At 72.3% G+C, this 55,567-nt stretch carries 57 protein-coding genes; 27 read left to right on the forward strand and 30 right to left on the reverse strand.

All coding sequences use genetic code 11. From position 1 onward, the window contains the following. Positions 1–71 precede the first annotated feature (71 nt). Complete coding sequence (locus tag GBN72_RS25270) at positions 72–623, forward strand: GNAT family N-acetyltransferase (protein WP_246212894.1); 552 nt, start codon at positions 72–74, stop codon at positions 621–623. An 85-nt stretch (positions 624–708) separates the two neighbouring features. Here the strand turns inward: GBN72_RS25270 and GBN72_RS25275 are convergent, their stop codons facing one another. From GBN72_RS25275 to GBN72_RS25310, 8 genes are all read right to left on the reverse strand, one after another. Beyond that, complete coding sequence (locus tag GBN72_RS25275) at positions 709–2,163, reverse strand: flotillin family protein (protein ID WP_151774233.1); 1,455 nt, start codon at positions 2,161–2,163, stop codon at positions 709–711. Positions 2,164–2,282: 119 nt separating this feature from the next. After that, positions 2,283–2,798 (reverse strand): NfeD C-terminal domain-containing protein, encoded by a 516-nt coding sequence (locus GBN72_RS25280; protein WP_151774234.1) that lies wholly within the window; start codon positions 2,796–2,798, stop codon positions 2,283–2,285. Between the two features lie 157 nt (positions 2,799–2,955). Beyond that, on the reverse strand, positions 2,956–4,734 hold the full coding sequence (locus tag GBN72_RS25285) for a type IV secretory system conjugative DNA transfer family protein (RefSeq protein WP_151774235.1): 1,779 nt from the start codon (positions 4,732–4,734) through the stop codon (positions 2,956–2,958). Positions 4,735–4,736: 2 nt separating this feature from the next. After that, positions 4,737–6,158, reverse strand: coding sequence for an ATP-binding protein (locus tag GBN72_RS25290; RefSeq protein WP_151774236.1), 1,422 nt, complete (start codon positions 6,156–6,158; stop codon positions 4,737–4,739). Between the two features lie 14 nt (positions 6,159–6,172). After that, entirely contained in the window at positions 6,173–7,735 is a 1,563-nt protein-coding gene (locus tag GBN72_RS25295; RefSeq protein ID WP_151774237.1) for an SCO6880 family protein, read from the reverse strand. Beyond that, a complete protein-coding gene (locus GBN72_RS25300) occupies positions 7,732–9,024 on the reverse strand; it encodes a hypothetical protein (RefSeq protein WP_151774238.1) in 1,293 nt (430 codons plus the stop codon). The genes GBN72_RS25295 and GBN72_RS25300 overlap by 4 nt, the downstream gene beginning before the upstream one ends. Continuing rightward, positions 9,014–9,790, reverse strand: a complete 777-nt coding sequence (locus tag GBN72_RS25305) for a DUF8175 domain-containg protein (RefSeq protein ID WP_151774239.1) — start codon at positions 9,788–9,790, stop codon at positions 9,014–9,016. Before GBN72_RS25305 ends, GBN72_RS25300 begins: the two co-directional genes overlap by 11 nt. 231 nt (positions 9,791–10,021) lie before the next feature. Continuing rightward, on the reverse strand, positions 10,022–10,330 hold the full coding sequence (locus GBN72_RS25310; RefSeq protein WP_151774240.1) for a DUF8827 family protein: 309 nt from the start codon (positions 10,328–10,330) through the stop codon (positions 10,022–10,024). 408 nt (positions 10,331–10,738) lie between these two features. On the opposite strand from GBN72_RS25310, the gene GBN72_RS25315 reads away from it, so the two are divergent. From GBN72_RS25315 to GBN72_RS25330, 4 genes are all read left to right on the forward strand, one after another. Beyond that, entirely contained in the window at positions 10,739–12,511 is a 1,773-nt protein-coding gene (locus tag GBN72_RS25315; RefSeq protein WP_151774241.1) for a serine/threonine-protein kinase, read from the forward strand. A 120-nt stretch (positions 12,512–12,631) separates the two neighbouring features. Beyond that, a complete protein-coding gene (locus GBN72_RS25320) occupies positions 12,632–13,588 on the forward strand; it encodes a C40 family peptidase (protein WP_174887211.1) in 957 nt (318 codons plus the stop codon). Positions 13,589–13,852: 264 nt separating this feature from the next. Beyond that, positions 13,853–14,587, forward strand: a complete 735-nt coding sequence (locus GBN72_RS25325; RefSeq protein WP_151774242.1) for a phosphatase PAP2 family protein — start codon at positions 13,853–13,855, stop codon at positions 14,585–14,587. 158 nt (positions 14,588–14,745) lie between these two features. Continuing rightward, positions 14,746–15,600: an SCO4651 family lipoprotein gene (locus GBN72_RS25330; protein WP_151774243.1), complete on the forward strand. Its 855-nt coding sequence runs from the start codon at positions 14,746–14,748 to the stop codon at positions 15,598–15,600. Between the two features lie 626 nt (positions 15,601–16,226). Here GBN72_RS25330 and GBN72_RS25335 read toward each other — a convergent pair. Continuing rightward, positions 16,227–17,228: an inorganic phosphate transporter gene (locus GBN72_RS25335; protein WP_151774244.1), complete on the reverse strand. Its 1,002-nt coding sequence runs from the start codon at positions 17,226–17,228 to the stop codon at positions 16,227–16,229. Positions 17,229–17,236: 8 nt separating this feature from the next. Beyond that, entirely contained in the window at positions 17,237–17,857 is a 621-nt protein-coding gene (locus tag GBN72_RS25340; RefSeq protein ID WP_151774245.1) for a DUF47 domain-containing protein, read from the reverse strand. A 236-nt stretch (positions 17,858–18,093) separates the two neighbouring features. On the opposite strand from GBN72_RS25340, the gene GBN72_RS35930 reads away from it, so the two are divergent. Further along, positions 18,094–18,513 carry a metal-sensitive transcriptional regulator gene (locus tag GBN72_RS35930; RefSeq protein WP_151774246.1) on the forward strand — a complete coding sequence of 140 codons (420 nt, stop codon included), beginning with the start codon at positions 18,094–18,096 and terminating at the stop codon, positions 18,511–18,513. A gap of 46 nt (positions 18,514–18,559) precedes the next feature. Here GBN72_RS35930 and GBN72_RS25350 read toward each other — a convergent pair whose 3' ends face one another. The 13 genes from GBN72_RS25350 to mshD all read right to left on the reverse strand — a co-directional run bounded on the left by GBN72_RS25350 (position 18,560) and on the right by mshD (position 32,388). Beyond that, positions 18,560–18,739 (reverse strand): hypothetical protein, encoded by a 180-nt coding sequence (locus GBN72_RS25350; protein WP_151774247.1) that lies wholly within the window; start codon positions 18,737–18,739, stop codon positions 18,560–18,562. A gap of 270 nt (positions 18,740–19,009) precedes the next feature. Beyond that, positions 19,010–19,786: a phosphate ABC transporter ATP-binding protein PstB gene (gene pstB / locus GBN72_RS25355; RefSeq protein WP_151774248.1), complete on the reverse strand. Its 777-nt coding sequence runs from the start codon at positions 19,784–19,786 to the stop codon at positions 19,010–19,012. A 20-nt stretch (positions 19,787–19,806) separates the two neighbouring features. Then, complete coding sequence (gene pstA, locus GBN72_RS25360) at positions 19,807–20,853, reverse strand: phosphate ABC transporter permease PstA (protein ID WP_151774249.1); 1,047 nt, start codon at positions 20,851–20,853, stop codon at positions 19,807–19,809. Continuing rightward, entirely contained in the window at positions 20,850–21,914 is a 1,065-nt protein-coding gene (gene pstC, locus GBN72_RS25365) for a phosphate ABC transporter permease subunit PstC (protein ID WP_151774250.1), read from the reverse strand. The genes pstA and pstC overlap by 4 nt, the downstream gene beginning before the upstream one ends. Positions 21,915–22,026: 112 nt before the next feature. Beyond that, positions 22,027–23,151 carry a phosphate ABC transporter substrate-binding protein PstS gene (gene pstS / locus GBN72_RS25370; RefSeq protein WP_151774554.1) on the reverse strand — a complete coding sequence of 375 codons (1,125 nt, stop codon included), beginning with the start codon at positions 23,149–23,151 and terminating at the stop codon, positions 22,027–22,029. 817 nt (positions 23,152–23,968) lie between these two features. Further along, entirely contained in the window at positions 23,969–24,400 is a 432-nt protein-coding gene (locus GBN72_RS25375; protein ID WP_151774251.1) for an NUDIX hydrolase, read from the reverse strand. After that, positions 24,397–25,389, reverse strand: coding sequence for a CHAD domain-containing protein (locus GBN72_RS25380; RefSeq protein ID WP_246212895.1), 993 nt, complete (start codon positions 25,387–25,389; stop codon positions 24,397–24,399). Before GBN72_RS25380 ends, GBN72_RS25375 begins: the two co-directional genes overlap by 4 nt. Further along, positions 25,370–27,670 carry an RNA degradosome polyphosphate kinase gene (locus GBN72_RS25385; RefSeq protein WP_246212897.1) on the reverse strand — a complete coding sequence of 767 codons (2,301 nt, stop codon included), beginning with the start codon at positions 27,668–27,670 and terminating at the stop codon, positions 25,370–25,372. The genes GBN72_RS25380 and GBN72_RS25385 overlap by 20 nt, the downstream gene beginning before the upstream one ends. Before the next feature lie 250 nt (positions 27,671–27,920). Continuing rightward, positions 27,921–28,994 (reverse strand): ABC-2 membrane transporter-related protein, encoded by a 1,074-nt coding sequence (locus GBN72_RS25390; protein WP_151774253.1) that lies wholly within the window; start codon positions 28,992–28,994, stop codon positions 27,921–27,923. Beyond that, positions 28,991–30,100 carry an ABC-2 membrane transporter-related protein gene (locus GBN72_RS25395; protein ID WP_151774254.1) on the reverse strand — a complete coding sequence of 370 codons (1,110 nt, stop codon included), beginning with the start codon at positions 30,098–30,100 and terminating at the stop codon, positions 28,991–28,993. Before GBN72_RS25395 ends, GBN72_RS25390 begins: the two co-directional genes overlap by 4 nt. After that, positions 30,097–30,960 carry an ABC transporter ATP-binding protein gene (locus GBN72_RS25400; protein ID WP_151774255.1) on the reverse strand — a complete coding sequence of 288 codons (864 nt, stop codon included), beginning with the start codon at positions 30,958–30,960 and terminating at the stop codon, positions 30,097–30,099. The genes GBN72_RS25395 and GBN72_RS25400 overlap by 4 nt, the downstream gene beginning before the upstream one ends. Then, positions 30,957–31,352 carry a GntR family transcriptional regulator gene (locus tag GBN72_RS25405; RefSeq protein ID WP_151774256.1) on the reverse strand — a complete coding sequence of 132 codons (396 nt, stop codon included), beginning with the start codon at positions 31,350–31,352 and terminating at the stop codon, positions 30,957–30,959. Before GBN72_RS25405 ends, GBN72_RS25400 begins: the two co-directional genes overlap by 4 nt. A 100-nt stretch (positions 31,353–31,452) precedes the next feature. Further along, the gene (gene mshD, locus GBN72_RS25410) at positions 31,453–32,388 is read right to left on the reverse strand and encodes a mycothiol synthase (RefSeq protein ID WP_151774257.1); all 936 of its coding nucleotides are present in this window, start codon (positions 32,386–32,388) and stop codon (positions 31,453–31,455) included. Between the two features lie 326 nt (positions 32,389–32,714). Here mshD and GBN72_RS25415 point away from each other — a divergent pair, with 326 nt between their 5' ends. Continuing rightward, positions 32,715–34,493, forward strand: a complete 1,779-nt coding sequence (locus tag GBN72_RS25415) for a bifunctional metallophosphatase/5'-nucleotidase (protein WP_151774258.1) — start codon at positions 32,715–32,717, stop codon at positions 34,491–34,493. Between the two features lie 117 nt (positions 34,494–34,610). On the opposite strand, the gene GBN72_RS25420 is transcribed toward GBN72_RS25415, so the two are convergent. Genes GBN72_RS25420 through GBN72_RS25430 form a run of 3 tightly spaced genes read right to left on the reverse strand, consistent with a single transcriptional unit; the run spans position 34,611 to position 37,138 of the window. Next, positions 34,611–35,981: a hypothetical protein gene (locus tag GBN72_RS25420; RefSeq protein ID WP_151774259.1), complete on the reverse strand. Its 1,371-nt coding sequence runs from the start codon at positions 35,979–35,981 to the stop codon at positions 34,611–34,613. A gap of 10 nt (positions 35,982–35,991) precedes the next feature. Beyond that, on the reverse strand, positions 35,992–36,246 hold the full coding sequence (locus GBN72_RS25425) for a MoaD/ThiS family protein (protein ID WP_151774260.1): 255 nt from the start codon (positions 36,244–36,246) through the stop codon (positions 35,992–35,994). Between the two features lie 43 nt (positions 36,247–36,289). Next, positions 36,290–37,138, reverse strand: coding sequence for an alpha/beta hydrolase (locus tag GBN72_RS25430; protein ID WP_151774261.1), 849 nt, complete (start codon positions 37,136–37,138; stop codon positions 36,290–36,292). A 273-nt stretch (positions 37,139–37,411) separates the two neighbouring features. Here GBN72_RS25430 and GBN72_RS25435 point away from each other — a divergent pair, with 273 nt between their 5' ends. From GBN72_RS25435 to GBN72_RS25460, 7 genes are all read left to right on the forward strand, one after another. Further along, positions 37,412–38,194 (forward strand): response regulator transcription factor, encoded by a 783-nt coding sequence (locus tag GBN72_RS25435; protein WP_151774262.1) that lies wholly within the window; start codon positions 37,412–37,414, stop codon positions 38,192–38,194. Between the two features lie 120 nt (positions 38,195–38,314). After that, positions 38,315–39,340: a LacI family DNA-binding transcriptional regulator gene (locus GBN72_RS25440; RefSeq protein ID WP_151774263.1), complete on the forward strand. Its 1,026-nt coding sequence runs from the start codon at positions 38,315–38,317 to the stop codon at positions 39,338–39,340. Positions 39,341–39,555: 215 nt separating this feature from the next. Beyond that, positions 39,556–40,287, forward strand: a complete 732-nt coding sequence (locus GBN72_RS25445) for an LmeA family phospholipid-binding protein (RefSeq protein ID WP_151774264.1) — start codon at positions 39,556–39,558, stop codon at positions 40,285–40,287. A 235-nt stretch (positions 40,288–40,522) separates the two neighbouring features. Continuing rightward, positions 40,523–40,603, forward strand: coding sequence for a putative leader peptide (locus GBN72_RS36110; RefSeq protein ID WP_359277812.1), 81 nt, complete (start codon positions 40,523–40,525; stop codon positions 40,601–40,603). Between the two features lie 169 nt (positions 40,604–40,772). Next, positions 40,773–41,612, forward strand: a complete 840-nt coding sequence (locus GBN72_RS25450) for a sulfurtransferase (protein ID WP_151774265.1) — start codon at positions 40,773–40,775, stop codon at positions 41,610–41,612. 12 nt (positions 41,613–41,624) lie between these two features. Continuing rightward, positions 41,625–41,912, forward strand: coding sequence for a DUF1416 domain-containing protein (locus GBN72_RS25455; protein ID WP_108951870.1), 288 nt, complete (start codon positions 41,625–41,627; stop codon positions 41,910–41,912). Positions 41,913–42,013: 101 nt separating this feature from the next. Continuing rightward, positions 42,014–42,280 carry a DUF3099 domain-containing protein gene (locus GBN72_RS25460; protein ID WP_151774266.1) on the forward strand — a complete coding sequence of 89 codons (267 nt, stop codon included), beginning with the start codon at positions 42,014–42,016 and terminating at the stop codon, positions 42,278–42,280. Between the two features lie 30 nt (positions 42,281–42,310). Here the strand turns inward: GBN72_RS25460 and GBN72_RS25465 are convergent, their stop codons facing one another. Further along, complete coding sequence (locus GBN72_RS25465; protein ID WP_151774267.1) at positions 42,311–42,673, reverse strand: DsrE family protein; 363 nt, start codon at positions 42,671–42,673, stop codon at positions 42,311–42,313. Between the two features lie 113 nt (positions 42,674–42,786). Between GBN72_RS25465 and GBN72_RS25470 the strand changes: the two genes are divergently transcribed. The 6 genes from GBN72_RS25470 to ygfZ all read left to right on the forward strand — a co-directional run bounded on the left by GBN72_RS25470 (position 42,787) and on the right by ygfZ (position 47,685). Further along, positions 42,787–43,608: a hypothetical protein gene (locus tag GBN72_RS25470; protein WP_246212899.1), complete on the forward strand. Its 822-nt coding sequence runs from the start codon at positions 42,787–42,789 to the stop codon at positions 43,606–43,608. Continuing rightward, positions 43,605–44,399, forward strand: a complete 795-nt coding sequence (locus GBN72_RS25475; RefSeq protein WP_151774268.1) for a hypothetical protein — start codon at positions 43,605–43,607, stop codon at positions 44,397–44,399. Before GBN72_RS25470 ends, GBN72_RS25475 begins: the two co-directional genes overlap by 4 nt. Beyond that, positions 44,396–45,382, forward strand: a complete 987-nt coding sequence (locus tag GBN72_RS25480; RefSeq protein WP_151774269.1) for a hypothetical protein — start codon at positions 44,396–44,398, stop codon at positions 45,380–45,382. Before GBN72_RS25475 ends, GBN72_RS25480 begins: the two co-directional genes overlap by 4 nt. A 244-nt stretch (positions 45,383–45,626) precedes the next feature. After that, positions 45,627–46,202, forward strand: a complete 576-nt coding sequence (locus GBN72_RS25490; protein WP_151774270.1) for a heme-binding beta-barrel domain-containing protein — start codon at positions 45,627–45,629, stop codon at positions 46,200–46,202. Between the two features lie 24 nt (positions 46,203–46,226). Next, positions 46,227–46,709, forward strand: coding sequence for a Fur family transcriptional regulator (locus GBN72_RS25495; protein WP_151774271.1), 483 nt, complete (start codon positions 46,227–46,229; stop codon positions 46,707–46,709). 10 nt (positions 46,710–46,719) lie between these two features. Further along, positions 46,720–47,685 carry a CAF17-like 4Fe-4S cluster assembly/insertion protein YgfZ gene (gene ygfZ / locus GBN72_RS25500; protein ID WP_151774272.1) on the forward strand — a complete coding sequence of 322 codons (966 nt, stop codon included), beginning with the start codon at positions 46,720–46,722 and terminating at the stop codon, positions 47,683–47,685. Between the two features lie 135 nt (positions 47,686–47,820). Here ygfZ and dtd read toward each other — a convergent pair whose 3' ends face one another. Further along, positions 47,821–48,246, reverse strand: a complete 426-nt coding sequence (gene dtd, locus GBN72_RS25505; protein ID WP_151774273.1) for a D-aminoacyl-tRNA deacylase — start codon at positions 48,244–48,246, stop codon at positions 47,821–47,823. Between the two features lie 268 nt (positions 48,247–48,514). Here dtd and GBN72_RS25510 point away from each other — a divergent pair, with 268 nt between their 5' ends. Continuing rightward, positions 48,515–49,090 carry an RsiG family protein gene (locus tag GBN72_RS25510; protein WP_439959820.1) on the forward strand — a complete coding sequence of 192 codons (576 nt, stop codon included), beginning with the start codon at positions 48,515–48,517 and terminating at the stop codon, positions 49,088–49,090. Positions 49,091–49,215: 125 nt separating this feature from the next. Beyond that, positions 49,216–50,148 carry an asparaginase gene (locus tag GBN72_RS25515; protein WP_246212935.1) on the forward strand — a complete coding sequence of 311 codons (933 nt, stop codon included), beginning with the start codon at positions 49,216–49,218 and terminating at the stop codon, positions 50,146–50,148. Between the two features lie 441 nt (positions 50,149–50,589). On the opposite strand, the gene GBN72_RS25520 is transcribed toward GBN72_RS25515, so the two are convergent. After that, complete coding sequence (locus tag GBN72_RS25520) at positions 50,590–50,781, reverse strand: hypothetical protein (protein WP_151774275.1); 192 nt, start codon at positions 50,779–50,781, stop codon at positions 50,590–50,592. 171 nt (positions 50,782–50,952) lie between these two features. Between GBN72_RS25520 and GBN72_RS25525 the strand changes: the two genes are divergently transcribed. The 5 genes from GBN72_RS25525 (at position 50,953) to GBN72_RS25545 (ending at position 54,431) form a co-directional block, all read left to right on the forward strand. Beyond that, positions 50,953–51,858 carry a GntR family transcriptional regulator gene (locus tag GBN72_RS25525; protein WP_151774558.1) on the forward strand — a complete coding sequence of 302 codons (906 nt, stop codon included), beginning with the start codon at positions 50,953–50,955 and terminating at the stop codon, positions 51,856–51,858. Then, a complete protein-coding gene (locus GBN72_RS25530) occupies positions 51,858–52,598 on the forward strand; it encodes an HAD family hydrolase (protein WP_151774276.1) in 741 nt (246 codons plus the stop codon). The genes GBN72_RS25525 and GBN72_RS25530 overlap by 1 nt, the downstream gene beginning before the upstream one ends. A 43-nt stretch (positions 52,599–52,641) precedes the next feature. Beyond that, positions 52,642–53,088, forward strand: coding sequence for a helix-turn-helix domain-containing protein (locus tag GBN72_RS25535; RefSeq protein WP_151774277.1), 447 nt, complete (start codon positions 52,642–52,644; stop codon positions 53,086–53,088). Between the two features lie 122 nt (positions 53,089–53,210). Next, positions 53,211–53,813 (forward strand): hypothetical protein, encoded by a 603-nt coding sequence (locus GBN72_RS25540; RefSeq protein ID WP_151774278.1) that lies wholly within the window; start codon positions 53,211–53,213, stop codon positions 53,811–53,813. 261 nt (positions 53,814–54,074) lie between these two features. After that, the gene (locus GBN72_RS25545; protein ID WP_246212901.1) at positions 54,075–54,431 is read left to right on the forward strand and encodes a DUF2516 family protein; all 357 of its coding nucleotides are present in this window, start codon (positions 54,075–54,077) and stop codon (positions 54,429–54,431) included. A 38-nt stretch (positions 54,432–54,469) separates the two neighbouring features. On the opposite strand, the gene GBN72_RS25550 is transcribed toward GBN72_RS25545, so the two are convergent. Continuing rightward, the gene (locus tag GBN72_RS25550; RefSeq protein WP_151774279.1) at positions 54,470–55,264 is read right to left on the reverse strand and encodes an endonuclease I family protein; all 795 of its coding nucleotides are present in this window, start codon (positions 55,262–55,264) and stop codon (positions 54,470–54,472) included. Positions 55,265–55,567 lie beyond the last annotated feature (303 nt).

Genomic DNA, 55,567 nt, shown 5'->3' on the forward strand with positions numbered 1-55,567 from the left:
GCCCGTTTCGGATGGTTCGTTCGCGTTTAATCGGGTGGGCGGTCTGTTCTGGTTTTGCTTAGCCTGACCGTATGGACGACAGACAGCGACCCGTCATCCGGGTGATACGCGCCGCGGAGTGGCGTGAGATGAAGGCACTGCGGCTGCTTTCGCTGCAGGACCCGGTGGCTCATCTGGCCTTCGCCGAGACCTACGAGAACGCCGCCGGCAAGCCGGACTCGTTCTGGCAGGAGCGGACGGAAGGTGCCGCGGAGGGTGGCACCGCGGTCCGGCAGTTCGTGGCGGAGCTTCCGGGTGTGGGTGGCTGGGTCGGCACGGTGGCGGTCCTGCTGGAGACGCCGGGGGAGGCGGACTTCCTTGGTGTGCCGATCGAGCGCCGGCAGGCCCAGGTGGTGGGCGTGTTCGTGCAGCCCGAGTACCGCGGCACCGGGCTGATCGGGGAACTCCTCGAAGCGGCGGTGGCCTGGGCCTGGGAGAGCGGGGCCGAGCAGGTACGGCTCTACGTCCACGAGCGGAACGAGCGCGCGCTCGGCGCGTACCGTCGGCTCGGGTTCCGGCCGAGTGGGCTCAAGGTTCCGGAGGGCGATGACTTCGAGTGGGAGCTTGTGCTGCCCAAGGCGTGACGGCGTGTGATGTGTGGAGGGCCCCGGTTCGTCCCATGGAGACATGGGGCGAACCGGGGCCCTCGGTGTATGTGGCCGCGGTGGGTCACTCGGTGATCGGGACGCTCCCGTTGCGGGTTCCGGTGTCGCCGGCGCCGTTCCGCTGGGTGAGGTTCTTCAGCAGGGACGGGAGGTCGACTCCGGTGGTGGAGCTCAGCAGTTCCAGGCCCTGGGCGACGTTGTCGGTGACCGTGCGGGAGAGCTGGCTGGCGCCGTCGGTGGAGATGACCGTCATCTTGTCGATGGCGCTCATCGGCTCGGCGGCCTTCTCGACGACCTGGGGAAGGATCTCCACCAGCATCTGGAGGATGGCCGCGTCACCGTACTGGCGGTAGGCGTCGGCCTTCTTCTCCATGGCGGCGGCCTCCGCGGCGCCCTTGACGCCGATGGCGGCCGCCTCGGCCTCACCCTCGAGGCGTACGGCCTCGGCGATGGCGCTGCGGCGCTGCTTCTCGCCCTCACCGGTGAGGCGGGCCCGCTCGGCCTCCGCCTGTGCGGAGGCGATGCCGGCCAGGCGTTCGGCCTCCGCCTGCTTCACACGGGCGACGCGCTTGGCCTCGGCGTCCTGCTCGGCGGCGTACCGCTTGGCGTCGGCCGGCTTGCGGACCTCGGTGTCGAGCTGCCGGTCGGTCAGGGCGGCCTGGCGCTCGGCGACCTTCTCCTGTTCCTGGAGGATCTCCTGCTGGCGGGCCGCCTCGGCGAGCGGGCCGGAGGCCGCGGCGCGGGCCTTGGCCTCGTCGGTCTCGGCCTGGATCTCCGCCTGCTTGAGGGCGAAGGTCCGCTGGGCGACCGCGATCTCCTCCTCGGCCTTCAGACGGGCCTGTTCGGCGGCGCGGCGGGCGATGGCCTCGGCGATGTCCGCTTCCTGCTTGGCGCGGGCGGCCTCGGGACGACCGAGGTCCTGGAGGTAGGAGCCCTCGGTGGTGATGTCCTGGATCTGGAAGGCGTCGGTGATCAGGCCCTGTCCGGAGAGGCTGGCCTCGGCCTCCTCGGCGACCTGGCCGGCGAAGGCGGCACGGTCGCGGATGATGTCCTCGACGGACATGCGGCCCACGATGGCGCGCAGGGCGCCGGACAGCACTTCCTGGGTGAAGCCGACGATGTCGTCCTGCTGGCCGAGGAAGCGCTGGGCGGCGGCGCGGATGGCGTCCTCGGTGCCGCCGACCTTGACGATGGCCACGCCGTCCAGGTTGGCCTTGATGCCCCGGAGGGTGACCGCGCCGCGGACCGACACGGGGATCTGACGGGACGACAGGTCCAGGCTGAAGCGCTGCTGCAGGAACGGGACGACGAAGACGCCGCCGCCGACCACGACCTTCTGGCCGCTGTTGTCGGTGAAGACGGTGCCGGTCTCCGGGTCGGTGGCCTTCTTGCCGCGGCGGCCGGTGACGATGAAGGCCTCGTTGGGGCCGGCCACCTTGTAGCGGCTGACCACGATCAGGGCGAGCAGGAAGAGGAGTACGACGACTCCTGCCGAGGCGATGACGACAGGGCTTGGCATGGATTCCCCCCAGGGAACGGAACAGCGCTGGTGGTGGGACTGGGTGCGAGGTGCGAGGTGCGAGATGCGCGGTGGGCGGTGCGCAGTGCTGGGTGTTCGGTGTCGGGGCGCGGGCGGGGTCAGCTTTCGACCGGGCGCACCGAGATGGAGGTGCTCGACAGGGACTGGTCGACCCAGACCCGGGTGCCGCGCGGCAGTGGTCGGTCGGCGCGGGCGGCGAGTTTCACGGGCTGGCCCGCGAGCCGCACCAGGACCTCGCCGTAGCCGTTGGCCGATATGGCGGTGACGACGACACCGGTGACACCGACGACGTCGGCCTCGCGGGGCGCGGAGCCGGAACGGTCGTTCATCAGGGCCCTGCTGGCGCGGTAGGCACCCCAGGCGGTGAGCAGGGCGGCGGGGACGGCAACGGCGGCCGCGGCGACCGGGCCGAGGCCGGTGGTGCCGGTGACGATCGCGCCGGTGAAGCCGAGCATCGAGACGAAGCCCGCGACCACGGGCAGCGAGATCAGACCGTCGAAGAGGCCGTTGAGGGCCTCGACACCGCCGAAGAGGCCTTCGAGGACGCCGTCGAAGAGGAGCGCCACGGCGAGAACGACGAGCCCCGCGAAACCAAGCCCCAGGAACCAGACCATGCAGCCCACCCCTCCCGTATGCCCGCTGTCACGGGAGACGGCGGGCAGGGACCCACGGTTGCACCCCGGTGGTCGGAAGGCACCTTTTTTGAGCGAGTCCTGAGGGACGGCGTCACGTGGGGGTGAAGGGCAGGGGGAAGGGCGGGCGGAATCCGGTTCAGAGGCCGGCGTGCGGCCAGCGGGCGCGGAGCTGTTCCCGGGAGCGGACCAGGGCCAGGGTGGGCAGGCCCAGTGCGGTGCCCGCGGACAGGAGGTCCGGGAGCTGGGGGACCGGGGCGACGGCGGCGACGTCGTCGAGGACGAGGGTGATTGGTGGGTCGAGGCGGCCGGAGGATGACCGTTCGGCCATGCGCCGGCCGCGCTCGACCACGCTTGAGGCGAGGGCCGTCAGGAGCGGCATGGCCGCCGGATCGGTCCTCGGGTCCTCGACGGATTCGCCGATCACATAGAGCGTGCCCGATTCGTGGACGAAGGAATCCAGTACCAGGGAATCGTTCCGGTTCGGTGTGCACGCCTCGCGGATGTGGACGGCGCCCAGGCAGGCGAGGGCGCGGGAGGTCAACTGGTGAGCCATGTCGCGGCGTTCGGTGTGAGCGGTGAGCGCCGACTCCAGCTCCCCGGCCGCGCCGGAGGCGGCGGAGGGGTGGGTGCGCAGGGCGCGGACGGCTTCCTGGACATGGTTGCCCTGGGCCCAGCGGTGCAGGTGGCGGACCGTGCGGCCGTCCACGGCGGCGGCGTGCAGGTAGCAGCGGAGCAGGGTCTCGGCGGTGTCGGCGACCGCGGCGTCCAGGCGGGCCGCCGGACGGACCGGGGCCAGCAGGGCGGTGGCGCGGGCGGCAGCGGTGTCCCGCTCCTCGCAGCCGGCCAGCGGGGACCAGTGGAGGCGGGCCGGTGTGTCGCAGAGACGGGACGCGTCGTGCACCAGGACGGGACCCAGCTTGGCGCGGGCGTCCTTGGTGGCCTCCCAGAGCGCCGGGTCGGAGGTGACGGCCAGGACGGGCCCCTCGGCCTCCAGGACGGCCTGCACGGCGGTGGAGAGGCGTTCCGCGGGCGGTGCGTACAGCACGGGGCCGACGGGCGTGGGGACGGCCGCCGGAAGGGGCGCCACGGGAAGCGGCGCCGTGGGTGCGGACGACCCCTGCGGGGGCGCCGGCGCAGGGTGTGCTGCCGCCGGGTGTGCTGCCGGCACGGGGGCCGTGGGCCACGGCGGTGCGGGCGGGGCCGGTGCGGGCGGATGGGCTGTCGCCACCGCCGGGACGACGTGGTCGGCAGGGCCGGACCCGGCCGGTGGAGTGGGCGTACCGCTTGCGGGCGGAGCCCCCGGAGGTGCCGTGCCGGCCCCGCCGGGGGCGTGGTGCGCGTGGGGCACGGGCCCGTGGTCCGGGTGGTGCGCGGGCCGGGCGGGAGGCACCGGCGCGGGCGTCGTCGGGGCCGTGTCGGCGGGCAGCCGGGGGTCGGCCTTGGCCGACGCGGCGTGTGCGGCCGGCGTGGTGTGTGCGGCCGGTGTGGCGGGGCGGTCGTGGCCGGGCAGGGGGAGGCCGGCCCTTCTGGCGGCGCGGACCGCCCTCCAGCGGGCCACCGTGCCCAGCACGAAGACGGTGAGGACGATCAGCACCATCAGCTCGCCGATCAGCAGCCCCCAGAAGAGCCCGTAACCGGAGAGGGCCTCCGGGGCGGCGTCCGGCCAGGCGCCCGCGAGGTCGCGCGGGCTGCCGACCAGGTGCCGTATGGCGAGCGGGCTGCGGGTGAAGGTGACCGCGTCCGGCCAGGACCCGTGGCTGAACAGGGCGGCCAGGCCGGTCGCCGTCCACACCAGCAGGGTGAGGCCGAGCAGGAAGGCGAGCAGGCCGACCAGCAGCCCGTCCGGGACGCCGCCCTGACCGTCCGGCCGGCCCTGACCGCCCGGCGTGGCGCTGCGCTTCTCCTCGGGCGGCACCGTCAGGCCACCGACGACTTGGACTCGGGGTACTGGTGGTGCATAAAGGCGGTCGCCCTCTCCTCCGCTTCCAGTTCCGCCGCTCGCAGGGCCTCGGACAGCTCCTCCTCGGCCAGGTCGCTGGCCGACTCGGTCATGGCGCGGTCGGTGAAGACCAGCGGGCGTTCGCTCTCGGTCACCAGGTGCTTGACCACCTGGACGTTGCCGTTGACGTCCCACACCGCGATGCCGGGCGTCAGGGTGGGGATGATCTCCACCGCCCACCGGGGCAGGCCCAGCACACGGCCGGTGGCGCGGGCCTCGTCGGCCTTCTGGGCGTAGATGGTGCGCGTGGAGGCCATCTTCAGGATCGCCGCGGCCTCCTTGGCGGCGGCACCGTCCACCACGTCGGAGAGGTGGTGGACCACGGCGACGAAGGACAGGCCGAGGCGGCGGCCGAACTTCAGCAGACGCTGGAAGAGCTGCGCCACGAAAGGGCTGTTGATGATGTGCCAGGCCTCTTCCACCAGGAAGATGCGCTTCTTGCGGTCGGGCCGGATCCAGGTGTGCTCCAGCCACACGCCGACGATCGCCATCAGGATCGGCATCGCGATCGAGTTGCGGTCGATGTGCGAGAGGTCGAAGACGATCAGCGGCGCGTCCAGGTCGATGCCGACCGTGGTGGGGCCGTCGAACATGCCGCGCAGGTCGCCGTCGACCAGGCGGTCGAGGACCAGCGCCACGTCCAGGCCCCACGCGCGGACGTCCTCCAGGGCGACGTTCATCGCCTCCGCGGACTCCGGCTTGGGGTGGCGGAGCTGCTCGACGATGTCGGTGAGCACCGGCTGGCGGGCCGTGATGGTGGCGTTGACGTAGGCGTGGGCCACCTTGAGGGCGAAGCCGGCGCGCTCGTCGAGGCCGTGGCCCATGGCCACCTCGATGATGGTGCGCAGCAGCGCCAGCTGGCCGGTCGAGGTGATCGCCGGGTCCAGCGGGTTGAGGCGGATGCCGTGGTCGAGGGCGGCGGTCGGGTCCAGGCGGATGGGGGTTATGCCGAGTTCCTGGGCCACCAGGTTCCACTCGCCGACGCCGTCCTCGCCCTGGGCGTCCAGGACGACGACCTGGCGGTCGCGGAAGCGGAGCTGGCGCAGGACGTAGGTCTTCTCCAGCGCGGACTTGCCGTTGCCGGACTCGCCCAGCACCAGCCAGTGCGGGGCGGGCAGCTGCTGGCCGTAGAGCTGGAACGGGTCGTAGATGTAGCCCTTGCCGGAGTACACCTCGCGGCCGATGATCACACCGGAGTCGCCGAGTCCGGGCGCGGCGGTGGGCAGGTAGACGGCCTGCGCCTGGCCGGTGGAGGTGCGCACCGGCAGACGGGTCGTCTCCACCTTGCCGAACAGGAACGACGTGAAGGCTTCCGTGAGGACGGACAGCGGGTCCCGCATCAGAGCATCAGCCCCTACCTTCGGATTCCGGTCGCGAATGGAAGCGTGTTGACGAAGGCGCGGTGGTGCTCGCGGTCGCACCACTCGAGCTTGAGGTACGACTTGCCGGCCGACGCGCGGATGGTGCGCTTGTCCCGGGCGAGCGCCTCGGGGCTGCGGGAGGAGACGGTGATCCAGCCGACCAGGTTGACGCCTGCGGCGCCGCTGGCCAGGTCCTCGCCGCGCTGGTCGAGGCGGGAGTGGGCGGCCATGTCGCGGGGGTCGACGGTGCGGTTCATCTTGGCGGCGCGGCTGGCCTCGGCCTCGTCGTTCGTCTTCTCGGTGAGCATCCGCTCGATGGCGACCTCGGTGGGCTCGAGGTCCATGGTGACGGCGACCGTGCGGATCACGTCGGGGGTGTGGACCAGGAGCGGGGCGAGGAAGTTCACGCCGACCGGGGTCATCGGCCACTCCTTGACCCAGGCGGTGGCGTGGCACCAGGGGTCGCGGGTGGAGGACTCGCGGGTCTTGGCCTGGAGGTAGTTGGGCTCGCGGGCGTCCAGCTCGGCCGGCCAGGCGTTGCGCTTGGACATCGCCTGGATGTGGTCGATCGGGTGGTCCGGGTCGTACATGGAGTGGATCAGCGACGACAGGCGGGCCTGGCCGAGCGGCTGGCGGACCCGGATGTCGGCCTCCTGGAGGCGCGAGCAGATGTCGGTCAGCTCCCTGGCCATCACGACGGCGAGGCCGCCGTCCTTGTCCAGCTTGCGGCCGGGGCCGCGGCGGGCCGCGCGGGCCATGGCGTGCGCCTCGGCCGCCAGTTCGCGGCTGTAGTGCATGCAGGCGACCAGGTAGGCGCGGTGCTGCTCGCTGCTGGTGGAGACCATGGACTGGAGCTGGTCGTAGGAGCGGCGCAGCCACTGCGGGGACCGCTCGTCACCGCGCATCGCGACGTCCTTGGCGTGCGCGTCGGGGTCGGCGGGCAGGGTGCGGGCCAGCATCTGGAGGCGGGTGACGAAGCCGTCCCCGTTGGCGACGTGCTTCAGCAGGGTGCCGAACCGGTCGACCAGCGCCTCCTGGTCCTCGCTGTCGCGCAGGCCCACGCCGGGGCCCTCGATCTCGATGGCGGCGGTGACGGTACGCCGGTCGGCGTGCAGCAGCACGGCGATCTCGTCGGGGCCGAACGGCGCGGACAGCCAGGTGATGCGGCCGATGCCGGGGGGCGGGCCGACCTCGACCTGACGGCCGTCGAGCCGGGTGCCCGCCTCCATGGCGGCCGAGCGGTAGACGGCGTTGGGGCCGCGGACCGTGCGCTTGTAGCTGCGGTTGATCTCGAACCACTTGTAGATCGTGCGGCCCTTGTACGGCACGTACACCGCGGCGATCGACAGCATGGGGAAACCGGCCAGCAGGACGATCCGCGGGGTGAGCAGCGGAACCAGCAGACCGCACATCATGCCGAGGAAGGCACCGGCGATGATCAGCGCGATCTCGCCGGTCTCCCGGTTGCGGCCGATGATCGCGTTGGGGCGGGCGCGGCCGATCAGATACGTGCGGCGGGGCGCGACCGGGTGGGGGACCTGCGCGTGGGTCGTCAACGCCCTTCACCTCCTGTGCGGTTGGTGCGGCTGTCAGAGGCGTGGGGGCTGCCCGCCGGGGCGGTGGGACTCGCCGGGCGGGGAGCGGGGGCGGTGGCCGCGGACCCGCCGCGGGAGCCGTGGGCGGCGACGCCGCCGGAGACCTGGTTGGCGGGGCGCGGCGCGGCGCCGCCGCCGTTGTCGGCGCGGCTGGAGTGCGTCTTGATGCCCTGGGCGACCAGGGTGGCCGGGGAGCTGATCACCGCGGCGGCCTTGCTCTCGGCGCCCTGCATCAGGCGGTTGTTGCGGCTGTTGGCGATCTCGTCGCCGAAGCCGGGGACGAAGCGGTAGATCATCGCGCTGGCGAAGATGGCCAGCAGGATGATCGCCAGGCCGGAGACGATCGCGGCCAGCTCGTCGGGGCCGTCGTCGCCGGCGAGCGCTCCGGCCAGGCCGAGGACGATCACGATGACCGGCTTCACCATGATGACGGCGATCATGATGCCCGCCCAGCGGCGGACGTGGCCCCAGAGGTTCTTGTCGACGAGGCCGGCGTAGACGACGACGCCGAGCAGCGCGCCGACGTAGAGCAGGACGGCGCGGAGGTAGAGCTCCAGGTAGAGGAGACCGGCGGCGACGATGGAGACCAGGGAGACCAGGATCAGCATGATCGGGCCGCCACCCATGTCGTCGCCCTTCTTGAGGGCGGCGGAGAAGGTGCCGAAGAAGGCGTCGGTCTGGTCGCCGGTGGCGCCGGCCAGGACGTCGGTGACGCCGTCGGTCGCGGAGACCACGGTGTAGAGGATCAGCGGGGTGAAGGCGCTGGCGAGCACGGTCAGCCAGAGGAAGCCGACGGCTTCGCCGAGCGCGGTGGACAGCGGGACGCCGCGGACGGCGCGCTTGGCCACGGCGAGCAGCCACAGGACCAGGGTGAGGACGGTCGAGGCGGCGAACACGACGGCGTACTGCTTGAGGAACTGCGGGTTGGTGAAGTCGACGGTGGCCGTCTCCTGGACGAGCTCGCTGAGCTTGGTGACGGTCCAGGACGCGGCGTCGGCGAAGCCCCTTGCGAGGGAGGCGAGGGGGTCCAGGGCGGTGGTGGGGTCGCCGGGGACGCTGTTCGCGCCCACGCCGCCACCGCTGCCGCCGCCTTCGCCGCGTTCGCAGTAGTCCTTGGCGGGGCCGTGGATGAGGTCGCAGGGGTCGTCCGAAGGCGTGGGGGAGGGCGCCGCCACGGCACGAGCGGCCACGAGCTGCATCACAGCGACGATGCCGACAGCGGTGAGGGCGCGTCGTGGGTTACCGCGCATATGTGAACCCTCCGTACTCCTCGACCGCGTTGGCGATCTCTCCCGCACTGGACGCCTTGTCGTCTCCCGGTACGGGAGCCGGGCCGTCCCTCTGGTCGTGGTCGGTGATCTTCCAGTCGCCGCTCACGTACTCGAGCTGCATGGTGATGGTGAACCAACTGTTGGTCACCGGCGTGGTGGAGCCCTCGCCGGCCAGGCCGAGGAGACCGCTGCACCAGACCTCTACCGTTGCCTTGTCCGCGGAGTAGTCGGTGGCCTTCGTGCCAACGGGGGTCGTGCGCGAGACGAAGGTGAAGCCCGTGGGCGCGGAGCCGTCCGTGCCGAGCCCGACGTTCTGGTAGAACTCGGGGCCGTACGCCTTGTCGAGAGTCGACCGGAAGGCGGGCACACGGGAGGGCGTGATGATCGCCTCGAGGATGGTGTCCCGGCGGCCCTTGTCGAACATCTCGGCCGACCCCAGCGCCACCGCGTAGTTCGCTGCCGCGCTCTGGGCGCCCTGCTCGTCGTGGGCGAACCCCGAGGCGACCGGCCGCTCGCCCGTGGGGGCGGTCGGGGATGTGGCGGGGGCGTTGTCGCCGCCGGCGGTGTCGTCGCCGCCACGGTTGGCGAAGGCGATCGCCGCGATGAGCAGGACGATGACGCCCACGCCCGTCACCAGGCCGCGCGAGGACCTGCCGCCGCCACGCCCCCTGCGCGGCGGCAGCTCGTTCCGCTCCGGCATGCGGGTGCGCGTCTGACCGTCGCCGTAGTCGTCCCCGAGACTCATGCGCCGTTCGCCCCTTCGGTCGCGCCGTACGGGAGTTCGTCGTACTGGAACGTGCCAAGGTACGACGGTAGTCCTCCTGGACCCCGTGCGGGCGCGGTGTGGTGACTGGACATCAGGGTGACGCATCCTCAGCCGGTGGGACAGCGGACATGTGGGGGTCTCGGAAGCATCCGGGGGGCGCTCCGGCCGGGACTGGACGGGGTGCCGTGCGCGGGGGTGGTCCGGGCCCGGCTAGACGGCCATGCCGTAGACGATGGTGAACAGCGTGCCGAGTGAACCGATGATGAAGACGCCGGTGAGGCCGGCGATGATGAGGCCCTTGCCCTGTTCCGCGCTGAACGTGTCGCGCAGTGCGGTGGCGCCGATGCGCTGCTTGGCGGCGCCCCAGATGGCGATGCCGAGGCAGAGCAGGATGGCGATGGCCATGACCACTTCGATCATCACCTTCGCCTCGCCGCCCAGGCTGCCGAAGGGGCCCCAGTCCGGAGCGATCCCGCCGATGATGGTGGTGATGTCTCCCTCGTCAGCTGCAAGAAGCATGTAACTCACCGCCCCTGTTGGGTAGTTCCGCGTGGCCTCCGCCGGGTTGCGGAGGACAGGCCTCATTGTCGCCGACGATGACGTGCTGTCATGTCGACTTGGCGTCATTGCGTGGCTGGTTTTGTGTGGCTGTTATGAGGCCGGGGCGACGGGATGTACGGAAAGTCGCCCCGTTCTAACGAGAAGTAATCATATGATCACTTTGTGTATCACGGTCGGGTGCGTCGGGCAACGATCCCGACCGGTTGGGTCGGCGCGGCGCGGCGCGGCGTGGCGCGCCGTGGCCGCGTCGGCCGCGGGGGCGTTCGGCGGGTGGCACGGGCGGCGTCCGGGAGGCGGGGGGCGCACGGCCCCGCGGGATGTTCGTCCCCTCCGCATCGCCGGGCCGTCTGTGGCACTGTCTTGTCCGTGGACGAGTTGAGGGTGAACGACCCCGCGGTACTGGGCCCTTACGTCCTCCATGCCCGGTTGGGGGCGGGAGGCATGGGCCAGGTGTACCTCGGCAGGTCGCCGGGTGGACGTCTGGTGGCCCTCAAGGTCGTCCGGGAGGAGATCACCGGGCATCCCGAGGCGCTGCTGCGCTTCCGGCGTGAGGTCGAGACGGCCCGGGCGGTCCGCAGCGCCTACACGGCCAACCTGATCGACGCCTCCCTGGACGAGGCGCCGTACTGGCTGGCGACGGAGTACGTCCAGGGCCCGACGCTGAGCGCGGCCGTCGGCGAGCGGGGACCGCTGCCCGCGGAGACCTGCCGGGGCCTCTTCGCCGCGCTGGCCGAGGGGCTGGCGGCGGTGCACGCGTGCGGGGTCACGCACCGGGACCTGAAGCCGCAGAACGTGATCCTGTCCCAGCGGGGCCCGCAGTTGATCGACTTCGGCATCGCGCGCGGCGCGGAGCAGACCGCCGTCACCGAGGACGGGGCGTCCGGACCGGGGACGCCGGGCTTCACCGCGCCCGAGGTGCTGATGCGCAACGAGGTCGGGCCCGCCGCCGACGTCTTCGCCCTCGGGGCCACCATCGCGTACGCGGCCACCGGGCGGCCGCCCTTCGGCACCGGTCCCGCGGCGAGCGTCGGCTACCGCGCGGTCTACGAGCCGATCGACCTCGTGGGCGTCGAGGACGGCCTCGCGGAGCTCGTGCGGGCGTGCGTGGCGAAGGACCCCGCCGCCAGGCCCTCGCCGGCCCAGGTGATCGAGCGCTGCGCCGTGGCGGGTGCGCTGGTGGGCGACGTCCACTACGCGGCCCTCGTGGGCGCAGGGGCGGCGGCGCCGCAGGGCCCCGTCGCTGCGGTCCATGGCGGCCCGGTTGCGGCCCAGGGCCACGCCCAGGGCGCGGGGGCCCGGGCCTCGGCCGTGCCGGCCGGGGCTCCGGCAATGCCGCACGATCTGCCCACGCTCGACGGCTACACGCCCACACAGCTCGCCGGCGCGAGCGGGCCGGCTGCCCGGCGGCGGCGCGCGTGGACCGTGGTGGGCACCGTGGCCCTGGTGGCGGCGGTCACCGGAGGCGTGCTGGTGGCCATACCGGACGGCGGGGAGGACGGGGGGAAGAAGGAGCGGGCGGCGAGCGGCGACACCGCCGGGCCGGACGCCAAGGCCTCGGCGTCCCCCTCGGGCGGCGGTGGCGGGAGCGACGCCGTGCCGGAGCCGCCGACGCACATCGAGCAGACCGCTCCCAACGTGACGTACTGGAGCGCGGACCCCCACGACGAGTGGACGGGCGGGCGGTGCAACATCCCGAGCGAGGAAGTCGAGCAGAACTTCCAGTTCGCGGTGCCGCGCGATCCGGCGGACGTCGCGTCCGGCAAAGCCAGGATCGGCATGCGCCTGAAGTACCCCGACGATCCGCCGGGGGACCACTACTACGCGGTCGCCGTGGTGAAGCCTCCGCACGACCAGCCGGTGGCGGAGGCCGAGGCGTCCGGCCTCGGGCTGGTCGAGAACCGCGCGCTCGGGCACGCGAGCAGGATCGTGGACCTCAAGCCCGGCAAGGGCTCGTCGGACACGCCGTGGGTGGAGTTCGTCTACCCCGACGACTTCGGCACGGAGGTCCAGGGGAAGAGCCGGACCGCCGCCAGACCGCTGCGGGACGATCCCGGCGACTGGACTGTCATGTTCCTGCACGTGACGGGTCCGAAGGACTACCGCACCGTCGTCTGCGACGGCTTCACCGTCGCGGAGTAGGCGGGGGACGGCCGTGGGAAGGAGAAGGACCGGCGATGCGCCGGCCGGGTCACCTCGTGGGGGAGGGCTGAGAACGTGCGGAAGGTGTGGCTGACCGGAGGGGCGGTCGTCGGGGCCGTCATGGGCTTCGTCATGTTGCTGGTGATCGGCGTGTACGTCGTCGCCGGCAACCTGGTGAGGGGTGCGACACAGGGCGCCGTGGACGTCGTGGAAGGGTCGGTTCCGGCGCAGTACGTGAAGCTGGTGCGGGACTGGGGAAATCTCTGTCCGGAAATCAACCCCGCCCTGCTGGCCGCCCAGCTGTACCAGGAGAGCGGCTGGGACGCCGACGTGGTGAGCCACGCCGACGCCCGGGGCATCGCGCAGTTCATCCCGAGCACCTGGGCCACCCACGGGATCGACGGGGACCGCGACGGCGACCGGGACATCTGGGACCCGAAGGACGCCATCCCTTCGGCGGCCTCCTACGACTGCGAGCTGGCGAAGTACGTGGACGACGTACCGGGGGACCGGACGAACAACATGCTGGCCGCCTACAACGCCGGCGCCTACCGCGTGATCAGGTCCGGTGGTGTCCCGGCGATCACCGAGACGCAGAACTACGTGAAGCGGATCCGGGCGCTGGAGAAGTCGTTCGCCAAGCCGAAGGCGCGGCTGGAACCGAGCAGGCAGGCGGCCGGCGCGATCATGTACGCGCAGGACAAGCTGGGCACGCCCTACCTGTGGGGCGGCAACGGCACCGCGGACCAGGGTGGCCGGTTCGACTGCTCGGGGCTGACCAAGGCGGCGTACGAGAGCGTGGGGATCGAGCTGCCACGGGTGGCGAACGATCAGTACAACGCCGGGCCGCATCCTTCGAGGGATGAACTTCTTCCGGGCGATCTCGTATTCTTTTCGGACGACCCCACTAATTCCCGGGCGATTGATCACGTAGGGATCTATGTCGGTGGCGGTTACATGATCGACGCGCCCTACACCGGCGCGGTGATCCGCTTCGATCCGGTGGACACCCCGAAGTACTTCGGGGCGACCAGGGTCACCGCCGAGGGCGCGGCGGCGCTGCCGAACGCGGCGTGACGGCGGAGGGATGGTGTGCGTCACGCGCGGATGCGTGTGCGCCACGTGAAGCTCTGCCCTGAGCTGCACGGACGAGTTGCTCTTGGGTAACGTCTCGGTGATCTTTCGCCGGGAAATGGAACCCTTGAGCGAGGGTCGTGCGTTCCTGGTGGTGTACGGGAACCGCACGGGACCCACGTCGCACCACGGGGGTGGACAAGCGGCGCGCACGCGCAAGGGACGCGTGTGCGTTCCGGAGGCACAGATGAAGGGGCCGACTGCACGATGGCTGGACTCGCCGAATCCGGGTCGAATCCCGATGTCGGCCTGCTCTTCGAGATAAACGGCCTGGCCGAGGCGGCCCCCACCTGGTTCGACCGGACCATGGAGTACGTCGGGGAGTACGGGCTGCCGCTCGCCATCGTGGTGATGGGGCTGTGGTGCCTGGTACGCGTCCGGCGGCTCGGCCGGGAGGGCGTCGCGGACCGCGGGTCGGTGGTCGCCTCGGTGGCGGCCATCGCCTGGATGCCGGTGGCGGCGCTGGTCGCCGTCATCGTGAACATACCCATCCGGGGGTTCGTGGAGCGGCCCCGGCCCTTCCTGACGCACCGCGGGCTCGAGGTGCTGGTCGAGGGCAAGGACGACTACTCCTTCGTGAGCGACCACGCGACGCTGGCCATGGCCATGGCGGTCGCGCTCTTCCTCGCCCACCGGAAGTTCGGTGTGGTGGCGATCGTGCTGGCGCTGCTGGCCGGGCTGTCGCGTGTCTACATGGGCGTCCACTACCCGACGGACGTGGCGGGCGGCTTCGCGCTGGGCACCGCGGTGGCCCTGCTGCTCTCGCCGGTCGCCATGGCGGTGCTGACGCCGCTGGTCGGCTGGCTCGGCCGGGTGCCGGGCATCGGGCGGCTGCTCCTGGGCGACGTGGCGCGCGAGGACGGCCGGGCGGCGCGGACGGAGACCCCCTCCTCGGAGGACCGGTCCGCCGGGGGCCCAGACGCCCGCGGTCTCGCCGCCTGACCCGACGAGCGCACGTCACGGGGCCCGTACCTCTGGGAGGTACGGGCCCCGCCCATGTGGGGGGACCGCGCCCGGTGTGCGTGACGGGGGGTGCTACCCGTCGTTAACCGGAACGGCAAGGCCCGTGGGCGGACGAACCCGCATGGGGGTGGCAGGCGATGGGACGGTGGCGGCGGATGCGGCGCGCCGGTGTGGACGTGGCCGTGGCGGCCGCGTGGGCCGCGGTCATGGCCGGCGTCGTCGGCTGCTCCGGCGGGGCCGTCGCGGACGACCGGCGGGCCGGTGGCGCGGACGGTCCGCAGGGCGCCCGGAACCTGCTGAGGCAGGCCGCGGGCCGCCTGGCGGCGGCGGGGACCTCGCGGGCCAGCACCTCGATGGCGATGGCGGCGGGCGGCACGCGGATCGTCATCCGCGGTGAGGGCGTGTACGACTACCGGCGGCAGCGGGGCGAGCTGCTGGTGACGCTGCCGGAGGAGCCGGCCGGGCGGGCGCTGCGGCGGCCGATCACCGAGCTGCTGACGCCCGGGGCGGTGTTCCTGAAGAACCGGGGGGAGGGCGTCCCCCTGGACAAATGGGTGCGGCTGGACGCCGGGGACTCGGCTGACGGGAACCTGGTGACCGGGGGCGCCACGGACCCGCTGGCGGCGGCGGAGCTGCTGCGGGGGACCCGGCGGGCCGAGTACCGGGGGACGGTGGACTTCGCCGGGACGCAGGTGCGGCGGTACGAGGGGGTGGCCCACCTGGGGGACGCGGCGGTGCGGGCGGGGGCGGGGTGGCGGGAAGGGCTGCGGGCGGCGGCGAAAGGGTTCGCCAGTGCGGAGGTGCCGTTCGACGTGTACCTGGACCGTGAGGGGCGGATCCGGAAGGTCCGGCAGGAGTTCAGCTTTCTGAACGAGGCGCGGCGGACGGTGGTGGTGACGTCGACGATGACGCTCTACGACTTCGGGGCGGCGGTCGACGTCCGGCTTCCCGCCGCGGGGGACATCTTCGCGGGGCGCATCGCCTCCCGGTGACCCCCGGGGCGGGGCCGGCGTCCCGTGCGGGGCGTTCCCTCCGCCGCGGTCTTGGTCCTGGTCCTTCCGCCCCGCGGCGCGGGGGCCCTCCGCTCCGCCTGCGCGAGGCCGCCTCACCGTGCGGTCCGTGGACAGTGCCGTTCCTTCCCCGTGCGGCGGGGCCACCGTGCGGTGCACGGATCACGCCCGTCCCGTCTGCGGGCAATCGTGCCGCCAAGGGCGATGGGGGAGGGTGGGCGCCGGCCTCACGTACGCACGCGGCGGCTCGCTCCCCGGAACCTTGGCCTCCTGGGAAGGGGGCGGGTCGGGGGATGGACAGTGCTGTCCGCACGGGGCCGGGCTTGTGCGTGCCGCAGTGAGGTCACGTGCGTAAGGTGCCGCCCGCTTGCGCGTGGTGGATGGGACCGCTCGCTGCGGAGGCTGGGGCCTGCGCCCGCCCGTGCCGCCCTCTGGGCGGCCCAGCCGCCCGCAGAAACGGCGGAGCATGCGTCTGCAGGGCGTGGCTGGGGTGGGCCTGGTGCCGCGCCGGGGCGGGCGAGCAGGCGGCCAGGTGTTGCCTGTGGGGGCAAGGACGGGCGCCGCACGCGCGGGGACGGGCGGCGGACTCCGCGCGCGGGCGGGGCGGGTTACAGGAGGGCGACGAGGTGGACGAGGCCGTAGCAGGCGGCGGCGACCGTCGCCGCGGCCGGCATGGTGATGAACCAACCGAGGACGATGTTCTTGGCCACGCCCCACCGCACCGCGTTGACCCGCTTGGTCGCGCCGACACCCATGATCGCCGAGGTGATCACGTGCGTGGTCGAGATCGGCGCCTTGAAGATGAAGGCGGTCACGAACATGATCGACGCGCCCGTGGTCTCGGCGGCGAACCCCTGCGGCGGATCCAGCTCGATGATCTTGCGCCCCAGCGTCCGCATGATGCGCCAGCCGCCCGCGTAGGTGCCCAGTGACAGCATCAGCGCGCACATGACCTTGACCCACACCGGGATCGCGTCGCCGTACTCCTCGACGTCGGCGATGACCAGGGCCATCACCACGATGCCCATCGTCTTCTGGGCGTCCTGCAGGCCGTGGCCCAGCGCCATGCCGGCCGCGGAGACGGTCTGGGCGATGCGGAAGCCGCGCTTGGCCTTGTGCGGATTGGAGCGCCGGAAGATCCACATGATGGCCGTCATCACCAAGTAGCCGATGACCAGGCCCACCACGGGCGAGATGAACATCGGCAGCACGATCTTCTGCAGGACGCCGTCCCAGAAGACGGTGATCCCGCCGGCCAGGGCCGCGCCCACCATGCCGCCGAAGAGGGCGTGCGAGGAGGACGAGGGCAGGCCGAAGTACCAGGTGAGGAGGTTCCAGGCGATCGCGCCGACCAGCGCCGCGAAGAGGATGCCCATGCCCTTGGAGCCCTGGGGCGTCTCGATCAGACCCTCACTGACGGTCTTGGCGACGCCGGAGCCCAGGAAGGCGCCGAGCAGGTTCATCACGGCGGCCATCGCCAGCGCGGCCCGCGGGGTCAGCGCCCGGGTGGAGACCGAGGTGGCGATCGCGTTCGCGGAGTCGTGGAAGCCGTTGGTGTAGGTGAAGAAGAGCGCGACGCCTACGGTCACGATCAGAGCAAAGGTGTCCATGTCAGGGGTCAGGACTCCTTGACCGAGATCGTCTCCACCGTGTTGGCCACGTGTTCGAAGGCGTCGGCGGCCTCCTCGAGGACGTCCACGATCTGCTTGAGCTTGAGCACCTCGATGGCGTCGTACTTGCCGTTGAAGAGCTGGGCCAGCAGCTTGCGGTGGATCTGGTCGGCCTGGTTCTCGAGGCGGTTGACCTCGATCCAGTACTCGGTGAGGTTCGACATGGTGCGCAGGTTGGGCATGGCCTCGGCGGTCAGCTCGGCCGCGCGCGCCAGTACCTCGATCTGCTGCTCGACGCCCTTGGGGAGTTCCTCGACGTTGTAGAGGACGACCAGGTCGACGGCCTCCTCCATGAAGTCCATGATGTCGTCGAGCGAGCCGGCGAGGGTGTAGATGTCCTCGCGGTCGAACGGCGTGATGAAGGACGAGTTCAGTTGGTGGAAGATCGCGTGGGTGGCGTCGTCGCCCGCGTGTTCCGCGGCCCGCATCCGCTCGGCGATCTCGCCCCGCGCGGACGGCTCCGCACCGAGCAGTTCCAGCAGGAGCTTGGAGCCCGTGACGATGTTGTCCGCGGAGGCGGAGAACATGTCGTAGAAGCTCGTCTCCCTGGGGGTCAGACGAAAGCGCACGTGGGGTCCTCGGAGGGTCTTCGAATCGGTCAGGGTGATGCTAGGCCCATCAGGTGGCCGCTGCTAATGGAGCGGCGTGCCGGAATCCAGTGTCGTCCATCCGCTCCGCTGCGGCCGTAACCCCATCTACCCACCGAACGCGAGTACCATATACCCGGCAGGGGTATGCATCTCGGGTAGGCCGTCGGGGTCCGGCCGTGACATATGTGACACACGAGGCGAGGAGGCTGCCGGAGATGGCGACGACGCCGGAGGCCGGGCAGGCCGTGGAGGCCCCCGCCGAGGAGCACGGGGCCCAGGAGCGGGCGGCAGGCGGGCACGGGGCCGGGGAGCCCGGGCAGGACCGGGCCGCGGACGCCGCCGCGAACGGGCACCACTACGGCTATCACGCGCAGAAGGCCGAGCACCTGAAGCGCCTGCGGCGGATCGAGGGGCAGATCCGCGGTCTGCAGCGGATGGTCGAGGAGGACGTCTACTGCATCGACATACTCACGCAGGTCTCCGCCTCGACCAAGGGGCTGCAGTCGTTCGCGCTGCAGTTGCTGGAGGAGCACCTGCGGCACTGTGTGGCCGACGCGGCGGTCAAGGGCGGCGACGAGATCGACGCGAAGGTCGAGGAGGCCACCAAGGCCATCGCCCGGATGCTGCGCACCTGACGGTCCGCTGCGCACCCTGACGGTCCCGGCCGGGCCGGGGCGGCACTCAGCGTGCGGCGCGCCGGTCCTCCCTGACGCGGAGGATCTCGTCGATGCTCGCCTGGCTGAGCCGGTCGACGTTCGCCGAGGACGCGGCGATCATCAGGTCGCCGCAGATCTCTATCTCGGCGAGAGCGATCGGGTCCTGGACCTGTCCCGGTGCGCCGAGCGGAGCCACGCTGATCACCTCTCCTTCTGCCGGAGCCCGTACGGGCTTTCCAGAGTAAGGAGCGACGGCGGTCGGCGCATGGCACGGACGGGCTAGTCCGGTGGGCCCAGAAGGTCCGGGACGGAAGGTCCGGGACGGAAGCTCCGGGACGGAAGGTCCGGAGCCCAGAAGGTCCGGAGGGGTCCGCGCCGGTGCGGCGCGGACCCCGGGGCCTCGCGGTGGCACCGCCATGCAGCACCGCGAGGAGCTTGCGAGGAGCTCCGGGGGAGCTCGTGGGGGACCGCCGGATCAGCCGAAGCGGCCCGAGATGTAGTCCTCGGTGTCCTGCACCGACGGGTTGGAGAAGATCCGCTCGGTCTCGTCGATCTCGATCAGCTTGCCGGGCCGGCCGATCGCCTCCAGGTTGAAGAAGGCGGTGCGGTCAGAGACACGGGCCGCCTGCTGCATGTTGTGGGTGACGATGACGATCGTGTACTGCTCCTTGAGCTCACCGATCAGGTCCTCGATGGCGAGCGTGGAGATCGGGTCGAGGGCCGAGCAGGGCTCGTCCATCAGCAGGACCTTGGGCTGCACGGCGGTCGCCCGCGCGATGCACAGGCGCTGCTGCTGGCCGCCGGAGAGGCCGGAGCCGGGCTTGTTCAGGCGGTCCTTGACCTCGTTCCAGAGGTTGGCGCCGCGCAGGGACTGCTCGACGACGCCGTCGAGCTCGGACTTCTTGTAGCTGCCGTTCAGCCGCAGGCCGGCCGCCACGTTGTCGTAGATCGACATGGTGGGGAACGGGTTGGGCCGCTGGAAGACCATGCCGACCTCCCGGCGCACCGACACGGGGTCGATCCCGGGGCCGTACAGGTCCTCGTCGTCCAGCATCACCTTGCCCTCGACGCGGCCGCCGGGGACGACCTCGTGCATGCGGTTCAGGGTGCGCAGGAACGTGGACTTGCCGCAGCCGGAGGGGCCGATGAAGGCGGTCACCGAGCGGGGTTCGATGGTCATCGAGATATCCTCGATGGCCTTGTGGGCGCCGTAGAAGGCGGAGAGGCCGCTGACGTCGATTCGCTTGGCCATTTCAGTCACTTCCAGAATTTTCAGCGGGGCGTCTTCCAGCGGGCGATGCCGCGGGCCACCAGGTTGAGGATCATCACGAAGGCGATCAGCGTCAGTGCCGCCGCCCAGGCGCGGTCGTAGGCCGCGGTCGAGCCGGCGCTGTTGATGTACTGCTGGTAGATGTAGAGCGGCAGCGACGCCTGGGCTCCCTCGAAGGGATTGGCGTTGATGAAGTTGTTGCCGAAGACCAGCAGCAGCACCGGGGCGCTCTCGCCCGCGATACGGGCGATGGCGAGCATCACGCCGGTGGTGATGCCGCCGACCGCGGTCGGCAGGACGACCTTCAGGATGGTCCGCCACCTGGGCACACCCAGGGCGAGGGACGCCTCGCGCAGCTCGTTGGGGACGAGCTTGAGCATCTCCTCGGTGGAGCGGACGACGACCGGCAGCATCAGGATGGCCAGCGCCAGCGAGCCGGCGAAGCCGAACGGCTGCAGGTCGAGCATGAGCATCAGGCTCAGGATGAACAGGCCGGCCACGATGGACGGGATGCCGGTCATCACGTCGACGAAGAAGGTGACGGCCCTGGCGAGCGCGCCCCGGCCGTACTCCACCAGGTAGATCGCGGTGAGCACCCCGACCGGGGCGGCGATCAGGGTGGCGAGGCCCACCTGCTGCGCGGTGCCGAGGATGGCGTGGTAGATGCCGCCGCCGGGCTCGGCGTCGGCCACGACGCCCATGGAGTGGGTGAGGAAGTACCCGTCGAGGACCTTCACGCCGCGCACCGCGGTCTCCCAGACGAGGGAGAGCAGGGGGACGACGGCGAGCAGGAAGGCGACCCAGACCAGGCTGGTGGCGACGCGGTCCTTGGCCTGCCGGCGGCCCTCGACCTTGGCGGAGAGCGCGAAGGTGCCGAGGACGAACAGGACGGCCGCGATCAGCCCCCACTGGACGCGGCTGTGCAGGCCGAAGGCGAGCCCGGCGGCCACGGCGACGGCGACCGCGGTGACGGCGACGCCCCAGGGGGCCCACTTCGGGAGCCGGGCGCCTTGCAGGGAGACGGGCTTGAGAACGGTCGTGGTGCTCATGCGTTGGCCCCCGAGTACTCCTTGCGGCGGGCGATGATCACGCGTGCGGCGCCGTTGACCAGCAGGGTGATGACGAACAGGACGAGACCGGAGGCGATCAGCGCGTCACGGCCCTGCTCGTTCGCCTCGCCGAACTTGCTGGCGATGTTCTGGGCGAAGGTGCCACCGCCCGGGTCGAGCAGGCTGGCCTGGATGTCGAAGGTGGGCGACAGGACGGTCGCCACGGCCATGGTCTCGCCGAGCGCGCGGCCGAGGCCCAGCATCGAGGCGGAGATCACGCCGGAGCGGCCGAAGGGGAGCACCGACATGCGGATGACCTCCCAGCGCGTCGCGCCGAGGGCGAGCGCGGCCTCCTCGTGCGCCTTGGGCACCTGGCGGAAGACCTCGCGGCTCACGTTGGTGATGACCGGCAGGATCATGATCGCCAGCAGGATGCCGACGGTGAGCATGGAGCGCGCCGGGCCGCCCTGCCAGGAGAAGAGGCCGGTCCAGCCCAGGTACTCGTTCAGCCAGCTGAAGAGGCCGTTCATGTGCGGGACCAGGACCAGCGCGCCCCACAGGCCGTAGACGATCGACGGCACGGCCGCGAGCAGGTCCACCACGTAGGCGATGGGGCCGCTGAGCCTGCGCGGCGCGTAGTGGGTCAGGAAGAGCGCGATGGCCACCGCGACCGGTACCGCGATGACCATGGCGATCACCGAGGACACCACGGTGCCGAAGGCCAGCACGGCGATGCCGAACACCGGCTCGGTGCTGTTGGGGTCCCACTCGAAGGTGGTGAGGAAGTTGCCCTGGTCCTTGCTGATGGCGAGGGCGGCGCGGTAGCTCAGGAACACCGCGATCGCGGCCATCACGGCCAGCAGCAGGATGCCCGAGCCGCGGGAGAGGCCGAGGAAGACGCGGTCGCCCCGGCGGGTCGTGCCGCGGGCGGTGCGGGGCGCGCCGGACGTCGGGGCCGGCTTCCCGTCCGGGCCCGGGTCGGAGGGCGCGGGGGTCGTGGCCGCGCCCGCGGAAACGGTGTCGTCGTCGCCCGCTTGGGGCTTTCGTGTCGATATGTCCATCAGGATCTCCGGTCTGCGGGGCCGTGGCCCGCCCTGGTGGTGCTGGGCGGGCCCGCGGCTCCTGGCGGCGGTGCACCGGACGGAGCCCGGCCGGGGGCCGGGCTCGCGGGGGTCAGGCGAGGCCGTCGATGGTCTCGCGGACCTTGCCGATGATCTCGTCGGGGATCGGGGCGTAGCCGGCGTCGGCGAGCAGCCCCTGGCCGTCCTCGCTCGCGATGTAGTTCAGGAAGGCCTTGGTCGCCGGGAGCGTCTCGGGCTTGTTGCCCTTGTCGCAGACGATCTCGTAGGTGACCAGGACGATCGGGTAGGCGTTGTCGGCGGTGGTGCCGTAGTTCAGCTCCAGGGCCAGGTCCTTGCCGGTGCCCACGATCTTGGCGTCGGCGATGGCGTTGGAGGCGTTCTCCACGGTCGCGGCGACCGGGGCGGAGGCGCCGGTGGCGATGGAGACGGTGGTGCTGTCCTTGGCGTAGGAGAGCTCCATGTAGCCGATGGCGCCCTCGGTCTGCTTCACCTGCTGGGCCACGCCGCTGGAGCCGGAGGCCGCCTGGCCGCCCTTGGCCTGCCAGGACTTGCCGCCCTCGTACTTCCAGTCGTCCGGGGCCGCGGCGATCAGGTACTTGGTGAAGTTGTCCGTGGTGCCGGACTCGTCGGAGCGGTGGAAGGCCTGGATCTTGGTGGACGGCAGCTCGGCGTCCGGGTTCAGCTTCTTGATCGCCGCGTCGTCCCAGGTGGTGATCTTCGAGTCGAAGATCTTCGCCAGGGTCGGGGCGTCCAGGACCAGACCGTCCACGCCGGGGAGGTTGTAGGAGACCGCGATCGGGCCGCCGACCATGGGCAGGTCGATCGCCTGGCCGTCCTTGCAGATCTTCTTGGACTCCTCGATCTCCTCCGGCTTGAGCGCGGAGTCGGAGCCGGCGAAGGCGACCTGGCCCTGGGTGAACGCGGTGATGCCGGCGCCCGAGCCGGAGCCCTTGTAGTTGATCTGGAGGGCGCCCTGGCAGGCGGCGGAGAACTGCTTCACCCACGCGTCTATCGCGTTCTTCTGCGCGGAGGAGCCGTCCGCGAGGAGCTGGCCCTTGGCGTCGCCGCAGTCGATCGCGCCCGCCTTCGGGGTGTTGGTGCCGCCGGTGCCACCGGTCTCGCTCGTCGCGTCCGAGCCGCACGCCGTGAGGGCCAGGGCGCCGGAGACGGCGAGGGCGCCGAGGGTCAGGGCCCGCCGGGTCCGGCGCCGGGTCATGCGCTGAAGCGTCACTTTTCGTGGATTCCTTCCGGGAGCCGCCCGGGTGGTTGGTGTCCGGTGGCGGCGTGCGAAGTGTCGGGTGCCGGGGGGTGTCTTTGCGTCGGTTTCCCCGCCGTCGAGGTCGAAATTAGGCCGGTGAGGTGACGGGGTCGACGGGGGAGGGTGAACGGCGGGTGAATCCGGGGGGACGGGGCGGTGAGGTCGCCGCGGGGTGGGGTGCCTGTGCCGTTCCGCCGCCGTGGCCCTGTGCCCTTGCCACGGCGCGCCGCGCCGTGCCGTGCCGTTCTCCGTGCGTGCCGCCTTGCGTGTGGCGCCGCCGGCCCGCCTCGGATGCCGCGGCGCGTGCGGGTGCCTTGCCTGCCGTCCGCCTTGCGGGTGTCCCGGCCCCGGTGCGCGGGGGGCTGGGCCGGCCCCGAACCCCTGACCGCGCGCAGCCAAGCGCCGGGCCCGGGGGACGCCCGTCCCGTTCACGCAGCCGCGTTCGCCCGCCGTTCTGCGCGCCGCCCGCCGTTCTGCCGGCGGCTGGGCCGCCCCGGGGGCGATGGGGGAGGGCGGGCGCAGGCCCCGGCCTCCGCGGCGAGCGGTCCCATCCACCACGCGCAAGCGGGCGGTGCCGTACGCACGTGACCTCACTGCGGCGTGCCCAAGTCCGGGCCAGGCGGACAGCACTGTTCATCCCCCTACCCGCCCCCTCCCGGGAGGGCTTACCTCCCGCGGAGCGAGCCGTCGCGTGCGTACGTGAGGCCTGCGCCCACCCTCCCCCCTGCTCGAGCGGCACGATTGCCCGCAGACGGGGGCGGGGTCAGAGGCGGGGTCAGAGGGGGAGGGAGAGGAAGGTGGTCAGGAGGGGGTGGTCGTGGGGGTGGGTGAGGTGCTGGTGGGCGGTGGGGGCGGGGTGCCAGTGGAGGGCGTCGACCTCGTGGGTGGGCGTGAAGGTGTCGGGGGAGGCCGTCTCGGCGGCCCAGTAGTCGACCCGCTTGGGGCGGTCGCCCACCGTGTAACGGACGGTGGGCAGGCGCGGCCCGAGCCGGACGTGGTGACCGGTCTCCTCGGCGACCTCGCGCACCGCCGCCTGCTCCGGCGTCTCGCCGGGATCCAGCTTCCCTTTGGGGAAGGACCAGTCGTCGTACTTCGGTCTGTGGACGAGACAGACCTCCAGGTCGCCGGAGGGGGCGCGGCGGTACAGGACGCAGCCGGCCGCCAGGATCGTTTCGTCGGAGTTGGAGTCGGAGTCGGTCGTCGTCATGGCACGGTCACCGTGTTCCGGGGGCGGGGGAGGGACTGCCAGGTGCGGTGGAAGGCATGGCGCGCGGCGAGGACCTCGTGGCGCTGGTGGGCGTGGAGGTTGCCCAGGGCGTAGGCCGTCGCGGGGGCGATCCGCGGCGTGCGGGCGGCCGCGGCGGCGACCGAGGCGGCCTCGGCGGCGTCCCGGTGCCGGTCGAGCGCCCGGGCCGCGGCGACCAGGCGCGGCGGGACCGGTCCGCCGAGTGCCTCCACCGCGTACCGGTGCAGCCGCAGGAGCAGCCGCACCTGGTGCCAGGCGGGATCCCCGTCCCCGTCCCCCGGGCGCCCCTGGCAGGGGCCGGCGTCGCCGTACGGGAGCGCGTCGCCGTACGGGCCGGGGTCGGGGTCGGTGGCGGGGTCGGCGTCGGGTCCGGGCCCGGCCGGCAGTGCGGCCACCGCGTCGGCCAGCCGCACCTCGGCCGTGCCGGCCTGCTCCCGCAGAACGGCGCAGGCGGCGGCGTCGCCCCGCAGCGGGACCTCGCCGCCCAGCAGGGCGACCGCGTCGGCCAGGGCGTGGAACCGTGCCGAGCCCAGTGCCTCCAGCACCGCCGAGTGGGCCCGGCCGCGGGCCAGGGTGAGGCGCCGCTCCAGCAGCGCTGCGGCCCTGGCCGCGCCGAGGTCGCCCGGCGGTTCCTGGAGCGCGGCCTGGAGGCGTCGCAGGGTGGCCGCGTGCAGCCGTTCCTGGGCCAGGGCGCCGGAGAACCAGGCCAGCTCACGCCGTAACCCGGCCGACCAGGCGGGATCGAACGCCGCGTGGAAGGTGTGCAGCGTCGCCCCGATCCGGCGCGCGGCCCTGCGCAGGGCGGGCGCGGAGTCCCCGCCCTGCGCGGGACCGCCGCCCGCGGACCCGGTCTGCGCGCGCAGGAAGTCGGTGGCCTGCGCGCGCAGGTAGGCCGTGAGCGCCGGGGCGGCGCCGGCGGGGTGCTGGACGTCAGGGTGTTGCTGGGCCACGCCGGCGCCTCCGGGCGTCGATGAGCATCTCCTGGACATGCGGCAGCGGGCGCCCGTCCGGGTCCGTGGAGTGCCGGGTCCACTCGCCGTCCGGGCCGAGGTGCCAGGACGAGGTGGAGTCGGACATGCCGGTCTCCAGGAACCGGTTGAGGGTGGCCCGGTGGGTCGGGTCGGTGACCCGGACCAGTGCCTCGATGCGGCGGTCGAGGTTGCGGTGCATCATGTCGGCGCTGCCGAACCACACCTCGGGCTCGCCGCCGTTGGCGAACGAGAAGATCCGCGAGTGTTCGAGGAACCGGCCGAGCACCGACCGGACCCGGATGTTCTCCGACAGCCCCGGGACGCCGGGCCGCACCGCGCAGATGCCGCGGACCCAGACGTCCACCGGCACCCCGGCCTGGGAGGCGCGGTAGCAGGCGTCGATGACCGCCTCGTCCACCATCGAGTTGACCTTGATCCGCACGTGGGCGGGCCGGCCGGCCCGGTGGTGGCGGATCTCCTTGCCGATCCGCTGGACCAGCCCGTCGCGCAGCGACTTGGGCGCGACCAGCAGTCGGCGGTAGGTCTCCCGGCGGGAGTAGCCGGAGAGCCGGTTGAAGAGGTCCGAGAGGTCCGCGCCGACCTGCGGGTCGGCGGTGAGCAGGCCGAGGTCCTCGTAGAGGCGGGCCGTCTTGGGGTGGTAGTTGCCGGTGCCGACGTGCGAGTAGCGGCGCAGGTTGTCGCCCTCCTGGCGGACCACCAGCGACAGCTTGCAGTGCGTCTTCAGCCCGACCAGGCCGTAGACGACGTGGCAGCCGGACTCCTCCAGCTTGCGCGCCCACTTGATGTTGGCCTGCTCGTCGAAGCGGGCCTTGATCTCCACCAGCACCAGGACCTGCTTGCCGGCCTCGGCCGCGTCTATGAGGGCGTCGACGATCGGCGAGTCGCCGGAGGTGCGGTAGAGGGTCTGCTTGATGGCCAGCACGTCGGGGTCGGCGGCGGCCTGCTCCAGGAAGGTCTGGACGGAGGTGGAGAAGGAGTCGTAGGGGTGGTGCAGCAGCACGTCCCGCTCGCGCAGCGCGGCGAAGATGTCGGGCGCGGAGGCGGACTCCACCTCGGCCAGGTCGCGGTGGGTGCCGGCGATGTACTTGCGGTACTTGAGGTCGGGGCGGTCCAGGCCGGCGATGCCGAACAGGCCGGTGAGGTCCAGCGGCCCGGGCAGCGGGTAGACCTCGGCCTCGGTGATCTTCAGCTCGCGGACCAGCAGGTCCAGGACGTGCCGGTCGATGGACTCCTCGACCTCCAGGCGCACCGGCGGGCCGAAGCGGCGCCGCATCAGCTCCTTCTCGAGGGCCTTGAGGAGGTTCTCGGCGTCGTCCTCCTCGACCTCCAGGTCCTCGTTGCGGGTCAGCCGGAAGGCGTGGTGCTGGAGCACCTCCATGCCTGGGAACAACTCCTCCAGGTGCGCGGCGATGACGTCCTCGATGGGGACGTAGCGCTCCGGGGAGGCCTCCAGGTAGCGGGAGAGGGACGGCGGCACCTTGACCCGGGCGAAGTGCCGGTGGCCGGAGACCGGGTTGCGGACGACGACGGCCAGGTTGAGCGAGAGGCCGGAGATGTAGGGGAAGGGGTGCGCGGGGTCCACGGCGAGCGGGGTGAGCACCGGGAAGATCTTGGAGCGGAACAGCGTGAAGAGCCGCGCCTGCTCCTTCTCGGTCAGCTCCCCCCAGCGCACGACGTGGATGCCCTCCTCGGCGAGGGCGGGGGCGACGTCCTCGTGGAAGCAGGCGGCGTGCCGGGCCATCAGCTCGCGGGAGCGGGCCCAGATCATCTCCAGCACCTCACGGGGCTGCAGCCCGGAGGCGGAACGCTGGGCGACGCCGGTCGCGATGCGGCGCTTCAGGCCGGCGACGCGGACCATGAAGAACTCGTCCAGGTTGCTGGCGAAGATCGCGAGGAAGTTGGCGCGCTCCAGCAACGGCGTGTTCGGGTCCTCGGCGAGTTCGAGGACACGCTCGTTGAACGCGAGCCAGCTGCGCTCCCGGTCCAGGAAGCGGCCCTCGGGGAGGGGGCCGTCGCCCTGGCGGACCTCCTGGTAGCCGTCGAAGTCCGGCCCGGTCTCGACCTGCTCCTCGGGCAGGTGCGGGCGCGGAGGTTCCTGCTCGTGCCCGACCGGTATCAGACCGACCGTGGCCGCCGTGGAGCCGTGGGCGGCGGGGTCATGGGCGCTGAGGTCCTGGGAACGGAGATCCTGGGAACGGAGATCCTTGGAACGGGGGTCCTGGGCACTGGGCTCGCTCATGTACCCATTGTTCCGCGTGGCGTCCTCGTATGGCATGTCGGATCGGGCGCGTGGAAGCACCCGGAGGTGAGCGTTCCGCCTGCTCACGCCGCCTGTGCGCGACGTCGCGGGCCCGGAGGGCGCGCCGTCGCCCCCCGAGGGGATGTCCTCGGGGGGCGGCGGCCCGGCATCGGAAGAGGGAGGTTTCACCACGTGGGAAGGGTCCCAAGCGAGCCTTAATGCCGGGTTACGGGCAGTTGGCTGCCAGGCGTCAGGCCGTACGGCGGCGAAGGACGCGGTATGACAGGAATACCGCGAGGGCGGCGACGGCGAGCCAGATGCCGGACTCCACGAGCTGGAGCGGCCAGTAATGGCTCTTGGGGTGGTAGCTCGCCCAGACGTCGCTGTAGCCGTCGGCCTTGAGGCAGGCGTAGAAGTCACCGGCGTCACCGGCCCGGCCGTCGTCGCCGAGGACGGCGTCCAGGCAGTCGTAGTCGTAGGCGACGTGCTCGCCGGACCCGGTCACCGCGCCGCTGTCCAGCGGCCACTCGCCGGCAAAGGCGTCCCACCTGGGCGACGGCTCGTCCGCGGCGTAGCCGAGGCGGGTCTCGGACGGCCAGAGCCGGTGACGGCCGAGCGCGAACGTGACGGTGCCCGCGGTCATCAGCAGCAGCCCGGTGCCGAGCGACGCCAGCGACCGTCGGAGCAGGAACCCGAGCAGGGCGCCGACGGCCACCGCGCACAGCGCGCGGGGCACTGCGACGACGCCCATCGCGGTGAAGAAGTCCTCGCTCCACCACTGCGGGGCCCCTCCGTACCAGACGACGTCGCGGACGTCGACGCCCGCCGCGGCGACGGGCCGGTACACCGCGAGCAGCAGGGCGATGCCCGCGCCGACGGCCACGGCGGGCACCGCCAGCTTGGCGGTGAGCCAGCGGGCGGGCGACACCGACTGGGTCCAGGCCAGTTCGGCGGTGCCGGTCTCCAGTTCCCTGGCGGTCAGCGAGGCCGACGCCCAGGCGCCGGCCAGGAACGGGGCGGCGACGATGGCGTAGAGCCCGAGGCGCAGCAGGGTGTCGTAGACCGACCAGACGTCCTCGAGCTCCTTGGGGCAGCGGAGGTAGGGCGCGTTCCCGGGTTCGCAGGAGGCGAGCAGGGCCTGGGTGTCGTCGCCCATCGTCGTCCAGGCCCAGAGCAGCAGTCCGGTGAAGAGGGCGACGTAGGCGACCCACAGCCACAGGGCCCAGCGGTGGAGGCGGAGCATGGTGCGGATCAGCCCGCCGGGGGCCTTCGCCGGTGCGGAGGCGGGGGCGGGGGTGCGCGGTGTCAGGGTGGCGGCGGTCATGCGGCACGCTCCCGGGGGGCCGTCCGGTGGCGGATGACGCGGTAGGAGACGAACACCGCGAGGGCGGCGACGACGAGCCAGATGCCGGACTCCATCAGCTGGAGCGGCCAGCGGTGGCTCTCGGGGTGGTAGGAGATCCAGACGTCGGTGAAGCCCCGGTCCTCGAGGCAGGCGTAGTACGCGTCGGAGTCGAAGGCCCCGCCGCCGTCCCCGTAGCCCGCTTCCATGCACCCGTACCCGGCCAGTTCGCCGGACTGCCCGGCCAGCTCGCCGGACTCCGTCACCGCCCCGGTGGACATCTGCCACTCGCCCGGGTCGGTGCTCGTGTAGGGGGAGCCGGCGGGGGTGTCCCTGCCGTAGCGGATCTCGGTAGGCCACAGGAACCGGCGGCCGAGCACGAAGGCGAAGATGCCACCGCCCACCAGCACCAGCCCGGTGCCCAGTGACGCCAGCGTCCGCTTCAGCAGCAGGCCGAGCAGGACGCCGACGGCCACCGCGCACAGGACCCGGGGCAGCACGACGACGCCCATGGCGGTGAAGAGGTCCTCGTTCCACCACGACGGCGTCCACTGCCGGATCTCGGTGAAGAGGGGGGCGCCCTCCAGGTGGGCGAGCCGGTACAGGCCGAGCAGCAGCGCGGTGCCCGCGGTGGCGACCACGGCCGGGAGGGCCAGCTTGGCGGTGAGCCAGCGGGCGGGGGTGACGGACTGGGTCCAGGCCAGTTCGGCGGTGCCGGTCTCCAGTTCCCGGGCCGTCAGCGAGGCGGCCGCCCAGGCGCCCACCAGCAGCGGGGCGAGGAGGATGGCGAAGAAGCCCAGGCGCATGAACTCCTGGTAGGTGGACAGGGCCTCGTACACGCCGTTCGCGCAGTAGGGCTGCGCCGGCCCTCCGAGGTCGCAGCCCGCGGCCACGGACTCCAGACCGTTCGCCGCCGGCCCCCACGCCCACAGCAGCAGGCCCGAGCCCACGGCGACGTAGGCGATCCACATCCACAGCGCCCAGCGGTGGAGCCGGAAGACGGTCCAGGTCAGCCCGCCCGGAGCCGTTGCCCGGGCCGCCGTGTCCTCGGCGTGCGGCGGGGCGGGCGAGGTCGTCGTCGTGGTCATGCGGCGGGCTCCCGGAGGTAGGAGAGGACCAGTTCCTCCAGCGTCGGGGTGGACGCCTCGTGGGCCTCGGGCAGCGGCCCCGCGGGGCGCACCAGCGCGGTGATCTGACGGCCCGTGGTGCGGGACTCGATCACGGTGTGGCCGTCCAGTGAGGCGTCGGCGGGGCCGGTGACCAGGGTGTGGGAGGCCAGGACGTCCTCCAGCTCGCCCTGGAGGCGGACCCGGCCGCGGCGGATCAGCAGGAGGTGGTCGCAGGAGCCCTCCAGTTCCGCGATGACGTGCGAGGACATGACCACCGTGGTGCCGTGTTCGGCGGCCTCGGCCATCAGCTCGCCCATCAGCTGGTGGCGGGCGAGCGGGTCGAGGTCGGCCATCGGCTCGTCCAGCAGCAGGAGTTCGGGCCGCTTGCCGAGCGCCAGGGCCAGGGCGACCCGGGTGCGCTGGCCGCCGGAGAGGCTGCGGACGGTGGCGGTCGGATCCAGGTCGCCCTGGGCGACGATGCGTTCGGCCGTCGCCTGGTCCCAGCGCGCCGGGTTGAGCGCGTGGCCCAGCCGCAGCGTGTCGATCACCGTGAGCTGGCCGTGCAGCGGCTTGTTCTGGGCGACGTGGGCGAGGCGCTCGCGCACGTCGCCGGGGCCCTGGCCGAGGACCCGGATCGTGCCCTCGGTGGGGCGGGCCAGGCCCGCCGCCAGGGAGAGCAGCGTGGACTTGCCGGCGCCGTTGGGGCCGACGACCGCGCAGACGCGGCCCGCGGGAAGGCTGAACGAGCAGTCCCGCAAGGCCCAGTTGACGCGGCGGCGGGGGAGCAGGCGGCTGTAGCGCCTGCCCAGGGTCTCCGCCTCGATGGCGATGTCGGTCATCGGTGGTCCCCCCCAAAGGGATAGAGGTCGTCCAGGACGGAGGTGAACAGCGCGGACACGTCGTCGCGTTCCAGGCCGGACTCCTTGGCCCGCTTCGTCCACGCGGCGAGGTCGTCCCGCAGCGGGGCCGAGTCGGCGGTGGCGGGGCCGAGGGAGCGCCGGACGAACGTGCCGAGGCCGCGCCGGGCCTCCACCAGGCCCTCGCGTTCCAGCTCGCGGTAGGCCTTGAGGACGGTGTTCGGATTGATGGCGGTGGCGGCCACGACCTCGCGGGCCGTGGGCAGCCGGTCACCTGGTTCCAGCAGGCCCAGTCTCAGGGCGTGCTTGGTCTGCTGGACGATCTGCAGATAGGTGGCGACGCCGCTGCGCCGGTCGATGCGGTACTCGACCACTCGACAACACCCTTTCACTAATTGAGTAGTGGAAGGGTGGTGCAAGAGAGGGGGCGGCGTCAAGTCGCCGCCCCCTCGGGCCTGTTGCCGCCTGCTGGCGTCAGAGTTCGGTGCGGTACATCAGGTCCGTCTCGTGGGTGGTGAAACCGAGGCGCTCGTAGACGGTGACGGCGGCCTTGTTGTCACCGTCGACGTAGAGCATCGCGGCCGGCAGCCCGCGCTCCGCGAGGTGGCGCAGGCCGGTGACGGTGAGCGCCTTGCCGAGGCCGCCGCCCTGGGCGCCGGGGCGCACGCCGACCACGTAGACCTCACCGATCCCACCGTCGCCTTCCTCGGCGTGCACCTTGGTCCAGTGGAAGCCGACCAGCTCGCCGTCCTTCTCCGCGAGGAAGAACCCTTCCGGGTCGAACCAGGACTCCGCCTCGCGGTCGTCCAGGTCCCGCTGGGTCAGCGAACCCTGCTCGGGGTGGTGGGCGAAGGCCTCGGCGTTGACGGCCAGCCAGGCGGCGTCGTCCTGACCGGGCACGAAGGTGCGGACGGTGACGCCCGGCGGGAGGACCGGCTCGGGCAGCTCGGGTGCGTCCGCGCCGGTCAGCGGCCGCCGCATCTGGCGGAGTTCACGGAAGAGGGTGAGGCCGAGGACCTGCGCCAGGTGGCGGGCGGAGGCGTGGCCGCCGTGTGCCCACACCCGCAGGCGCTTGCCGGTGGCCGCGAGCAGCGCACTGCCCAGCGCCCGGCCGTGGCCCCGGCCGCGGTGCGAGGGGTGTACCACCAGTTCGGCGGCGGGCGCCTCGACGAGCTCGGAGCCGTCCAGCTGGGCGTAACCGGCCAGTTCGCCGTCGCCCACGGTGAGCAGCAGGTGGGCGATGCCGGGGCGGGGCTCGCCGCTCCTCAGGTGCAGCCGGCCCTGCTCGGACACGGCGTGCTGGCCGTCCGCGTCCAGGGCGGCCGACAGCAGGGCGGTCACCTCGTCGACCTGCTCGGGGGTGAGGCGGTCCAGGGTGTCGATCTGGCGGGGACTCAGGGGGCTGGTCATGCTCCGAGCGTATGGCCTGCGCCCGGTGCGTCACAGGTCAGCGGTGGTCGTCCGGGTGGTCCTCGGCGGTCCTGGACGGTCCTCGGTGGTCCGGACGGTCCTGACGGTCCTGACGGTCCTGACGGTCCGGGTGGCCGGACGGTCCGGGCGGTCCGGCCGGTCCGCGGGAGGTCCGGTGTGGCGGCCGGGTGGCCGGGCGTGCGCCGTTCAGGCAGTCGCAACCAGGCTGTGACCCGCGTGGCCTGTCGCCGCTACGCGCGTTGACCCTAAGCTGCCGCTCAGCCACCCCACCCCACTGTGCACCTACTCACCAACGAGGGGGGACGATGCCGCGGATCACCCGGCAGCGACGTACCCACCGCATCCTGATCGCCGGCGCCGCGCTGACCACCGTCGGCGCGCTGACCGCCGCGCTGCCCGCCGAGGCCTCCGGTCAGGGACACGGCCCGAAGCCGCGCACGGTCGACGTGCAGCTGCTCTCCTTCAACGACCTGCACGGCAACCTGGAGCCCCCGACCGGCTCCAGCGCCCGCGTGACGGAGGTTCAGCCGGACGGCACCGTCAAGACCATCGAAGGCGTCGGCGGCGTCGAGTACCTGGCGGCCTCGCTGCGCACCGCGCGCAAGGGCGAGAAGTACAGCGTGACCGCCGCGGCCGGCGACCTGATCGGCGCCAGTCCGCTGCTCTCCGGTCTGTTCCACGACGAGCCGACCGTCGAGGCGCTCAACAAGCTCGACCTGGACGTCTCCGGGGTCGGCAACCACGAGTTCGACGAGGGTCTGGCCGAGCTGAAGCGCATGCGCGACGGCGGCTGCCACCCGACCGACGGCTGCTACACCGACAAGCCGTTCAAGGGCGCGGATTTCCCGTACCTGGGCGCCAACGTGACCCGCGAGGACACCGGCAGGCCCGCGCTGGCCCCGTACTGGGTCTGGAAGCATGGCTCGGTCAAGATCGGCTTCATCGGCGTCACGCTGGAGAACACCCCCGGCATCGTCACCGCCGAGGGCGTCAAGGGACTGGAGTTCCACGACGAGGTCGAGACGATCAACAAGTACGCGGACGAGCTGAACCGGCAGGGCGTCAAGTCCGTCGTCGCTCTGGTCCACGAGGGCGGCGTGCCCGCCAACGGCGCGTACAACCACCTGTGCGACGCGCAGGCCGGCGGCATCTCCGGCCCGATCGTCGACATCGCCAAGAAGGTCAGCCCCAAGGTCGACGCGCTGGTCACGGGCCACACCCACAACGCCTACGTCTGCGACATCCCCGACCCGGCGGGCAACTCCCGCATGGTGACCTCGGCGGCCTCCTTCGGCCGTCTGTACACGGACACCACGCTGACCTACGACCTGGCGACCGAGGACATCGTGCGCACCGCGGTGGACTCGGCCAACCACGTGGTCAGCCGCACCCAGGACCCCGCCGGCGACATCTCCACCCTGATCAAGCGGTGGAGGACGCTGTCGGAGCCGGTGGCCAACCGGCCCATCGGTTACATCAGCGGTGACATCACCAAGACCGGCACCGAGAGCCCGCTGGGCGACCTGATCGCGGACGCGCAGCTGCACCACGCGCGCGGCATCGACCCGGACACGGCGTTCGCGCTGATGAACCCGGGCGGCGTCCGCGCCGACCTGTCCTACGCCGCGAGCGGCGAGGAGGGCGACGGCGTCGTCACCTACGGCGAGGGCTTCACCGTCCAGCCGTTCAGCAACACGGTGAACCTGGCGGACCTCACCGGCGCCGACATCGTCGCCGCCCTGCAGCAGCAGGTCAGCGGCGGCAACGCGGCCTCGCCGAAGATCCTTCAGGTCTCCGAGGGGCTCACCTACACGCTGGACACGACGAAGTCCGGCGCCGACCGCGTGGTCGTCGACTCGATCCGGATCCAGGGGCAGCCGGTGGACCTCACGGCCACCTACCGGGTCGCGATGAACAACTTCCTCGCGGGCGGCGGGGACAACTTCCCGGCGCTGGCCAAGGGCACCGACCCGGTCGTCGGCAGTGACGACCTGACGGCGTTCGCGGACTATCTGACCGCGACGTCCTCGCCGTCCTCGCCGATCGCGCCGCCGGCGGCGGACCGCATCACGATCGTCGGGTGACGCCTCAGGCCCTCGGACCTGGGGGCCCGAGGGCCTGAGGGCTCGACGGGAAGGGCCGCCCCGTGCAGTGCACGGGGCGGCCCTTTCGTGTGCGGCGGCCCGGGGGGACCGCGGCGCTCAGCCCAGCAGCAGCGCCGCCGGCGCGGCCAGTGCGAGCGGGAGCGCGACGCCCGCCGTGAAGTGCACGAAGCGGGACGGGTAGTCGTAGGCGGCGACCCGGTGCCCGACCACGGCGCACAGGCCGGCCAGCGCGCCCAGCGGCGCCCCGCCGAGCCCGGAGCCGAGCACGGCGCCCGCGCCGGCGGCGACGGCGACCGCGAGGACCATGCCGGCCGGGGCCGACCTGGTGAAGGCGGCCCGGACCAGGATCGCGGCGGCCACCGCGACGCCGCCGACGGTCACCGCCTCGGGCTCGGCCGCGAGGTGACCGGTGGCCAGGATGGCGAGGGCGGCGGCGGCCAGGGCGGCGGTGAGGCCGTACAGCCGCTCGTCGGGTTCGGCGTGGCTGCGGAGCTGGAGCACCAGGGTGAGCAGCACCCAGACGCCCAGCGTGCCGATGACCGCACCGGCGCCGTGCTCCCGGCCGGCGACCAGCACGGCCGCGTCGGCGACCAGCGCGCCGAGGAAGCCGAGGGCGATGCCCTGGCGGGCGGGCCACATGCCGTTCAGGCGGAACCAGCCGGCCGCGGTCAGGCCCTGGAGCACGACCAGCGGCAGGAGCAGCGCCCACGTCCCTAGGGCCGCGCCGCCGGCCACCAGCAGCGAGAGCACTGCGGTGAGCGCGGCCGGCTGGATGCCGGGGTCGATGATCGGGGAGCGCCCCTCGGCGCGGGCGCGCTGGGCGTCCGTGACGCGGGTGTTGCCGCCGACCGTGGCGGGCCCGTACCCGGCGAGGTCCGGGCCGGCCTGAGCCCCGGCTCCCGCGCGGGCGTCGGTCCCGGCCCCGGCCGGTGCCCCGGTGCCGGTCTGCGGTGCGGTCTGCGGTCCGGTCCGCGGTGCGGCGGGGGCGGCCTGGGGTGCGGCCTCGGCGTGCGACACCGCGCCGGTGTGCGCCCCCGCGCCCGCATGGGTCCCGGCGACGGCCGTGCCCGGCATCGGCCCCGGCTGGGGGTGTGCGGGGAACCCGGCACCGGGCGCCGACCCCGCCGGTGACGGGTACGCCGGGTGTGCGCCTCCGGGCGCCTCTCCCTGGGACGGGTACGCCGGGTGGGCGGTCCCGGGAGCCTCCGCGTGTGACGGGTAGGCGTGGGGGGACGCCCCGGGAGCCTCCGGGACCGGCGGCAGGTAGGCGGTCCGGGCGGCCTCCGGCTCGATGGCCGGGGCCGGGGCCGGGGCGGCACCGAGGTGCGGCTGCATCTGGGAGTCCCAGGTGTTGCCCTGCCACTGCTGCGTGGTCTCGGACGGCGACGGGGCGTCGGGGTAACCGGCCCCCCGGCCCTGGTGGGGGTCCTGGTGCGGGCCCGGATACGGCTCGTACTGGTTGCTCATGCTGTGGGTGTCACCCTCCTGCGAACGGCGGGAGCACCTCGACCGTGCCGCCCGGGGCCAGCCGTACGGTGTCGTGCCCGCGGGTCCCCACGGGATCGCCGTCGATCAGGAACGAACAGCGCCGCAGTACCTGGGTGAGTTCCCCGGGGTGCCGCCCGCGCACCGCGTCCAGCGCCTCGGCGAGGGTGTCCGCGTCGAAGGACTCCTCGGCGACGCCGGCCGCGGCCTTGGCGGCGGCCCAGTAGCGCACCATGACCTGTGTCATACCGTTCCTCGGCTGAGTGAACTGATGTGTGAACACGGTCAGGCTAGCGGCCCCCACGGGCGGAGTCGGCCAGCCAGGCTCCGAGCCGCCGGGCCAGCTCCTCGTCCGTCGCGTTCTCCGCGTGACCCATGCCCTCCTCCTGCCAGAACTCGGCGTGACCCCCGGACGCCTCGACCAGCGACCGGGGGTGGTCGAGCGGGAAGTACGGGTCGCTGTCGCCGTGCACCACCAGCAGCGGGACGGGTGCGATCAGCGGGACCGACTCCACCGGCGAGGGCGGCACGGGGTCCCAGTCCCGGTGGTGGATCCGGGTGCGCAGGGCGAGCCGCCCCACCAGCCGCCCGGCCGGCCGCAGCACCACCCAGTGCAGCCGCCGCATCGCCGCGGTGCCCCGGTAGTACCAGCGGGCCGGGCCGCTGACGGTGGCCACCGCGGCCACCGCGGCGTCCGGCAGGGCCGCGTGCCGCACCACCACCGAGCCGCCCATGGAGAACCCGACCGTGGCGATCCTCCGGTGGCCGAGCTCACGCGCCCAGGCGACCGCGGCGGCCAGGTCCAGGACCTCCTTGTCGCCCACCGTCGAGTGACCGCCCGACGCGCCGTGCCCGCGGAACGAGAAAGTGATCACAGCTGCGAAATGTGAAAATGAACGCGCTATTCGCCGGACATGGGGGCGCTCGAGATCTCCGGTGAATCCGTGCGCGATCACAATCGCCGGGTGATCGGATTCGGCATCGGCCGGATCGTATACGGCCGTTCCCGGGTCGTACGCGGCGTCGATCGTCACTCCGTCGGACGTACGCAGAAAGGCTCTGAGGGGCCGCCGGTGCCTTGTCCCATCATTCGGGACGTCCACCCATTCAGCTGTTTGACCTGCCCTACCGGTGCTCATGTGGGCTATTCTGCTGGGTAGAGGACTCGGGCGACGCAGCCCCCGGGTCCTTTCGTGCATTAGAGCGAGCTGTATACGAGCCTGAAAGCGCAGGTGCACGGGACTTCTCCCCGCACGGAGCGGTGCGGCGGAGGCGGCCCCGGGCAACGGAGCCACGCCACACGCGCCGAGAGCAGTGCCGCAAACGTCCTCGCGGGGACCGAGGAGGAACCAAGACGTTATGGGCAAGCGAACCGTGCACCACCGGACCGTCCACCGTGCGGGGGAGACCGTATGAGCTCTCTGCTGCTCCTCACCAACGCCCTCCAGCCGTCGACCGAGGTGCTGCCGGCCCTCGGCCTGCTGCTCCACAACGTGCGCGTCGCCCCCGCCGAGGGCCCCGCCCTGGTCAACGTGCCCAGCGCCGACGTCATCCTGGTCGACGGACGCCGCGACCTCCCGCAGGTCCGCAGCCTGTGCCAGCTGCTGCGCTCCACCGGGCCCGGCTGCCCGCTGATCCTGATCGTCACCGAGGGCGGCCTGGCCGCCGTCACCGCCGACTGGGGCGTCGACGACGTCCTGCTCGACACGGCCGGCCCCGCCGAGGTGGAGGCCCGCCTGCGGCTGGCCGTCGGCCGCCAGCAGCTCACCGGCGACGACTCCCCGATGGAGATCCGCAACGGCGACCTCTCCGTCGACGAGGCCACCTACTCGGCCAAGCTCAAGGGGCGCGTCCTCGACCTCACCTTCAAGGAGTTCGAGCTCCTGAAGTACCTCGCCCAGCACCCCGGCCGGGTCTTCACCCGCGCCCAGCTGCTCCAGGAGGTCTGGGGCTACGACTACTTCGGCGGCACCCGCACGGTGGACGTCCACGTCCGGCGGCTGCGCGCCAAGCTCGGCCCGGAGCACGAGTCGCTGATCGGCACCGTCCGCAATGTGGGATACCGGTTCGTCACTCCTGAGAAGGGCGAACGTCCCGCCGAGGAGGCCCAGCGGACCGCCGCCCCCGGTTCCCGCGCCGGGGCGAAGCGGGTCGTAACGGAAGAGATCGCTCCGAAAATGGCCGCCGAGGCCTGATCGCACGGGTCGCGGGCCGTTCGCGGCCCGCTCCCGGACCGCACGCCGGGCCGGGACCGCGGTGACAGCAAAGCGTAGATGTCCTGCCCAGAGGTGTTTCCATACGCGTAGACTCCGCGCGTGGCCAAGGTGACTCGGGATGATGTGGCACGACTGGCGGGTACCTCGACCGCCGTCGTCAGCTACGTCATCAACAACGGACCGCGGCCGGTCGCCCCGGCCACCCGCGAACGTGTGCTGGCCGCCATCCAGCAGCTCGGCTACCGGCCCGACCGGGTCGCGCAGGCGATGGCCTCGCGGCGGACCGACCTGATAGGCCTGATCGTGCCGGACGCCCGGCAGCCGTTCTTCGGCGAGATGGCGCACGCGGTCGAGCAGGCCGCCTCCGAGCGCGGAAAGATGGTCCTGGTCGGCAACACGGACTACGTGGCCGAGCGGGAGGTGCACTACCTGCGTGCCTTCCTCGGCATGCGGGTCTCCGGCCTGATCCTGGTCAGCCACGCGCTCAACGACCAGGCCGCCGCCGAGATCGACGCCTGGGACGCCCGGGTGGTGCTGCTGCACGAGCGGCCCGAGGCCATCGACGACGTCGCCGTGGTGACCGACGACGTGGGCGGGGCCCACGCGGCCGTGCGGCACCTGCTGGAGCACGGCGCCCCGTACGTGGCCTGCATCGGCGGCACCGCCGAGACCCCGGCCGTCGGCGACCCGGTCTCCGACCACGTCGAGGGCTGGCGCCGGGCCATGGAGGAGGCAGGCCTGTCCATCGAGGGCCGCTGCTTCGAGGCCCCCTACAACCGCTACGACGCCTACCGGGTGGCGCTCGGGATCCTCTCCGGCCCCGACCGTCCGCCGGCGATCTTCTGCTCCACCGACGACCAGGCCGTGGGCGTGCTGCGCGCCGCCCGGGAACTGCGGATCGACGTGCCGGGGGAGCTGTCGGTGGCCGGCTTCGACGACATCAAGGAGGCGGCGCTCACCGACCCGCCGCTCACCACGATCGCCTCCGACCGGTCGGCCATGGCCCGTGCCGCGGTGGACCTGGTGCTCGACGACACCGTGCGGCTGCCGGGCAACGGGCAGGACCGGCTGCGGGTCGTCCCGTCCCATCTGGTCGTCCGGCGCTCCTGCGGCTGCGAGGGCTGAGGGCGCGCGCCCCGGTGCCGGGCGGGGGGCCGATGCGCGGGGGCGATGCCCGGCGGTCGATGCCCGAGGTCCGGTGTCCGCTGCCCGGGGCAGGTGTGCCGGATGCGCGGGAGGCTTGTCACAGCTGATCCACAACCTTGCCGGTACCGCCGCCGTCGGCGTTACCGTCGACCGACGAGCGCTCCGCCGACCCGCCCAGGTAGGGAGACCCGCAGTTGCGTGCCGTTCGAATACTTCTTGTCCTGGTGCTGGTCATCGGCGGCCTGCTGGTGGCCGTCGACCGGCTGGCCGTCACCCTCGCCGAGGGCCGGACGGAGGACGGGCTGAAGTCCTCCCAGGAGCTGGAGGCCACGCCGGAGGTCACCATCCACGGCTTCCCGTTCCTCACCCAGGTCGCCGGCGGTGAGCTGGACGACGTCGAGCTGGACATCCCGGAGTTCCCGGTGAGCGGGGCCGACGGCCGCGACATGGTGGTCGAGGACCTCGACGTCCGGCTCGGCGGCGTGCGTCTGGACGGCGGCATGTCCCCGGACCGTGCGGCGACGGTCGACGGCACCGGGCTGGTCCCCTACGACGAGTTGCTGAAGGCCGCGCGCGCCGAGCCGCAGGACGTCGCGCCCGGGATCTCCGCCGCCGTGGTGGGGCTGTCGCACGGTGGCGACGGGCGGATCAAGCTGAAGGTGCGGCCGTCCCTGCTGGGGCAGGAGCTGCCCACGGTGGACGTGCTCAGCCGGGTCGACGTCCAGGACGGCAGGCTGCGGGTCCGGGCGGACGCGCTGCCCGACCTCGGGGCCGACATCGCGGACCGGGCGGTGCGGTCCGTGACCGACTTCGACCAGGCCCTCGCGGAGCTCCCGGAGGGGCTGGAGCTGTCCGACGTCAGCCCGACGGGCGACGGCGTCCGCATCACGGTGACCGGCGAGGACGTCGACCTGTCCGGCTGGTAGCCGGCGGCGGGGCCGCGGCCGCCGCCCGTCGGCGGGGCGCACCGCACCGGCGGTCCGCAGCGCGAGACGGGATGTCCGCCATGGCGGACGGGGCGGCGGCCGGAGGCCCCCACGGAGGGCTCTCCGGCCGCCGTGGGCGGCCCGCGCCGACCCGATGTCCACATCACGGACTAATGCGTCTCATCATGCGACACGCCGGTGACACGCCCCGTGCCTCGTCCTTAGGATCTGAGGCATGAAGCGACAGGCGGATCTCACCAAACGGCGGGCAGTGGACCTGTGCCGTGTGGCCGCCATGCTCTGTCGCGCTTCCTGACGGGACCAGCCTCCCGTTCCCGCGGCCCGCTCGGCGGGCCCGCCCCGCGTGCATCCCGTCGCAGGCCGACGCGCCCACCGCTCACCGCGACGCATGTGCGCATATCCGGATTCACCAGCTTTTCAGCCTGACGGCCGAACCCCCGCAACTGCCCCGGAGGAGATGAAGCATGAGCCGCAGCGACGTCCTGGTCGACGCCGACTGGGTCCAGGAGCACCTGGACGACACGAACGTGGTGATCGTCGAGGTCGACGAGGACACCAGCGCGTACGACAAGAACCACATCCGCAACGCCATCAAGCTCGACTGGACCAAGGACCTCCAGGACCCGGTCCGCCGCGACTTCGTGGACCAGGAGGGCTTCGAGAAGCTGCTCTCCGCCAAGGGCATCGCCAACGACTCCCTCGTGGTCCTGTACGGCGGCAACAACAACTGGTTCGCCTCCTACGCGTACTGGTACTTCAAGCTCTACGGCCACGAGAGCGTGAAGCTGCTCGACGGCGGCCGCAAGAAGTGGGAGCTGGACGCCCGCGAGCTGGTCGAAGAGGTCCCCGAGCGCGTGGAGACCCAGTACAAGGCCAAGCCGCAGAACACCGCGATCCGCGCCTTCCGCGACGACGTCCTGGCCGCGATCGGCAAGCAGAACCTGGTCGACGTGCGCTCGCCCGACGAGTTCTCCGGCAAGCTGCTCGCCCCGGCCCACCTGCCGCAGGAGCAGTCCCAGCGCGCCGGCCACGTGCCGACCGCCGCGAACATCCCGTGGTCGAAGAACGCCAACGACGACGGCACCTTCAAGTCCGACGACGAGCTGAAGGAGCTGTACACCGAGGCCGATGTCGACCTGGCCAAGGACACCATCGCCTACTGCCGCATCGGCGAGCGCTCCGCGCTGACCTGGTTCGTGCTGCACGAGCTGCTGGGCGTGGAGAACGTGAAGAACTACGACGGTTCGTGGACCGAGTACGGCTCGCTGGTCGGCGTGCCGATCGAGCTCGGCCCCGGTAAGTGAGGACGGACGACCATGTGTGGAGCTAAGGCAGGCGGCCCCGACGCCGCCGTCCGCCCGGGTGAGACCACCATCCAGGGCCAGGTGCTGCACGAGGGCGAGCCGGTGACCGGCTACGTCCGGCTGCTGGACTCGACCGGTGAGTTCACCGCCGAGGTGCCCACCTCGGCCACCGGCCAGTTCCGCTTCTACGCCGCCGAGGGCACCTGGACCCTGCGGGCCCTGGTTCCCGGTGGGCTCACCGCGGACCGTACCGTCGTCGCCCAGCAGGGCGGTCTGGCGGAGGTCGCCATCGCCGTCTGACGGTGAGGTCCGGGAGCGGGCCGGCCGGCTCGAACGGGCCGGACGGTTCGGCCCCGACCGACGACTGTGGCGCCGTCGCGCGGCATGCCTACGCTGGAGGCATGTACGCGCGGCGGCGCCACGTCTATTTCGTCCTGATGGGCATCTGCCTGGGCCTGTTCGTCCTGGCCTGGAGCGTGGTGCGCCTGTGGTCGGTCCCGGCGGCGGTGGCCATGTGCGTGGTGGCCATGGTGATCCCGCCGGTCGCGGCGGTGGTCGCCAACCGGCGGGGCCCGGACGACCGCTGGTGGGACGACCCCAGCGGCGACGAGGAGTCCGACGCCTGGTGGGACGAACTCGACGGCCGCCGCAAACCCCCGCCGCGCTAGAGGGTGCCCGGCACCCCCTCGTTCAGGCGATCAGTAGACGAGGGCCTGGGTGTTCTCGCCCAGCGCCTCCTGCACGAACACCTGGGCGCCGGCGATGCGCACGCCCTCGAGCACGTCCGCCTCGGTGATCTCGCGCCGCGCGGCGCACTGCGTGCACAGGGTGACGCTGCCTCCGGCCAGCAGCGAGTCCAGCAGGTCCGGCAGCGGCGCGGCGTGCGGCAGTTCGAACTCCGCCGCCCTGCCCGGCAGCGCGAACCACGCCGACTCGCCGGTCAGCCAGAGCGAGACCTCCACGCCGCTGGCCACCGCCACCGCCGCCACCGTGAACGCCTGCGAGCAGCGCTCCGGGGCGTCGGCGCCCGCGGTCACCTTGATCACCAGTTTTTTGGCCATGGCTGGATCGTAACCAAACTCGCTTGCAACCCCGGGGCGGGTCGAAGAGTCTTCCCATTGGCATGGACGCGAAAACCTCCGTCGGTGCCCTGAGATCCTGCCAGGGAGAAGTCTTGTCAGACGACCTGCCGAAGGCACCCGAGGAGGCCCTCCCCGTCACGGGGACGGCGCCCGGGGAACCGGAGGCCACACACACCGGCGGCACCGTGCCCGCCCCGGTGCCCACCGAGGAGCCCGCGCCCGCCCCGCGCCGCAAGGGCCGCACCGCCGCCCTGATCGCGGCGGCGGTCGCCCTGGGCCTGATCGGCGGCGCCTGTACCGGTTACCTGATCCAGGCCGACCGCGAGCCCACGGCGCTGCCGTCGCTGTCCCAGCCCGAGCTGAGGCAGGCCGGGGGCGAGGGCCCGGACCCGCTCCCCGCCGCCCAGGACCGCAAGGTGAGGACCGACGGCGACCTGCGCGATCTGCTCCTGAAGACGCCCAAGGGCAAGAAGGAGATCGAGCGGGGGTGGATGTCGCTCGCCGAGTACTCCGCCACCAGTGAGGGCAAGGAGTCCTCCCTGCCGTTCGACCTGGGCGACGAGTTCCGCCGTGCCGCCACCGTGACCTGGAGGGAGAGCAGCACCCGCTACGTGGAGATCCGCCTCGTCCAGTACCGCCACGAGACGGTCCTGGGTGCCGTGAAGAACTCCGAGCGCCAGTCGATGGGCTCGGTCGCCGACGGCGCCGAGGAGTACGACATCCCGGGCACGGGCGACGGCGTGGTCCACGTTCTCGACGAGCCCGAGCGGGAGCCCGGCTACATGCCGCAGTACGAGACGCGGGCGTCCGCCTCCCGGGGCGACATCGCCCTGCAGATGTGGGTCACCGACGTCCGGCCGCTGAGCAAGGACACGATCATGAGACTGGCCACCCAGCAGATGGAGCGGCTGTGACCGGGGCGGACGTGACGGAGAGCGCGCAGACTCCCGCAGCCGGGAAGCCCGGCCGCGGTCGGCGCGTCGCGGCGATCACCGGTGCGGCGCTGCTCGCCGTCGCCGTGATCGGGGTGTCCGGCTTCACCGCGGTGACCGTGCGGAGCGCCGACCGGGATCCGGGCAAGCCCGTCTTCGAGCACCCCGAGCCGGCGGACAGGAAGCAGGAGACGTCCGAGGGCGAGGGGTTGCGGGCGATGCTGCTCGCCTACGGCGGTCAGGCCGGGCTGACGCCGGGCCCCGACATGGGCGAGTTCGGCTCCGACACCGAGCTGACCGGCAAGGAGGCCGCCGAGCTGGCCAAGGAGAGCTTCGCGGAGCTTCCCCGAACGCAGCGGAAGCAGCTCGAGCGGGAGGTCGACGAGCGGCACATCGAGGGCATCGCGATGCGCAGCTACACCACCGCCGACGGCTGGCACAAGTACGCGCTCGAGGTGGTGCTCACGCAGGTCGAGGGCGAGAAGAACGCCAAGGCCTCCGCCAAGGGCGAGCGTGAGGTGTACGAGACGCTGAAGGACCTCGGCGTCTTCAAGGCCGGTCCCAAGGTGCCCGGGCATGAGAAGAACGCCTGGTGCTACCTGCTCAAGGCGGATGGGGACGAGCAGAACGAGTCCATGTTCTGCGTCGGCCACCACGGCGAGGTGGAGGCCGGCCTCACGGCGGACGCCGACAAGCCGATCGACAAGAAGGACGTCGCCGGACTGTTCGGCAAGCAGCTCGACCGTATCGAGACCCCGGGGGAGGCGGTATGAGCGAGCAGACCGTCGATCAGTCCGCACAGCCCGAGCCGGCACCGGCCGCACAGCCCGAGCCGGCGTTGGCCGCCCAGCCCGAGCCGGCGTTGGCCGCCCAGCCCGAGCCGGCACCGGCCGGACAGGCCGAGCCGGAGATGCCTCGGCAGGCAGGTGCCCCCGCGGCCGAGGCGGAGGTGTGGGCCACGCCGGCGGCCGTCGAGGCCCCGGCGAAGCGCGGGGATCGACGGGTGCTGCGCGCGGCGCTGCGGTGGACCGCCGCCGTGGTGGTGTTCGCCGCCGTCGGCACCGGAACCGCGTTCGGCATCGCCTCCATGGAGCGCACCGACGTGCCGGGCCTGGCCACCGTGACGGACGGCCGCTGGGACTACCCGGAGCTGGTGAGGCCGCCGCTGCCCGAGGGCAGCCCCGCCCCGTTCGGCGACGACAACCCGGCCCGCGCGCACCACGCCGACCTGCGCGAACTCCTGCTGCCCGCGCCCAAGGGCGCCGAGGCCGACAAGGAGCTCGCCGGGGACAAGAACGGCTGGCTGAAGAGGAAGACGTTCCTCGCCGAGTTCGGCAAGGACGACCGGGAGGAGATCGGGCAGCTCCTCACCGACAACGGGCTGCGGCACATCGCCGCCCGGGGCTGGACCATGCCGGACGGCACCCGGACGAAGATCTTCCTGCTCCACTTCAACACCGCCGAGCAGGTGGACACCGGCCTGCGGCCCTCGATGGCCCCCTACGGGGCGCCGGGCTACTACCTGAACGGCACCGAGAAGTGGGTCGCCGACAAGAAGTTCCCGTCCAAGGCGCACACGAAGGACATCACGTCCATCGAGTACGTCGAGGAGAAGCCCTACGGTGACGAGCAGAGCCGCCAGGCGTACCTGATCGCCGGTGACACCCTCGCCGTGATCACCCAGACGCGGAAGGGAACGGCCCCGGCCGTCCCCTTCCAGCAGACGGTCGCGCTGCAGGGCCAGCTGCTGGGCTGAGGCCGACCTCGCAGGAAGAGCCGGACCCCGGCGGCGTAAGCTGGGGTCCGGCTCTTGTGTACACCGCTATACCGCGCTCATCTGAGGAGCACCCGTGGAGATCTTCTTTTCGGCCCTGCTGGTCCTTGTCTGCCTCGGCGTTCTCGCCTTCGCCGGCCTCACCGTGAAGAAGCTGTACCAGGGCCAGCGCTGACGTCCGCGCCCTGACCAGTCCGATTACGCCCCTCGCGACGAAGAGCAACTCATGATCGAGATCCCGTCCGACCTCCATCCGGACCTCGTCCCGCTCGCCTTCCTGCTCGGCAACTGGGCCGGCGCCGGCGTGCACGACTTCCCCGGCTCCGAGAAGTGCAACTTCGGCCAGGAGGTTACCTTCAGCCACGACGGCCGGGACTTCCTGGAGTACCACTCCCACACCTGGGTGCTGGACAACGACGGGAACAAGGTCCGGCCGCTGGAGACCGAGTCCGGTTTCTGGCGGATCGACAAGGACCGCAACGTCGAGATCGTGATGACCCGCGACGACGGCGTGGTCGAGGTCTGGTACGGGCAGATGGCCGACAAGAAGCCGCAGATCGACGTCGTGACCGACGCGGTCGCGCGGACCGGGGCCTCCGGGCCGTACAGCGGCGGCAAGCGGCTGTACGGCTACGTGAAGAGCGACCTGATGTGGGTCGGCGAGAAGCAGACCCCCGAGGTGGAGCTTCGCCCCTACATGTCCGCCCACCTGAAGAAGGTCGTCACGCCGGAGGAGGTCGAGCGCTGGGCCAAGGCCCTGCCCGACGATATGCCGGACGACGGAATCGCCTTCTTCAAGTAGGCCCGGCCGACCTAGACTTTCGGTGTGGTGAGCACCGACTGGAAGACTGACCTGCGGCAGCGCGGTTACCGCCTGACGCCGCAGCGGCAACTTGTGCTCGAAGCGGTCGAGACACTGGAGCACGCGACCCCTGACGACATCCTCGGCGAAGTGCGGAGGACGGCGTCGGGGGTCAACATTTCCACCGTCTACCGGACGCTGGAGCTCCTGGAGGAGCTGGGCCTGGTCAGCCACGCCCATCTGGGGCACGGCGCGCCGACCTATCACCTGGCCGACCGGCACCATCATCTGCATCTGGTCTGCCGGGACTGCGGCGAGGTCATCGAGGCGGACGTGGCGGTGGCGGCCGAGTTCACCGCCAAGCTCCGGGCGGACTTCGGCTTCGAGACCGACATGAAGCACTTCGCGATCTTCGGGCGGTGCGAGAGGTGCGGGCAGGAAGCCCCCTCCTCCGCGGGCGGCCCCGCCGCCTCCGCCCCCGGCGATCCGGGTGCCCGAGACACGTAGGGTGATCCGTATGAAGAGTCCCTTGCTGTTGCTGCCCGGCGCGGTCCCCGCCGAGGGCGTGGACGAAGGCGTGGCCGCGCACTACGGCGACCTGTTCCGCGAGCAGCGGGCGCTGGCCGACGGCAGCGGTTTCGTGGACCTCTCGCACCGCGGCGTGGTCACCGTCACCGGCGCGGACCGGCTGGCCTGGCTGCACCTGCTGCTCACCCAGCACGTGGAGAATCTGCCCCCGCACCGGGCGACGGAGGCGCTGATCCTCTCCCCGCACGGGCACATCGAGCACGCGCTGTACCTGGTCGACGACGGCGCCACCACCTGGGCGCACGTGGAGCCGGGCACGCAGGAGGCGCTGATCGCCTACCTGGAGTCGATGAAGTTCTTCTACCGGGTCGAGGTCGCCGACCGCACCGGGGACGTCGCGGTGGTGCACCTGCCCGCCGGGTCGATCGCGGCCACCCCGGAGGACGCCGTCGTCCGGGAGACCCCGCACGGGCGGGACCTGTTCCTGCCCCGCGAGCGGCTGGAGGAGTTCGCCGAGGGCCACGGCCCGGCGGCGGGCATCCTGGCGCTGGAGGCGCTGCGGGTGGAGCAGCACCGGCCCCGCCTCGGCTTCGAGACCGACCACCGGACCATCCCGCACGAGCTGGGCTGGCTGGAGACCGCGGTGCACCTGCAGAAGGGGTGCTACCGGGGCCAGGAGACGGTGGCCCGCGTCCACAACCTGGGGAAGCCGCCGCGGCGGCTGGTCTTCCTGCACCTCGACGGCAGCGAGGTGCACCTGCCGCCGCCGGGGACGGAGATCCGCGACGCGGACGACGGGCCGGAGGGGCGCAAGCTGGGATTCGTCACGACCTCGGTGCGCCACCACGAGCTGGGGCCGGTGGCGCTGGCCCTGGTGAAGCGCAACGTCCCCGTGGACGCCAGGCTGATGGCGGGAGGGACGGCGGCCGCGCAGGAGGTCGTGGTCCAGCCGTAGCGGCACCCCCGCGGTCCCGGGGCGCCCCGCGCCGGGAGGCTTCGGGGGCACCCCGCGCCGGGAGGCTTCGCGCCTGGAGGCCTTGGGCCCGGGGCCGGTCTCCCGCCCGGGGCCGGCCGCTCCGCGCCCGGGGCCTCACATCTCCAGCAGGACCGTGAAGGGGCCGTCGTTGGTGAGGGAGACCCTCATCTCCGCGCCGAAGCGGCCGGTGGCCACCGTCGCGCCGAGGGCGCGCAGCTGGGCGACGACCTCGTCGACCAGCGGCTCGGCCACCGGGCCGGGCGCCGCCGCGTTCCAGGTGGGCCGGCGCCCCTTGCGGGCGTCCCCGTAAAGGGTGAACTGGCTGATCACCAGAAGCGGCGCGTCCACGTCGCTGCAGGACTTCTCCTCGTGCAGGATCCGCAGCGACCAGAGCTTGCGGGCCAGCTGGGCCGCCTTCTCCGCGGTGTCGTCGTGGGTCACCCCGACGAGGACGCACAGCCCCTCACCAGTGATCTTCCCGACCGTCTCGCCCTCGACGACGACGCTCGCGCCGTCCACCCGCTGTACCACCGCTCGCATACGCCCCATCATGCCGTGCCGCCGAACGGTGGTCGCGCCCGCCCCCGCGGGGTTCAAGCACCCCCCATCAGGGGACGATCATGGACACTCGCGCACATTGCGGCCACTTGGGGTGGCACGATGCAAGTCCACACGCCGGTCGAGGGCGACCAAGGAGATGCTGGAGCAGATGAGGACACCGGGAACGCACATCGGCGGGCGGGCGACCGAGCGGGACGGGCGGGCGGTGGCCGGCCGCGCCTTCGCGCAGCGGACGCCGTCCCACGACATGGCGGCCACGACTCCGGGTGCCGCGGCTCCGGAGGCCCCGGCGGACCGGGGCCCGGCGGGCGGGGCCCCGGCGGACGGGCGCCCGGCGGCCGGGCTGCCGATGGCCGAGGTCCGCGCGCTGCGCCGCCGGGCCCAGCGGGAGGAGGCCGACCTCAGCTATCTCCGGCGGCTGCTCCAGGGCCGGATCGACATCCTCCGGGCCGAGCTGGGCCACCGGGGACCGGCCGGGCAGCCCCCGGTGAGGGAGCTGGGGCCGGTCATGGAGCGGCTGCCGGAGATCCTCCGGGACGCCCCGGCGCGCCACCCGTCCTCGGCCCGTCACGTCACCCTCTCCGCGCCGCGGGGCGAGGAGTACCGGAGGCTGGCCGCCGGCATGCTGGACGAGGTGGGGCTCTCCGACCTGGCCGCCCGGACGGACGTGGAGCTGAGGGTGGCGCTGGCCCGGCTGGTGCGGCACGAGCGCGAGGTGTCGCTGCGGCGCCAGGACCTCCAGCGCACCGCCGACGTGTGCGGCGCGGAGCTGGCACGCAGGTACCGTGAAGGAGAAGCGCAGGTGGACGACCTGCTTCTCTGAGTTCTCCCGAAAGGCCCCGCACCGTGTCCGAGCCGACCTCCGAGCCGACCCGCGTCCTCGCCGCAGACCGCCCCTCGGGAGCGGCCGCCCCCACCCCGTCCGGAGCGGCGGGCGCCGCCGAGCCGGTGCCGCTGGCCGAGGTGGTGCGGTCGGGGTTCGTGGAGGGGCGGCACCGGGGGCACCTGGTGCTGCTGGCCCCGGACGGCTCGGTGGAGTTCTCGCTGGGCGACCCGGGCGCGGCCGTCTTCCCCCGGTCGTCCAACAAGCCGATGCAGGCCGCCGCGATCCTGCGCGCCGGGCTGCCGCTGAAGGGCGAGCGGCTGGCGCTGGCGGCGGCCAGCCACTCCGGAGAAACGTTTCACCGTGCTCTGGTGCGCGAGATGCTCGCCGAGTTCCGGCTCACCGAGGACCAGCTCCAGTGCCCGGCCGACCTGCCGCTGGACCCGGTCGAGGCGGAGGCCTACCTGGCCGCCGGCGGTGTCCGGGAGCGGGTCACCATGAACTGCTCGGGCAAGCACACCGCGATGCTTGCCGTCTCCGCGCTCAACGACTGGCCGCTGGACAGCTACCTGGACCCCGAGCACCCGCTGCAGCGGCTCGCCCACACCGTGATCGAGGAGGCGACGGGCGAGCCGGTGACGGCGGTGGGCACCGACGGGTGCGGTGCGCCGCTGATGGCGGTCACGCTCACCGGCCTGGCCCGGGCATTCCGCTCCTTCGTGCTGGCGGAGCCCGGCAGTGCGGAGCGCCGGGTGGCGGACGCGATGCGGGCGCACCCGGAGTACGTGGCCGGAACCCGTCGTCCGGACACGTGGCTGATGCGCGAGGTGCCGGGGGCCTTGTCGAAGATGGGCGCCGAGGCGGTCCAGGCGGTCGCGCTGCCGGACGGGCGGGCGCTGGCGTTCAAGGTGGAGGACGGCGCGACGCGTGCCCTCGGCCCGGTCCTCGAGCGGGTGCTCCGCATGGCGGGGGTGGACGCCCCCGTGCTGGAGCGCGTCGGCCACGCTCCGCTGCTGGGCGGCGGCCGGGAGGTCGGCGCGATCCGCGCGGCCTTCTGAGGCGCGCGGGCCTTCCGGAGTGCGCGGGACCCGCGAGACCCGCGGGGGTGCCGGCGGAGATGCCGGCGGGGTTGTGCTGGTCCTGGAGCCGCAGGGGCCCCGCCCGGAACGGGCGGGCGCCCTGCCGTGAACTCTCCTGGGCGGTCTCCTTCCGGCCTGGTGATGCGGTGGTCGGTGATCGATGAGTGGTGCCTGGTGCCTGGTGCCTGGTGCGGTGGTGCATCCGTAGCGTGCTCTTCAGTTGTGGTGGTGCGCTCCCGGCTCCCCTCCGGAGAGGAGCGCTGCCGTGTCTCACGGCCGTTGACGCCAACCGCCCGAGTCCGCGGCCAGGTTGGGCGAGTTGGCGACCAACTCATCTGTAGTTGTATCCATCTTGCTTGTCCGCTGAACCACCTTTTCGGCAACTCCCCATATTTGGCGTGAAGTTGTAGGCTTGGCGGGTCAGACGACGGGCGAGGTGACCGTCGCGGCGAGCACCACCGCACCGGCGGAGCTGCACGTCGGGCTGTTGGCCTTGTGGCCGACGGTCAGGAGCAGCAGGCCGACGAGTCCGGCCGTGCCGTACCTCATCTCGACGTACCGCTCGAGTGCCGCGACGGTGAGGGCTGCGGCGAGTGCGGCAAGGGCGGGCACGGATGCCTCCAGGGGTCTCGGGTCTCAGGGTGTCCGGTGCGTGGTTCTCTCCCGGTGGTGGACGTGCGGCCAACTCGGTCCAACTTTGCCAAGCGTCCAAGTTGGTTGAAGTTATGTCCAGTTGGTGGTTCGTGAAACCAACCTCCGTAATATGCACGGAAGTTGTACCGTTTGGTCGTGACTCAGGAGAACGTGGCGGTGACTGGCAACAGGAGACTCTCGTCCCATGAGATCGCCGAGGTGCTGCGCGACCGGATCCAGGCGGGGGAGCTCAAGGCGGGCGACCGTCTGCCCACCCAGGCCGAGCTCGCGGTGGAGTTCGGCGTGGAGCGCGGTGCCGTGCGTCAGGCGCTGCGTACCTTGCAGGAGCTCGGGCTGCTGACCAATGTGAGCAAGGGCAGCCCGCCGCGGATCGCGGAGCGGCGTCCCCCGTCGGGTGAGCCGCGCTCGGCCATGGTGGGGCTGGCGCCCCGGCTGGTGCAGGCGTTCCAGGAGCCGGCGGTGCGGATCGACGCGGTCTGCCTGACGGCCGAGACGCTGATGCTGGCGCTCGCCGAGCCGCTGCGGCTGGTCCACGAGGGCCGGGTCCGGCCGGAATCCATCGACGTGCGGATCCTGGTCCCCTCCCGGAACATCAACCTAGCCTTCCCGGTCCCGGTCGAGGGGCGCCGCAAGCGTGCCGACGGCGACCTCGAGCCGCCCGACCCGGTCCACGAGTGGTGGCTGGCGCAGCGCAACGCCCAGGGCCACGTCCTGCGCCACAACCTGCGGATGCTGCGGCACTCGCACGGCGTCGACGTCCGGGTGACCTTCCGGGCGCTGCCGTTCACCCCGCCGGTGAAGCTCTACCTGCTCAACGGCTCCGAGGCGCTGATGGCCTACTACATGATCACGCGGCGCGAGGAGACGGTCGGCGAGAGCGAGGCCGTGGAGGTTTTCGACGGGATGAGCGCGGAGTCCCTGCTCTTCTCCTTCGAGCGCGCCGGGGCGTCACGGGACGCGGCGTTCGTGGAACAGTCGCAGAAGTGGTTCGACGCCCTCTGGGAAACCATCACCAGCGACCTGACACTGTCGTGATGGCCCCTCATGTGATGACCGCCGAGGCGGACCGCCTCGTCTCCCGCGCCCGTGTCGTGCTCCTGGCCCTCGACGGCCCCCTCTGCCGGCTCTTCCCGCCGGGCGGGGAGGAACTGCGTCAGCTCGCCGACGACCTGTGCGGACTGGTCGCCCGGCGCGGCGGACCGGACGCCGCCGGACAGCTCCCGGACGCCCCACGGGCCGGCCGCGATCCCTACGCGGTGCTGGCCGCGGTGGCCGAGGGGGCGGACACGGCCCTCGCGACCGCTGTACGCGAGCGGGTGACCGCGGCCGAGCTGCAGGCCGTGCCGAGGGCCGTGCCCACGCCCTGGGCCGACCCGCTGGTGCGCACCTGGGCCTCGCTCGGCGTGCGCACCGCCGTGGTGACCCGGCACGCGGCCGAGGCGGCGAGCCGCTACGTGGCGGGGCGCGGCCTCACCGAGGCGCTGCCGAGGGTGTGCGGCCGGGGTACCGGGCGCCGTGACGAGTTCGGCTACACGCTGGCCGGGGCGCTCGCCTCCCTGGACGCCACGCGGGAGGAGGCCCTGTTCGTCGGGGAGACCCCCGCCCATCTCGCGGCGGCCCGCGCGGCCGGAGTGCCCTTCCTCGGGCACGCGCGGAGCGAGGTGAGGGAGCGGCAGCTGGTGGAAGCGGGCGCCCAACACCTGGTCGGATCGCTGAAGTTCGTGCTCGACGCACTCACCGGCACCGCCGGACGGACTCCCGTCACCCCTTGCTAACAGGGCGCTTGCAAAAGTTAGCGCGGGGTGGCACGGTGTGGTCATGGCATCGCTCAACGTCGGTGGTCTCGGGGAGTACCTGCGCGAGCAACGGCGCAACGCGCAGCTTTCGCTGCGTCAGCTCGCCGACGCCGCGGGGGTGTCGAACCCCTACCTGAGCCAGATCGAGCGCGGTCTGCGCAAGCCCAGCGCCGAGGTCCTCCAGCAGGTCGCCAAGGCGCTGAGGATCTCCGCCGAAACTCTCTACGTCCGGGCGGGCATTCTCGACGCCGAACGGGGCAGCGGCTTTGCGGACGACGGGAAGAGCGGTCCGGACACCCGGGCCGCCATCCTCGCCGACCCCGCGCTCACCGAGCGGCAGAAGCAGGCCCTGGTCCAGATCTACGACGCCTTCCGCCACGAGAGCGGCGTGGGCGGTCCCGGGGCCGGCGGACCGCGCCCGGCCGACGGCGGGAGCGAGCCGCCCGCACGGGCGGAGGCGGACGCGTGACCCTCGGCGGCGCGACCGCCGGCAGCGAGGCCGGCGGCAGCGTGACCTGCAGAAGTGTGACTCCGACAGCCTGACCCAGAAGCGTGACCCTCAGAAGTAAGCGATCCGGGAGGACCGTCCTCATGGCCATCACCGACGACCTGCGCAAGACCCTGAGCGACCCGACGCCCCTCTACTTCGCCGCCGGTACCGCCGATCTGGCCCTCCAGCAGGCCCGTAAGGTGCCCGCCCTGGTCGAGCAGATCCGGGCCGAGGCGCCGGCCCGCATCGAGGCCGTGAAGGCCGCCGACCCCAAGGCCGTCCAGGAGAAGGCCGTGGCCCGCGTCAAGGAGACCACCACGGTCGTCCAGACCAAGGTCAACGAGGTGGTCGCCGGCCTCGAGCCCGACCTGAAGAAGCTCGGCGAGACCGCGCAGGGCCTGGCGCTGCGCGGCGTGGGCCGGGCCCTGGAGTACGCGGTCAAGGCCCGCGAGACGTACGAGCGGGTCGCCGAGCACGGCGAGCAGGCGGTCCGCGTCTGGCGCGGCGACGCGGCGGACGGCATCGTCGACGCCGCGGCGGCGGTCGAGCCGCGGGCCTCCCGCCCGGCGGCGTCGGTCACCCCGGTGGCGGAGCCGCCCGCCGAGACGACCGCGGAGGCCTCCGCCGCGGGGAAGAAGGCCGCCCCCGCCAAGAAGGCGCCGGCGCGGCGCACCACGAAGAAGCCCACGCCGCCCGCCGAGTGAGCCGGTTCGCCACCGCCGCCACCGCCCTCGCCGCCATCGGCCCCGCCATCGCACCGTCACCGTCGGGCGGCGGTGGTGAGGGCCGGCGCCCGCGGGTGCCCGGTGCTTCGGCCGGGTAAGGGAGCACCGACAGGCCGGACAGGCATCGACGAGCACGGGCAACCGGGCAGGGCCACGGGCGCGGAGACGAGTACCGTGGCTGACAAGGGCTGACAGGACCTCCCCCAGGACCCCTCCCCGGGCCCGGGCGACCTGAGAGTGGTGGTGGACGTTGTGCTGATGCAGGGCTTCAGCAACCTGATGTATCTGCTGAACCTGGCGCTGATCGTCTTCAGCGGGTTCGCGCTGGTGGACGCGGCGATCCGCCGCGAGGACGGCTACCGCGCCGCCGACAAGCAGACCAAGCCGTTCTGGCTGATCATCCTGGGGCTCGCCTTCGTGGTGAACCTGATCTTCCCGATCCTGTCGTTCCTGCCGATCATCGGTCTGATCGCCACGATCGTGTACGTGGTCGACGTGCGACCCGCGTTGCGCAGCCTCCCCGGCGGCGGGCGCAAGCGCACGCGGGGCGGATCCAGCAGCGACGGCCCGTACGGCCCGTACAACGGCGGCCGCTGAGACCCGTACCGCCGTACCGCGGCGGCGGGTGGCGGGGCCTACCAGATCGCCTCGACCCACTCCGGGTGGTCGATGAACGGGTTGCGGTTGTGCTGGTACGAGTCGTAGATGACCTGGTTGCGGCGCTCCTCGAAGGCGTCCGGCGGGTCCTCGTCGTTCCACGCCTTGAGTACGGCGAGCTTCCCCATGTACGGGTTGCTCCCGTTGTTCACGCTGCTGTTGACCTCCAGGTCGGCCCAGCCGTCGCCGCCCTCGTAGCGGACCGCCATGTAGAAGATCATGCGGGCCACGTCGCCCTTGACGGCGTCGCGCGGCTCGAAGGAGTCGGAGTCGGTGAGACTGCCACCGCCGCCCGAGACGGTGCTGCCGCCGTTGTCGAAGTCCTTGTTGCCCCGGATGCTGTTGACCTGCACGTCCTCGGGGCGCAGGTGGTGCAGGTCGGTGCCGGGCCCGGTGGCCGTGCCGAAGTCGCCGTGCGACTTGGCCCAGACGTGTTCACGGTTCCAGTCACCGGTGTTGCCGCCGTTGAGCGACTTGCTGCGGGAGGCGCCCGAGTACAGCAGGATCACGTTGGAGCTGTTCGACGGGTCCTGGTCGGTGGCCATCAGCGCGTTCCACACGGCCGAGTACGAGATCTTCGTCTGGCTGCTGGTGATCGTGTGCAGCGAGGACTTGAGGCTCGTGCCCGTCTTCCCGACCGCGTTCTTGTAGTACGTCGAGTCGTAGTCCGTCGTGGTGGCCGTGGCCGGCGTCGCGGCCAGGGTGGGACCGGCGAGGAGGGTGGCGACGGCGAGGGCCAGCGCTCTGCGGTGGCGAGTGCGTATCGCGAGCATGCGGGGTGTCCGATCTACGCGTGTTGAGTGGACAGCTGGGAGCAGCTTGGCATGAGCATGCGGTCGCGTGGTGTCCTTCAGGTGCCGATTGGGTGACGGATTGCCTACGCGGCGTACGGGGCGGGGGGCCGCGTGCGGGGCGCGGCGGGTCCTCGCGCGGGAGGGGCGCGGCGGGCCGGGCGGGCCGGGTGGTTCCGGTGGTCCCGGTGGTCCCGGTGGTCTTGGCGGGCCGGCCGGCGGCACGCCGAGCAGGCCGTCCTGGAGGTGCTCCCCGAGCAGGACGAGACCGATCACGGACGCGGC

Origin of the sequence: Streptomyces abyssomicinicus (assembly GCF_008974245.1) — a bacterium.
GTDB lineage: Bacteria > Actinomycetota > Actinomycetes > Streptomycetales > Streptomycetaceae > Streptomyces > Streptomyces abyssomicinicus.

Bases quoted from the DNA above. Each gene is read 5' to 3' on its own strand.
- GBN72_RS25325 (WP_151774242.1), top strand. From the start codon at position 13,853: ATGGCTGGACTCGCCGAATCCGGGTCGAATCCCGATGTCGGCCTGCTC.
- GBN72_RS25415 (WP_151774258.1), top strand. From the start codon at position 32,715: ATGCCGCGGATCACCCGGCAGCGACGTACCCACCGCATCCTGATCGCC.
- GBN72_RS25330 (WP_151774243.1), top strand. From the start codon at position 14,746: ATGGGACGGTGGCGGCGGATGCGGCGCGCCGGTGTGGACGTGGCCGTG.
- GBN72_RS25320 (WP_174887211.1), top strand. From the start codon at position 12,632: ATGGGCTTCGTCATGTTGCTGGTGATCGGCGTGTACGTCGTCGCCGGC.
- GBN72_RS25425 (WP_151774260.1), bottom strand. From the start codon at position 36,246: ATGACACAGGTCATGGTGCGCTACTGGGCCGCCGCCAAGGCCGCGGCC.
- GBN72_RS25305 (WP_151774239.1), bottom strand. From the start codon at position 9,790: ATGAGTCTCGGGGACGACTACGGCGACGGTCAGACGCGCACCCGCATG.
- GBN72_RS25490 (WP_151774270.1), top strand. From the start codon at position 45,627: ATGATCGAGATCCCGTCCGACCTCCATCCGGACCTCGTCCCGCTCGCC.
- GBN72_RS25460 (WP_151774266.1), top strand. From the start codon at position 42,014: ATGTACGCGCGGCGGCGCCACGTCTATTTCGTCCTGATGGGCATCTGC.
- GBN72_RS25385 (WP_246212897.1), bottom strand. From the start codon at position 27,670: ATGAGCGAGCCCAGTGCCCAGGACCCCCGTTCCAAGGATCTCCGTTCC.
- GBN72_RS35930 (WP_151774246.1), top strand. From the start codon at position 18,094: ATGGCGACGACGCCGGAGGCCGGGCAGGCCGTGGAGGCCCCCGCCGAG.
- mshD (WP_151774257.1), bottom strand. From the start codon at position 32,388: ATGACCAGCCCCCTGAGTCCCCGCCAGATCGACACCCTGGACCGCCTC.
- GBN72_RS25550 (WP_151774279.1), bottom strand. From the start codon at position 55,264: ATGCTCGCGATACGCACTCGCCACCGCAGAGCGCTGGCCCTCGCCGTC.
- pstB (WP_151774248.1), bottom strand. From the start codon at position 19,786: ATGGCCAAGCGAATCGACGTCAGCGGCCTCTCCGCCTTCTACGGCGCC.
- ygfZ (WP_151774272.1), top strand. From the start codon at position 46,720: ATGAAGAGTCCCTTGCTGTTGCTGCCCGGCGCGGTCCCCGCCGAGGGC.
- GBN72_RS25300 (WP_151774238.1), bottom strand. From the start codon at position 9,024: ATGCGCGGTAACCCACGACGCGCCCTCACCGCTGTCGGCATCGTCGCT.
- GBN72_RS25390 (WP_151774253.1), bottom strand. From the start codon at position 28,994: ATGACCGCCGCCACCCTGACACCGCGCACCCCCGCCCCCGCCTCCGCA.
- GBN72_RS36110 (WP_359277812.1), top strand. From the start codon at position 40,523: ATGAAGCGACAGGCGGATCTCACCAAACGGCGGGCAGTGGACCTGTGC.
- dtd (WP_151774273.1), bottom strand. From the start codon at position 48,246: ATGCGAGCGGTGGTACAGCGGGTGGACGGCGCGAGCGTCGTCGTCGAG.
- GBN72_RS25535 (WP_151774277.1), top strand. From the start codon at position 52,642: ATGGCATCGCTCAACGTCGGTGGTCTCGGGGAGTACCTGCGCGAGCAA.
- GBN72_RS25480 (WP_151774269.1), top strand. From the start codon at position 44,396: ATGAGCGAGCAGACCGTCGATCAGTCCGCACAGCCCGAGCCGGCACCG.
- GBN72_RS25455 (WP_108951870.1), top strand. From the start codon at position 41,625: ATGTGTGGAGCTAAGGCAGGCGGCCCCGACGCCGCCGTCCGCCCGGGT.
- GBN72_RS25270 (WP_246212894.1), top strand. From the start codon at position 72: ATGGACGACAGACAGCGACCCGTCATCCGGGTGATACGCGCCGCGGAG.
- GBN72_RS25465 (WP_151774267.1), bottom strand. From the start codon at position 42,673: ATGGCCAAAAAACTGGTGATCAAGGTGACCGCGGGCGCCGACGCCCCG.
- GBN72_RS25420 (WP_151774259.1), bottom strand. From the start codon at position 35,981: ATGAGCAACCAGTACGAGCCGTATCCGGGCCCGCACCAGGACCCCCAC.
- pstA (WP_151774249.1), bottom strand. From the start codon at position 20,853: ATGAGCACCACGACCGTTCTCAAGCCCGTCTCCCTGCAAGGCGCCCGG.
- GBN72_RS25275 (WP_151774233.1), bottom strand. From the start codon at position 2,163: ATGCCAAGCCCTGTCGTCATCGCCTCGGCAGGAGTCGTCGTACTCCTC.
- GBN72_RS25530 (WP_151774276.1), top strand. From the start codon at position 51,858: ATGGCCCCTCATGTGATGACCGCCGAGGCGGACCGCCTCGTCTCCCGC.
- GBN72_RS25540 (WP_151774278.1), top strand. From the start codon at position 53,211: ATGGCCATCACCGACGACCTGCGCAAGACCCTGAGCGACCCGACGCCC.
- GBN72_RS25375 (WP_151774251.1), bottom strand. From the start codon at position 24,400: ATGACGACGACCGACTCCGACTCCAACTCCGACGAAACGATCCTGGCG.
- GBN72_RS25435 (WP_151774262.1), top strand. From the start codon at position 37,412: ATGAGCTCTCTGCTGCTCCTCACCAACGCCCTCCAGCCGTCGACCGAG.
- GBN72_RS25450 (WP_151774265.1), top strand. From the start codon at position 40,773: ATGAGCCGCAGCGACGTCCTGGTCGACGCCGACTGGGTCCAGGAGCAC.
- GBN72_RS25430 (WP_151774261.1), bottom strand. From the start codon at position 37,138: ATGAGCACCGGTAGGGCAGGTCAAACAGCTGAATGGGTGGACGTCCCG.
- GBN72_RS25395 (WP_151774254.1), bottom strand. From the start codon at position 30,100: ATGACCACGACGACGACCTCGCCCGCCCCGCCGCACGCCGAGGACACG.
- GBN72_RS25400 (WP_151774255.1), bottom strand. From the start codon at position 30,960: ATGACCGACATCGCCATCGAGGCGGAGACCCTGGGCAGGCGCTACAGC.
- GBN72_RS25280 (WP_151774234.1), bottom strand. From the start codon at position 2,798: ATGGTCTGGTTCCTGGGGCTTGGTTTCGCGGGGCTCGTCGTTCTCGCC.
- GBN72_RS25510 (WP_439959820.1), top strand. From the start codon at position 48,515: ATGGCGGCCACGACTCCGGGTGCCGCGGCTCCGGAGGCCCCGGCGGAC.
- pstC (WP_151774250.1), bottom strand. From the start codon at position 21,914: ATGGACATATCGACACGAAAGCCCCAAGCGGGCGACGACGACACCGTT.
- GBN72_RS25335 (WP_151774244.1), bottom strand. From the start codon at position 17,228: ATGGACACCTTTGCTCTGATCGTGACCGTAGGCGTCGCGCTCTTCTTC.
- pstS (WP_151774554.1), bottom strand. From the start codon at position 23,151: ATGACCCGGCGCCGGACCCGGCGGGCCCTGACCCTCGGCGCCCTCGCC.
- GBN72_RS25290 (WP_151774236.1), bottom strand. From the start codon at position 6,158: ATGCGGGACCCGCTGTCCGTCCTCACGGAAGCCTTCACGTCGTTCCTG.
- GBN72_RS25310 (WP_151774240.1), bottom strand. From the start codon at position 10,330: ATGCTTCTTGCAGCTGACGAGGGAGACATCACCACCATCATCGGCGGG.